Annotated in this window: 42 protein-coding genes; 2 read left to right on the top strand and 40 right to left on the bottom strand. The window is 38.9% G+C overall.

The window, feature by feature from the left end; all coding sequences use genetic code 11:
* Window positions 1-114: 114 nt before the first annotated feature.
* The 6 genes from gndA to mce form a co-directional block, all read right to left on the bottom strand.
* On the bottom strand, window positions 115-1,521 hold the full coding sequence (gndA, locus tag LIZ98_RS07370) for an NADP-dependent phosphogluconate dehydrogenase (protein ID WP_034770879.1): 1,407 nt from the start codon (window positions 1,519-1,521) through the stop codon (window positions 115-117).
* Window positions 1,522-1,543: 22 nt separating this feature from the next.
* Complete coding sequence (locus LIZ98_RS07365; protein WP_227139285.1) at window positions 1,544-2,791, bottom strand: DNA polymerase IV; 1,248 nt, start codon at window positions 2,789-2,791, stop codon at window positions 1,544-1,546.
* Between the two features lie 163 nt (window positions 2,792-2,954).
* A complete protein-coding gene (locus LIZ98_RS07360) occupies window positions 2,955-3,434 on the bottom strand; it encodes a chemotaxis protein CheW (RefSeq protein ID WP_227203005.1) in 480 nt (159 codons plus the stop codon).
* Between the two features lie 45 nt (window positions 3,435-3,479).
* The gene (locus tag LIZ98_RS07355; protein ID WP_227139287.1) at window positions 3,480-4,604 is read right to left on the bottom strand and encodes a M20/M25/M40 family metallo-hydrolase; all 1,125 of its coding nucleotides are present in this window, start codon (window positions 4,602-4,604) and stop codon (window positions 3,480-3,482) included.
* Window positions 4,605-4,933: 329 nt separating this feature from the next.
* Window positions 4,934-6,487: an acyl-CoA carboxylase subunit beta gene (locus LIZ98_RS07350; protein ID WP_216405785.1), complete on the bottom strand. Its 1,554-nt coding sequence runs from the start codon at window positions 6,485-6,487 to the stop codon at window positions 4,934-4,936.
* A 42-nt stretch (window positions 6,488-6,529) separates the two neighbouring features.
* The gene (gene mce / locus LIZ98_RS07345) at window positions 6,530-6,937 is read right to left on the bottom strand and encodes a methylmalonyl-CoA epimerase (protein ID WP_034770886.1); all 408 of its coding nucleotides are present in this window, start codon (window positions 6,935-6,937) and stop codon (window positions 6,530-6,532) included.
* A 221-nt stretch (window positions 6,938-7,158) separates the two neighbouring features.
* Here mce and prli42 point away from each other — a divergent pair, with 221 nt between their 5' ends.
* Window positions 7,159-7,254 carry a stressosome-associated protein Prli42 gene (gene prli42 / locus LIZ98_RS07340; protein ID WP_152032400.1) on the top strand — a complete coding sequence of 32 codons (96 nt, stop codon included), beginning with the start codon at window positions 7,159-7,161 and terminating at the stop codon, window positions 7,252-7,254.
* Window positions 7,255-7,295: 41 nt separating this feature from the next.
* On the opposite strand, the gene LIZ98_RS07335 is transcribed toward prli42, so the two are convergent.
* The 11 genes from LIZ98_RS07335 to LIZ98_RS07285 form a co-directional block, all read right to left on the bottom strand.
* Window positions 7,296-7,808 carry a L,D-transpeptidase gene (locus tag LIZ98_RS07335; protein ID WP_227139288.1) on the bottom strand — a complete coding sequence of 171 codons (513 nt, stop codon included), beginning with the start codon at window positions 7,806-7,808 and terminating at the stop codon, window positions 7,296-7,298.
* Between the two features lie 335 nt (window positions 7,809-8,143).
* Entirely contained in the window at window positions 8,144-8,581 is a 438-nt protein-coding gene (locus LIZ98_RS07330; protein WP_041846308.1) for a BrxA/BrxB family bacilliredoxin, read from the bottom strand.
* 19 nt (window positions 8,582-8,600) lie between these two features.
* The gene (meaB, locus tag LIZ98_RS07325; RefSeq protein ID WP_051989099.1) at window positions 8,601-9,623 is read right to left on the bottom strand and encodes a methylmalonyl Co-A mutase-associated GTPase MeaB; all 1,023 of its coding nucleotides are present in this window, start codon (window positions 9,621-9,623) and stop codon (window positions 8,601-8,603) included.
* A complete protein-coding gene (gene scpA / locus LIZ98_RS07320; RefSeq protein ID WP_227139302.1) occupies window positions 9,623-11,731 on the bottom strand; it encodes a methylmalonyl-CoA mutase in 2,109 nt (702 codons plus the stop codon). The genes meaB and scpA overlap by 1 nt, the downstream gene beginning before the upstream one ends.
* 44 nt (window positions 11,732-11,775) lie before the next feature.
* Window positions 11,776-13,713, bottom strand: a complete 1,938-nt coding sequence (locus LIZ98_RS07315; protein WP_227139289.1) for a methylmalonyl-CoA mutase family protein — start codon at window positions 13,711-13,713, stop codon at window positions 11,776-11,778.
* A gap of 278 nt (window positions 13,714-13,991) precedes the next feature.
* On the bottom strand, window positions 13,992-15,245 hold the full coding sequence (locus LIZ98_RS07310) for a dihydrolipoamide acetyltransferase family protein (protein ID WP_227139290.1): 1,254 nt from the start codon (window positions 15,243-15,245) through the stop codon (window positions 13,992-13,994).
* Window positions 15,246-15,265: 20 nt separating this feature from the next.
* The gene (locus LIZ98_RS07305; protein WP_108898250.1) at window positions 15,266-16,249 is read right to left on the bottom strand and encodes an alpha-ketoacid dehydrogenase subunit beta; all 984 of its coding nucleotides are present in this window, start codon (window positions 16,247-16,249) and stop codon (window positions 15,266-15,268) included.
* An 11-nt stretch (window positions 16,250-16,260) separates the two neighbouring features.
* On the bottom strand, window positions 16,261-17,253 hold the full coding sequence (locus LIZ98_RS07300) for a thiamine pyrophosphate-dependent dehydrogenase E1 component subunit alpha (protein WP_108898251.1): 993 nt from the start codon (window positions 17,251-17,253) through the stop codon (window positions 16,261-16,263).
* A 90-nt stretch (window positions 17,254-17,343) separates the two neighbouring features.
* A complete protein-coding gene (lpdA, locus tag LIZ98_RS07295; RefSeq protein WP_227139291.1) occupies window positions 17,344-18,762 on the bottom strand; it encodes a dihydrolipoyl dehydrogenase in 1,419 nt (472 codons plus the stop codon).
* 74 nt (window positions 18,763-18,836) lie between these two features.
* Entirely contained in the window at window positions 18,837-19,937 is a 1,101-nt protein-coding gene (locus LIZ98_RS07290; RefSeq protein WP_227139292.1) for a Leu/Phe/Val dehydrogenase, read from the bottom strand.
* A gap of 262 nt (window positions 19,938-20,199) precedes the next feature.
* Window positions 20,200-21,885, bottom strand: a complete 1,686-nt coding sequence (locus tag LIZ98_RS07285) for a sigma-54 interaction domain-containing protein (RefSeq protein WP_041903580.1) — start codon at window positions 21,883-21,885, stop codon at window positions 20,200-20,202.
* A 343-nt stretch (window positions 21,886-22,228) separates the two neighbouring features.
* On the opposite strand from LIZ98_RS07285, the gene LIZ98_RS07280 reads away from it, so the two are divergent.
* Window positions 22,229-22,468: a DUF2627 domain-containing protein gene (locus LIZ98_RS07280; RefSeq protein WP_034770904.1), complete on the top strand. Its 240-nt coding sequence runs from the start codon at window positions 22,229-22,231 to the stop codon at window positions 22,466-22,468.
* A gap of 22 nt (window positions 22,469-22,490) precedes the next feature.
* Here LIZ98_RS07280 and LIZ98_RS07275 read toward each other — a convergent pair whose 3' ends face one another.
* From LIZ98_RS07275 to spoIIIAA, 23 genes are all read right to left on the bottom strand, one after another.
* Window positions 22,491-23,213 (bottom strand): glycerophosphodiester phosphodiesterase, encoded by a 723-nt coding sequence (locus LIZ98_RS07275; RefSeq protein ID WP_041846302.1) that lies wholly within the window; start codon window positions 23,211-23,213, stop codon window positions 22,491-22,493.
* A gap of 77 nt (window positions 23,214-23,290) precedes the next feature.
* A complete protein-coding gene (gene spo0A, locus LIZ98_RS07270; protein WP_034770908.1) occupies window positions 23,291-24,082 on the bottom strand; it encodes a sporulation transcription factor Spo0A in 792 nt (263 codons plus the stop codon).
* Window positions 24,083-24,310: 228 nt separating this feature from the next.
* On the bottom strand, window positions 24,311-25,588 hold the full coding sequence (gene spoIVB / locus LIZ98_RS07265; RefSeq protein WP_034770958.1) for a SpoIVB peptidase: 1,278 nt from the start codon (window positions 25,586-25,588) through the stop codon (window positions 24,311-24,313).
* A 159-nt stretch (window positions 25,589-25,747) separates the two neighbouring features.
* Window positions 25,748-27,439: a DNA repair protein RecN gene (gene recN / locus LIZ98_RS07260; RefSeq protein ID WP_034770910.1), complete on the bottom strand. Its 1,692-nt coding sequence runs from the start codon at window positions 27,437-27,439 to the stop codon at window positions 25,748-25,750.
* Between the two features lie 53 nt (window positions 27,440-27,492).
* The gene (gene ahrC / locus LIZ98_RS07255; protein ID WP_227139293.1) at window positions 27,493-27,945 is read right to left on the bottom strand and encodes a transcriptional regulator AhrC/ArgR; all 453 of its coding nucleotides are present in this window, start codon (window positions 27,943-27,945) and stop codon (window positions 27,493-27,495) included.
* 300 nt (window positions 27,946-28,245) lie between these two features.
* Complete coding sequence (locus LIZ98_RS07250) at window positions 28,246-29,094, bottom strand: TlyA family RNA methyltransferase (RefSeq protein WP_227139294.1); 849 nt, start codon at window positions 29,092-29,094, stop codon at window positions 28,246-28,248.
* Window positions 29,051-30,979, bottom strand: coding sequence for a 1-deoxy-D-xylulose-5-phosphate synthase (gene dxs / locus LIZ98_RS07245; protein WP_043988526.1), 1,929 nt, complete (start codon window positions 30,977-30,979; stop codon window positions 29,051-29,053). Before dxs ends, LIZ98_RS07250 begins: the two co-directional genes overlap by 44 nt.
* Before the next feature lie 116 nt (window positions 30,980-31,095).
* Window positions 31,096-31,956: a polyprenyl synthetase family protein gene (locus tag LIZ98_RS07240; protein ID WP_043988530.1), complete on the bottom strand. Its 861-nt coding sequence runs from the start codon at window positions 31,954-31,956 to the stop codon at window positions 31,096-31,098.
* A gap of 23 nt (window positions 31,957-31,979) precedes the next feature.
* On the bottom strand, window positions 31,980-32,231 hold the full coding sequence (xseB, locus tag LIZ98_RS07235; RefSeq protein ID WP_034770917.1) for an exodeoxyribonuclease VII small subunit: 252 nt from the start codon (window positions 32,229-32,231) through the stop codon (window positions 31,980-31,982).
* Window positions 32,228-33,577 carry an exodeoxyribonuclease VII large subunit gene (gene xseA / locus LIZ98_RS07230; protein ID WP_227139295.1) on the bottom strand — a complete coding sequence of 450 codons (1,350 nt, stop codon included), beginning with the start codon at window positions 33,575-33,577 and terminating at the stop codon, window positions 32,228-32,230. Before xseA ends, xseB begins: the two co-directional genes overlap by 4 nt.
* A gap of 118 nt (window positions 33,578-33,695) precedes the next feature.
* A complete protein-coding gene (gene folD, locus LIZ98_RS07225; RefSeq protein WP_216408662.1) occupies window positions 33,696-34,550 on the bottom strand; it encodes a bifunctional methylenetetrahydrofolate dehydrogenase/methenyltetrahydrofolate cyclohydrolase FolD in 855 nt (284 codons plus the stop codon).
* A gap of 23 nt (window positions 34,551-34,573) precedes the next feature.
* Window positions 34,574-34,966, bottom strand: a complete 393-nt coding sequence (gene nusB / locus LIZ98_RS07220) for a transcription antitermination factor NusB (protein ID WP_216408660.1) — start codon at window positions 34,964-34,966, stop codon at window positions 34,574-34,576.
* 237 nt (window positions 34,967-35,203) lie between these two features.
* Window positions 35,204-35,605 (bottom strand): Asp23/Gls24 family envelope stress response protein, encoded by a 402-nt coding sequence (locus tag LIZ98_RS07215; RefSeq protein WP_034770924.1) that lies wholly within the window; start codon window positions 35,603-35,605, stop codon window positions 35,204-35,206.
* A gap of 14 nt (window positions 35,606-35,619) precedes the next feature.
* Window positions 35,620-36,978 carry an acetyl-CoA carboxylase biotin carboxylase subunit gene (gene accC / locus LIZ98_RS07210; RefSeq protein ID WP_227139296.1) on the bottom strand — a complete coding sequence of 453 codons (1,359 nt, stop codon included), beginning with the start codon at window positions 36,976-36,978 and terminating at the stop codon, window positions 35,620-35,622.
* 12 nt (window positions 36,979-36,990) lie between these two features.
* On the bottom strand, window positions 36,991-37,509 hold the full coding sequence (accB, locus tag LIZ98_RS07205) for an acetyl-CoA carboxylase biotin carboxyl carrier protein (RefSeq protein ID WP_227139297.1): 519 nt from the start codon (window positions 37,507-37,509) through the stop codon (window positions 36,991-36,993).
* Between the two features lie 201 nt (window positions 37,510-37,710).
* Window positions 37,711-38,277 carry a SpoIIIAH-like family protein gene (locus LIZ98_RS07200; protein WP_227139298.1) on the bottom strand — a complete coding sequence of 189 codons (567 nt, stop codon included), beginning with the start codon at window positions 38,275-38,277 and terminating at the stop codon, window positions 37,711-37,713.
* Between the two features lie 44 nt (window positions 38,278-38,321).
* Entirely contained in the window at window positions 38,322-38,969 is a 648-nt protein-coding gene (spoIIIAG, locus tag LIZ98_RS07195) for a stage III sporulation protein AG (protein ID WP_227139299.1), read from the bottom strand.
* The gene (gene spoIIIAF, locus LIZ98_RS07190; protein WP_034770933.1) at window positions 38,966-39,601 is read right to left on the bottom strand and encodes a stage III sporulation protein AF; all 636 of its coding nucleotides are present in this window, start codon (window positions 39,599-39,601) and stop codon (window positions 38,966-38,968) included. The genes spoIIIAG and spoIIIAF overlap by 4 nt, the downstream gene beginning before the upstream one ends.
* A 12-nt stretch (window positions 39,602-39,613) precedes the next feature.
* The gene (gene spoIIIAE, locus LIZ98_RS07185) at window positions 39,614-40,822 is read right to left on the bottom strand and encodes a stage III sporulation protein AE (RefSeq protein WP_227139300.1); all 1,209 of its coding nucleotides are present in this window, start codon (window positions 40,820-40,822) and stop codon (window positions 39,614-39,616) included.
* A gap of 128 nt (window positions 40,823-40,950) precedes the next feature.
* Window positions 40,951-41,334: a stage III sporulation protein AD gene (spoIIIAD, locus tag LIZ98_RS07180; RefSeq protein WP_041846294.1), complete on the bottom strand. Its 384-nt coding sequence runs from the start codon at window positions 41,332-41,334 to the stop codon at window positions 40,951-40,953.
* A gap of 20 nt (window positions 41,335-41,354) precedes the next feature.
* Window positions 41,355-41,561, bottom strand: a complete 207-nt coding sequence (gene spoIIIAC / locus LIZ98_RS07175; protein ID WP_034770939.1) for a stage III sporulation protein AC — start codon at window positions 41,559-41,561, stop codon at window positions 41,355-41,357.
* A gap of 20 nt (window positions 41,562-41,581) precedes the next feature.
* Window positions 41,582-42,097 (bottom strand): stage III sporulation protein SpoIIIAB, encoded by a 516-nt coding sequence (spoIIIAB, locus tag LIZ98_RS07170; protein ID WP_034770942.1) that lies wholly within the window; start codon window positions 42,095-42,097, stop codon window positions 41,582-41,584.
* Window positions 42,091-43,020 carry a stage III sporulation protein AA gene (spoIIIAA, locus tag LIZ98_RS07165; protein ID WP_227139301.1) on the bottom strand — a complete coding sequence of 310 codons (930 nt, stop codon included), beginning with the start codon at window positions 43,018-43,020 and terminating at the stop codon, window positions 42,091-42,093. Before spoIIIAA ends, spoIIIAB begins: the two co-directional genes overlap by 7 nt.
* Between the last annotated feature and the right edge of the window lie 251 nt (window positions 43,021-43,271).

Genomic DNA, 43,271 nt, shown 5'->3' with positions numbered 1-43,271 from the left:
CTGGCGCTCGGAGCTAGACAATAAAACTAATCCTAAGTTATTTACTTGTATTTTTTTACTTTCTTATACTAAAAAAAAGGGGTGCGAACCGAATAGGTCCGTTCCCCCTTTTCTTTATATCCATTTTGTATGGAAAATGCCTTCTTTGTCTACCCGTTCATAGGTGTGGGCACCAAAGTAGTCGCGTTGGGCTTGCAAAAGATTGGCCGGTAAGTTTTTCGTCCGGTAGCTATCATAATAAGATAATGCAGCCGAAAAGCCCGGAACCGGAATACCATTCATAACCGCCGTGGCAATCACGTTTCGTAAAGAATCTTGATAACGATCAGCAATATCTTTAAAGTATGGATCCAATAGCAAGTTTTTCAACTGTGAATCACGATCATAGGCATCTTTTATTTTTTGTAAAAATTGGGCACGGATGATGCAACCGCCACGCCAGATCATTGCAATTTCACCAAATTTTAAATCCCATCCGTATTCCTCGGAAGCCACCCGCATTTGCGCAAATCCTTGGGCATAGGAGCAAATTTTACTGAAATATAAAGCTTGACGCACTTGTTCAATAAACTCTTTACGATTTCCACTAAATGCCCCAGATGTTGGGCCTGTTAAAATCTTACTTGCTTGAACACGTTCGTCCTTCATTGCCGAAATAAAACGGGCAAATACCGATTCTGTAATAATTGGCAGTGGAACACCTAAATCTAACGCATTTTGACTGGTCCATTTTCCTGTTCCTTTTTGACCGGCTTTATCTAAAATCATATCAACCAATGGTTTTCCTGTTTCTTCATCTATTTTTGTAAAAATATCTCTTGTAATTTCAATTAAATAACTGTCCAATTCGCCTTGGTTCCAATCGGAAAATACTTGATGTAATTCATCATTGGAGAGACCTAAAATATTTTTTAATAGAAAATAGGATTCCCCAATCAATTGCATATCTCCATATTCGATGCCGTTATGAACCATTTTAACAAAATGTCCGGCACCATCCGGACCGATATATGTACAGCAAGGATCTCCGTTAACTTTCGCGGAAATAGCTTGCAAAATCGGTGCGACTAAATCATATGCTTCTTTTTGTCCCCCCGGCATAATCGACGGGCCTTTTAACGCACCTTCTTCCCCGCCGGAAACACCGGTACCGATAAAGTGAAAACCTAAATCACTCAATTCTTTATTTCGACGGATGGTATCTTGAAAAAATGTATTACCGCCGTCAATTAAAATATCACCTTTTTCCAAATGCGGCTTTAACTGTTCAATGGTCGCATCTGTTGCCGGACCGGCTTTAACCATTAACAAAATTTTACGTGGAGTTTCTAAAGATTGAACAAATTCTTCAATACTATATGTTGGCACAATATTTTTTCCAGTTGCTTCTTGCATCATGGCATCCGTTTTTTCCCGTGAACGGTTAAAAACAGAAACCGTATATCCTCTTGATTCAATATTAAATGCTAAATTTTTTCCCATAACGGCAAGGCCGACAACGCCGATTTGTTGTTTTGCCATGTTGATACACCCTTTCCTGTTATTATTCATCATCTTCTAAAAGAAAATCTTTATTAAAACTTGTATCCGTGTGTCCTTCTTTGTGAGAAGTTTTCAAACCTTTTTTAATAATATCTTCCCCAAATTTTTTGCGTAAATGATCAATCGCCTCTAGTAACAGTTCTTCTTTTGCATCCTTTTCATATGTAAATAGATCCAATTGTTTATACGCATGTTTTTCGTCAACTAGATCATTTCCTGTAATTCCTAACAGTCGAACAGGCGTCCCGTTCCAATTTTTTAAAAAAATCGATTTTGCTTGCTGATAGATGTCCAGCTCTTCTTGAATAGGATTTCCCAATTTTTTGCTCCTAGTCAATGTCGTTCGGTCTTTGTAGCGAATCGTCACGGCAATATTGGTCGTATAAACTTCTTTATTTTTCAAACGGGCGGATACCGTTTTAGCCAGCTTTTGTAAAACAGTGAGCAAATTATTTTGCGAACTAATATCCCTGGGCAATGTTGTTGAATTCCCGATGCTTTTAAAGTCATAAATACTTTCGGGGTCGACACGTCTATGATCGATTCCATTGGCTCGCTCTTTTAAACGAATCCCATTAATCCCCAATAATTTTTGAAGTTGGTATTCATCTCCTTGAGCTAAATCTCCAATCGTCTCCATACCTATCGTATGTAATTTTTCGGCCGTTTTGGCTCCGACCCCATGCATTTCACTTACCGGCATCGGCCATAAAATGTTTTGAACATCCCGCTTGCGTAAGATTGTAATACCGAGTGGCTTTTTCATATCAGAAGCCATTTTTGCCAAAAATTTATTAGGTGCAATCCCAATGCTGCACGGTAAATTCATTTCTTGTAAAAGGCGGTTTTGAATCGATTGGGCAATTTTTAGCGGGTGATCCGTGACATATTCAGTGATGTCTAAATACCCTTCGTCAATGGAGACCGGCTCAACAATACTGGTATATTCCCGCAATATTTGAAACATCCTTGTTGAAGCTTTCCGATACTGGTCAAAGTTCGGTGCTTTCACAATGAGCTCAGGACAAAGTTTTTTAGCTTGCCACAAAGGCATCGTTGTCTTGACGCCAAGCTTTCTCGCTTCATAACTGCATGTAACAATAATCCCACGCCGCTCTTTTGGGTTTCCGGCAATGGCGAGCGGCTTCCCTCTTAATGATGGATTTAAAGATATTTCAACCGAGGCGTAGAAACTGTTCATATCGACATGAAAAATAATTCTGCCTTTCTGACCTTTTTTTTCGCTCATGCTCGAAATCACCTTTTTCCACCTGCATTCAGGATATTGATATTCCATCCACCGTGCCACTTGTCCCTTCAATAATCGGTATGTGCACCACCTTACCGGAATCAATTATTTTGCCTTCACAGCTACTCGATTTTCCAAGCTGACATAAATGTGAAATACTCTATCAGGATTCGGTTATCTTTGCCTGTTCCTCCATATACGCTTGAATTTCTCTAATTCCGTCTAAACTGTTGATCATTCGGTTCGGATCAATTAGCGTAATGAGGCGATTATCCAAGTTGATTACACCGGTAAAATAAGAAGTTTTTTGATAGGCAAACAAGCCGACTTGTTTAATCGAATCGGTACTTACTTCCATTAATTCTTTTGCCTCACCTACAAGCAAAGCTAACTTTAATATTCCGGTTTTTAAGACAATCAATCTTGTCATTTCATGTAAAGCTTCATCGGTTCCATATAAAACATGATGCAAGTCAACAACCGGTACAAGTTCTCCTCTTACCTTTACCAAACCTTTAATAAAATTCGGCAGTTGTGGTACCGGCGTTATTTTTTCTGGTTTTTCAATGGAAATAACATGGTCGACATCAATCGCATACTCTTCATTCTTCTCTTTAAAAATAACGACTTTGACTGGGTCCAAATAACTCACCACTTTCATGATAAATCCGCTAAAACTCACTTGCTCCTAAGACTGATTATTTACTGTATCGACAATGGCAACAACCAGTTCAGCCAGCTTATTAAGTTCTGCAATCGGCATTCTTTCTTTTGTCGTATGAATTTCTTCATAACCTACCCCAAGAACAACAGTAGGTATTCCCATGCCTGCGATTACATTGGCATCACTACCGCCGCCACTTTTTATGAGTTTGCTGTTACGACCAATCTTTTCTGCCGCCTTACTTGCTATTTTGACAACGACATCGTCCGGTCCGTATTTGAAAGACGGATACATCACTTTTATTTCTACATCGGCAGTTGCTCCCATTTCACGAGCTGCCTCCGTAAAGGCATGTTTCATTTTGTCAAGCTGGATATTTAATTTTTCATTTGAAAGAGAGCGAGCTTCTGCAAAAACATACGCTTTTTCACAGACAATATTGGTTGCTTGCCCGCCTTCAAAACGACCGATATTTGCCGTCGTTTCTTCATCGATGCGACCCAGCGGCATTTTGGAAATTGCTTTTGCCGCAACCGTTATCGCGGAAACCCCTTTTTCCGGGGCAACACCGGCATGAGCACTCTTCCCGGTAATTGTCGCATTGATTTTTGCTTGCGTAGGTGCTGCTATTACAATTGTACCTACTTCTCCGTCACTATCAAGAGCAAATCCGTATTTTGCATGAATTTTAGAAGGATCCAGTGCTTTTGCTCCTACTAATCCGGACTCTTCACCAACTGTAATAATGAATTGAAGATCACCGTGCTCAATATTATTTTCTTTTAAAACACGGATGGCTTCAAACATTGCGGCAATGCCCGCTTTGTCATCTGCCCCGAGAATCGTTGTTCCGTCCGTGACCACATAGCCGTTTTCAATGGCAGGTTTCACTCCTTTTCCCGGAACAACGGTATCCATATGGGAAGTAAAGTAAATTGGATCGCTTGCACGGTTTGTCCCTTTTAATGTGCAAATTAAATTTCCTGCACCATGCCCGGTTTGTTCCATTGTTTGATCTTCATAAACTTCCAAACCAAGTTTTGCAAATTTTTGTTTTAAAATCTTGGCAATTTCGCCTTCATGCTTGGTTTCAGAATCGATCCGGACAAGTTCGAGAAACTCTTCCAGCAATCTATTTTCATTAATCATTTTCAACCCTCCAGTCTACATATTTATAAGTATACCCCTATTTAACCGGTTCCTTCAATTTTTTCTTTTTCAGTTTTTTAGACTAGGAGGGACAAGTCCCGGTTTCAATGAATCTTGTCAAATATTTCTTTCCAGTCATTTTGTACTTTTAAAGAAAACTCGGCGATTGCCGAGCTTTTGGCGAGAGCAGAGCCGCAAGAGCACTTATGCGTTAGGAAAGTAGAAATTGGAAAATTTATACTTTCCTATTAGCTAAAGAAAGGACGATATTTCCGACAAGGATGAAAGCCCACTTGTCATAAATATCATCCACTTCTATAACGGATTAATTATAATGGAATATTTCCATGTTTCTTTTTCGGTCGTTCTTCTTTTTTCGTTTGCAGCATGTCCAATGCTTGAATGAGTTTGATTCTCGTTTCACGGGGATCAATGACATCATCGACCATTCCCATTTTTGCCGCTACATATGGATTGGCGAATTTATCTTTATATTCCTGAATTTTTTGGCTGCGAACCGCTTCCGGATCGGCACTGTTTTGAATTTCTTTGGCAAAAATAATATTTGCTGCACCCTCGGGACCCATAACGGCAATTTCCGCATTTGGCCAGGCAAAAACAAGATCGGCCCCAATCGATTTACTGTTTAAAGCAACATAAGCACCGCCATATGCTTTTCGGGTAATTATCGTTATTTTTGGTACCGTTGCTTCCGAATACGCATATAAAATTTTTGCCCCATGGCGAATAATCCCGCCGTGCTCTTGTTTGACGCCCGGGAAAAATCCGGTCACATCTTCAAAGGTGATGAGCGGTATATTGAAAGAATCACAAAAGCGGATAAAGCGGGCGGCCTTGTCGGATGAATCAATATCAAGTCCGCCAGCCATAAATTTTGGCTGATTGCATATCAGACCGACAACTTCCCCTTTAATCCGGCCAAAACCGATCACGATATTTTTAGCAAAATCTTTCTGAACTTCAAAAAATGAATCTTCATCTACCACTTGTTCAACCACTTTTTTCATATCATACGGACGAACTGTATCAAAAGGAACAATTTCCGCCAAATCCGGTCGATAGTCGTCATCCTTTGCCAATTCTCGCCGTGGCGGTTTTTCAGTATTGTTGGCCGGCAAATACGAAAGCAGTTCCCTTACCATATAAAGAGCTTCTTCCTCTGTCTTTGCCTGAAAATGGCTATTGCCGCTAATCGAACTATGTACATGTGCGCCGCCTAAATTTTCCGCAGTTATTTGCTCACCGGTTACCGTTTCAATGACTTTTGGACCGGTAATAAACATTTGACTCGTTTTTTCGACCATAATAACAAAATCCGTAATGGCCGGCGAATACACAGCACCACCTGCACATGGCCCCATAATAACCGAAATTTGCGGGATGACACCGGAGTAAATGGCATTACGATAAAAAACATGTCCATATCCGTCAAGGGAAATAACCCCTTCTTGTATTCTCGCACCACCCGAATCATTGAGTCCAATAATCGGAACACCGTTTTTGGCAGCTAAATCCATAACATTGGCAATTTTCTTGGCGTGCATCTCACCCAAAGCCCCGCCGAATACGGTAAAATCTTGGGAAAATAAATAAACCGGTCGACCGTGAATTTTTGCAAACCCGGTAACCACCCCATCTCCGGGCCCTTTCGGTAAATCCGGTGAACGATGTTCCATGAAGGGATTTATTTCAACAAAAGACCCTTCATCCACTAATATATCAATCCGCTCCCGGGCAGTCATTTTTCCTTTCTCGTGTTGCCGATCAATTTTATCTTCTCCGCCCCCAAGTTCAACTTCCCGTCTTTTATCATACAATTCATGGATCTTATCATAAATATCCAATTTTTTTGTGTCTATCATTCGTTTCTCCCCTTTGTCCACAGTTGATAGATTATAGAAATTTTACTTTTGCTTTTGCTTTTGACATAATTCATATAAAACACCAAAAGTTGTCTTTGGATGAATAAATGCAACCAGTGCTCCCCCGGCACCGATTCGCGGCGTTTCATCGATGAGCCGTACCCCTTGTGATGCCAAATTTTCCAGTTCTTGATAAATATCGTCGGTTTTAAAAGCAATATGATGAATACCTTCCCCTTTTTTATCAAGAAATTTTTTAATCGTACTGTCATCACTGGTCGGTTCGAGTAATTCAATTTTACTGTTATTCACATCAATGAATGCGACTTTCACTTTTTGTGATTCGACAACCTCTGTTTTTATATGGCTTAATTGAAATGTACCCGTATATAGCGGAAGTGCCTTCTCCAATGAATGAACCGCAATCCCGATATGGTCAATACCTTTCAAACCGTTTCCTCCCCTCAAACGTAACATATCATTGATAATGCAAACAGACCAATTTATACAGCGCAAACCGTTCAATCCCCATCGTTCAACCTTCGACTCATTGACTTTTTATAACTATGAATCTCTAATTTTTTTAACAGGAAAAAGATAGGACTTGTTTGAAAGCCATTCTCGCGATAAAATAATGTCAATGAAAATAGAGTGGAGGTTGAATGACTCCGATGGGAAATAAAAAAGTCCGGAAAATTATCGTTTACTTAATGATTATCGCCATGGTTTTGACTACGTTATTTACAGGACTTTCCATACTATTCTAATTTGATTGTAAAAAAACATTAATGGAAAAGGGAATTCCCGATTATGGAATTGCCCTTTTTTCTTTAGCAATCTGTTCAAAGCTGGACGACTGATTGGTAATAAAAACCTTTGTACCGATTGGAACGTTATCAAATAACTTTTCGATATCCTCATTATTTAACCGGATACATCCTTCCGAAATATAAAGTCCGATCGACCACGGTTGGTTTGTACCATGAATTCCATATGTTCTCCCGTCTGTATCCAAGGCATCAAATCCAATCCAACGGGTACCGAGCGGATTATTGGGTGCTCCACCTTGAATATCTTTTTTTCGATAATATGGATTTATTGCTTTCACTGTAACCGTAAACATTCCTTCCGGGGTTAATTCCGCATTTTTACCGGTTGCCGCCTTATACACTTCTTGGACAATCCCATCGTCAATAAAGGCAACTTCATTGGTTTGTTTATTGACGATTACAAATGGGTCACCCGGTAAAGGGTTCGGACCAATCGGCCAAACCGGTGAAATGGTTGTAAAAGCAATGAGGAAGCTTACCAATAGGTTCATCAAAACCACCCGCCTTTTCCATTAGTTTGAACAAAGTCAGGTGGTTTTATCCCCTTAACAGGTAGTCCATCCCTTATCAAAGTTTTTCGAGTTTATAAAGAAAACTCGGGCGTCCGAGCCTTTAGGCGATGGCAAAGCCGCAAGAGCACTTATACTTAATTCTTAAAATTTCCAACTACGTCGAATTCGCTTCTTTGCTGGAAATTTATACTTTCTTAACGTACAAAAAAGTCAGGGCTGCCCGCATGCGTTAGATTGGATTAACTAACCATCAGCCCCTGATGGAAGTTTCATTTTATAATCACAAGTCTTAAACATATGAAACGCGGAAAAATTTATACTTCATCGCAATGCTGTTCAAATAATTCTTGTAATCGTTCGATGACCGAAACAGGTGAATGACCTTCAATTTCATGCCGTTCCACCATGCCGACAAGTTTGCCATCCTTTAACAAGGCAAATGATGGTGAAGAAGGCGGGTAATCATCGAAATAACTTCTTGCCTGGAGAGTGGCTTCCTTATCTTGACCGGCAAATACAGTGACTAAATAATCAGGACGTTTATCATAATCAATGGCGTATTTTGCGGCCGGACGGGCAATCCCCCCGGCACAACCGCATGTTGAATTGATCATAACCAGTGTTGTCCCTTTCCGTTGTAATGCTTCATCCACTTCTTCCGGCGTTCTTAATTCCTCATAACCGGCTGCGACAATTTCTTTCCGGGCTTGCTCAATATAATCATTCATTAAAATATTAAAATCCATACTCATGGTCAAATGTCCCTCCCATTTATTTTTCATTAAGATAAAGCTTCATCAACTGTTCAACGGCTGCGGAAACAGGCAACCGCCCATGTTCAACATCTTGTTGGATAACCGGCAGCATTTCTTTAATCACTTCATTTTGGAAAAAAGATTGCTGTAATTTCTCAACAATTGACGTCATTAACCAGTCATTTGTTTGTTTCCTTCTTCTTTCAAAAAAGATACCGGATTGTTTTGTTATCTTAACAAATTGCTGAACGACATGCCAAATATCGATAATCCCTTCTCCGGTAATTGAAGAACAAGTGTAGGCTTTCGTCTGCCATCCTTCTGTTGCCGGCCTTAAAAAGCGTAAAATTTGACTGTATTCGTTTCTCGTCCGAATGGCATTTTCCTTATTGGCACCATCAGCCTTTGTAATAATAATCCCGTCAACAAGCTCCATCATCCCTTTTTTCATCCCTTGGAGATCATCGCCGGCGCCGGTAATCGTCAGCATGAAAAACATATCAACCATCGTTCGGACAACGACTTCACTTTGTCCGACACCGATTGTTTCAACTAGTATAACATCAAACCCTGCTGCTTCACAAAGCATTATGCTCTCCCTTGTTTTTCGGTGAACACCTCCAAGCGTTCCCGAAGATGGAGAAGGTCTGATAAAGGCATTTTCTTCCCTTGACAGTGACTCCATTCGGGTTTTATCCCCCAATATACTTCCGCCCGTCATGGTTGATGAAGGATCAATAGCAAGAACGGCAACCTTTTTCCCCATTTTGCATAGTTCCGTTCCAAAGCGATCAATAAATGTACTTTTTCCTGCACCCGGAACACCGGTAATGCCGAGCCGGACGGACTTGCCGGAAAGAGGAATAATATCCTTCAATAATTGTTGCCCTGCCCGGAAGTGATCCGGATGATTGCTTTCAATTAGTGTAATGGCTTTTGCTAAAACCGTACGATCGCCTTTTTTAATTCCTTCCAAATAGTTGGAAATTGGAACGGTGCTGTTCTTTCTTCTAAACCGCCCGGAATATTCTTGTGCCATTACGATGACACTTCCTCATAGCCTAATCTTTTATAAATTTCTTCCAAAACAATTTTTGCCGCATGGGGAATAATGGTTCCAGGTCCAAATATTGCAGTTGCTCCTTGCTCTTTTAAAAATGGATAATCTTTTGGTGGAATCACGCCCCCGACGATAACAATAATATCTTCACGCCCTAATTTTTTCAATTCAGCAATTAGTTGCGGTAAAAATGTTTTATGTCCACCGGCCAATGAACTCATTCCGATAACATGAACATCATTTTCAACGGCTTGCCTGGCTGTTTCATCCGGTGTTTGAAAAAGCGGACCAATATCCACATCGAAGCCCATATCGGCAAATGCTGTTGAAATGACTTTTGCCCCGCGATCATGACCGTCTTGACCAATTTTTGCCATTAATAATCTTGGTCTTCTTCCTTCCAGCTCGTAAAATTCATCGGTCATTCTCCTGATTTCTTCTATGGTTTCATTGTCCTTATATGCATGGCGATAAACCCCGCTAATCGTACGGATTGTTGCTTGATGTCTGCCGGATGCGGCTTCGATGGCATCCGATATTTCACCTAATGTTGCCCGTTGTCTTGCCGCCGCAACAGATAATTCAAGGAGATTGCCTGTTCCTGTCTTTGCCGCCTCACGAATGGCTTCCAATGCTTTTTCTACCGCCGCTTCATCCCGATTTTCCTTTAATTCTTTTAATCTTGCAATTTGTTTTTCTCGAACTGCAGTGTTATCAATATCAAGAACTTCAATATTGGTTTCGTCATCCGTTTGGTAACAGTTCACTCCAATAATTTTTTCTTGGCCGGAGTCAATCATTGCCTGGCGTTTTGCAGCAGCTTCCTCAATTTTCAGCTTTGGTAATCCGGCTTCAATCGCCTTGGTCATACCGCCTAAGTTCTCGATTTCTTCAATATGTTGCCAAGCTTTTTCAATTAGTTGTTTCGTTAACGATTCGACATAATAAGAACCACCCCAAGGATCAATTGTATGTGTAATCCCTGTTTCTTCCTGTAAATAAATTTGTGTGTTGCGGGCAATTCGTGCTGAAAAATCGGTTGGCAGTGCAATTGCTTCATCGAGCGCATTCGTATGCAACGATTGCGTATGACCCATGGCCGCTGCATGTGCTTCAATTAGCGTACGAATAACATTGTTAAACGGGTCTTGTTCTGTCAAACTCCAACCGGAAGTTTGTGAATGGGTTCTAAGTGCCAGTGATTTCGGATTTTTCGGATTGAATTGTTTCATTAATTTTGCCCAAATGAGACGAGCTGCTCTGAGTTTAGCCACTTCCATAAAATAATTCATGCCAATTCCCCAGAAAAAGCTGAGTCGCGGAGCAAAAGAATCAATATCAATTCCTGCCGCAAGCCCCGTCCGCACATATTCCAAACCGTCAGCTAGCGTATAGGCTAATTCAATATCTGCCGGTGCTCCCGCCTCTTGAATATGGTAGCCGGATATACTAATGCTGTTGAATTTCGGCATATGTTTCGCCGTATAAGCAAAAATATCAGAAATAATACGCATGGACATACTCGGTGGATAAATATACGTATTGCGGACCATATATTCTTTTAAAATATCATTTTGAATTGTTCCTGATAATTGATCTTGAGAAACCCCCTGTTCTTCCGCTGTCACGATATAAAAAGCCATAATCGGAAGGACGGCTCCGTTCATCGTCATCGACACCGACATTTTATCAAGCGGGATCTGATCGAATAAAATTTTCATGTCAAGAACCGAATCAATTGCCACACCGGCTTTTCCGACATCACCGACAACTCTGGGATTATCTGAGTCATAGCCGCGGTGGGTGGGAAGATCAAAAGCAACAGATAACCCTTTTTGCCCCATTTTCAAGTTTCTTAAATAAAAAGCATTACTTTCTTCTGCAGTCGAAAACCCCGCGTATTGGCGAATAGTCCAGGGCCTGTTAATATACATGGTCGGATACGGTCCTCTTGTATAAGGTGGAAGACCCGGGTACGATTGAAGAGCTTCCATTCCTTGCAGATCCTCTTCTGTATAAATTGATTGAATCGGTATATTCTCATAAGTTTGAAAGATGTGCTCCTTTTGGCGCGGCTGGTTGTCCATCTCGTCATGAAATATATTTACTTTTCTAAAATTCGGCCTCACATCTATTCCCCCTTCACGAAAAAGCGGACAATTCTCTCTAAACATTGAACTTGCTCTTCCTGCGTATTTAAGATCAATTGAACACCAATTTGCTTAAACTTATTGTGAATGTCCGCTTCCTTTGAACCGGCAATGATGAATCCTTTATCCGGATACTTTTGGACAATGAACTGAATATCAGAAAATGCCGCTGTTAATTCCTGGTCATTGCCGCAAAAACAATACAGTTTTTTTCCGGATTCTTTTATTATTTTGTCAAAATCATTATCTTGGCTTATTTCCGTGGCGATCCCCGCAGTATGTAACCATTCTGAAACCTCGTCAAAAATCAACTTTTTATCTTTCAAATCACCGCAGTTTATTAAAATGGCAGTCGGTTTTTCACCGGTTTCGTTCTCATATTTCGCTACCTCAAAACGGATTTTTTCATACGGCTCACTTAATCGGAAACATTGAAGCGATTGAATCCCCTCGCTCGCTTGATCTACCTTAGTGAAAAATTGATCGAGTCGTGTTCCTGCTTTTACTTTTTCAATGACTTGATAAAAATCGCTGACGGCAAGGTAACCGGAATGCGCTTGATTCTTTGCTGTTTCAAACGGGTCATGCAACTTTTCAGTCAAGTCCACATATTGGTTTGTCCCGATCAGTTTCGTTTTCCGCTGATTAACATCAGACTGTTTTACCGCTTTCATTTCAGCTACTTGGTTTTGAACTTTACCTTCAATAATCGACGAAAGCATGCCCCCTGAATCTTCAATAGTTAAAAACAACGTCCATGCTTTTTCAATCAATTGTTGCGTTAATGATTCAACAAAATACGAACCGCCGGCAGGATCACTGACAAGTGAAAGTTTTGCTTCTTCTCGGAACAGATGGTGTATGTTGCGGCTAATCCTTTGTCCCAGTGCACTAACTTCCCCAAACACTTCATCATACGGAGAAACTCGTAAAATTTGCACCTGCCCGATGGTTGCGGCAAATGCCTCCCCGCCAATTCGAAGCATATTCGTATACGGATCCAATTTTGATTTATTTCCGTTTGTCGTTTCAGCATAAATATCCATCGCTACATTCGGTACATGATAAGATTCAGCTATTTTTTTCCATAAATACCGTGCCGCCCTAAGTTTGGCAATTTCCATAAAAAAATGGGAACTAATTGAGAAACCAAAGAAAATTTTCGAAAATATTTGTTCAACATTCCATCCGGATTTTTTTATCTGCTCAATATGTTCCACAGCGGTTGCCAGTGCAAAAGCGATTTGTTGAACTGCATTACCACCGGATTTTTCATAGATGGTCCCATCGACATATATCGTTTTCAGGTTCGGAAATTGCTGGTCCATATAATGAAGACTATCTTGCCAGATTGAATAAAACGTTTTCATCATTTGCGACGAATAACGATTGCGGCAAAAAACGGCGACCGGGTCCGTTCCAATCCAACCTGTGATTTTTTCTCGCTCGGCACTACCTTTTATCCCTTCTGTCAAAAACGCATAAAACGGAATAACTTCTTCTTCCCCTTCAATGAAGAAAGGAATATTAGCAACATCAATATGATGAAATAATTTAGCAAAAGCGGTAGCATCCAAACAATCAGGTATCGTTAATGAAATACTGTTTTGACCATTCCGGATGGCGTTCAATAAGTTTTTATGTAGTTCTTCTATCGTCTTTCCCGTCACAGCTTGGGCAATATACCAGCTATTGTCACTAGTTATTGCCGGGTACATTCTTTCATGTCCAACAGGCAAATCATCCTTCGTGTACAGCGGTTTAATCGTAATATTTTCATATGTTTTCCGGTAATATTCACCGATTGTTTTCCCCTTTAAGGCACGATCTGCGGCTTCAACCCATTGTTCATAGGTAACACCCGGAAATGTCGATTGAATCGCAGCCGATAATTGTTTGACCCCATTACCCTCCTTCAAAATTGTTCCCCCTTATCGGAAAATTTTTTTATTATATTTGTTATTTTATCGAAAAAAAGGGCGATTGCAAAACGAAAGAACTCATTATAGTAAATTTGATAATAAATAACGAAAACATTGGAATAATACAGAACAAATAAATCGTATTGATTTTCCTAACGAAAAAGGGACAATTTTTATATGTCCCTTTACGAAAGTGTATTTCTTCTCTCATTTACATTATCGGTCCGTTCCGATCTGTCAGTCTCTTTGAAGATTGGCATCACGTACTTATGAATTTAGTAAATACTAATATGATCTTTATCTATAGCTTCAAGCCGCTCTTTTACTTTTCTCATAAACTTTCCGCAAATATAACCGTCCAATATCCGATGATCGAGGGATAAGCATAAATTTACTCTGTCCCGTACAGCGATCATCCCGTTATCCATGACAACCAATTTTTTAACGATTGATTCTACTTGCAAAATCGCAGCTTGCGGGTAATTAATAATACCCATAGACTGGATAGAGCCGAAAGCACCGGTGTTATTTACCGTAAATGTTCCGCCCTGTAAATCATCTGCCGTTAAAGTTCCCGTTCGGGCTTTGTTTGCCAATTCATAAATTTCCTTGGCAATTCTCTTAATGGATTTTTCATCGGCATGTTTAATTACCGGAACAAATAGTGCATCATCCGCTGCCACCGCAATAGAAAGATGAATATCTTTTTTCCGAATAATTTTATCCCCGGCCCAGGTGGCATTCAATTGCGGAAATTCCTTTAATGTTTGAGCAACCACCTTGACGAAAAAGGCAAAATAGGTGAGCGGAAAGCCTTCCTTCGCTTCAAATTCTTTTTTAATCGCATTTCGGTAATTAACAAGATTAGTTACGTCGGCTTCGATCATCATCCAGGCATGAGGGATTTCTTGTTTCGATTTTGTTAAATTAGCTGCAATGACTTTACGTATTCCCGTAACCGGAATTTCCATATCTCCGGCAGCTGACTGGAGGGGAGAAACCGACTCCGGTTCCGCAAAAACAACCTCTCTTTTTTCGATATTTTCTTTATCTGGATTCGCATCCGATTTAGGCATGTTTGCAGTTGCAATCAGTTGTTGCAAATCTTTTCGTGTGATGCGCCCTCCTCTTCCCGTACCTTTCACCTGACTCAAGTCGATCTGATGCTCTTGGGCCAGTTTCAAAACAGCCGGTGAATAACGTTGCTTTAACGGCATCTCTTGATTATGTTCAACAATCGGCGTGGATTCAACAGGTTCCGCTTGTTCTTGAACAGTTCCGGCTTGATCTTCCGTTTCAATTACACAAATAACTTCACCGACAGCATAAGTTTCTTCTTCTTTGGCAATGACTTCTTTAATCACCCCTGTAAAAGAGGAAGGAATTTCAGCAGTAACCTTATCCGTCAACACTTCGGCAAGGGGATCATATTTATTCACATGATCTCCGACAGCAACAAGCCATTTCGTGATTGTTCCTTCTGTTACACTTTCGCCTAATTTCGGCATCGTTATTTTTTCCAACCCCATGACTTTCACCTACCTGCTTTTTAAAATTCAGCCAAATCACGCATTGCTTTTTCAATTTTATCTTGATTGATTAAAAAGAACTTTTCCATTGTTGGAGAAAATGGCATTGCCGGTATATCCGGTCCGGCTAATCGCATAATCGGCGCGTCTAATTCAAACAAACAATGTTCAGCTATGATTGCGGCCACTTCACTAATAATGCTGCCTTCTTTATTATCTTCAGTAACAAGCAATACTTTTCCCGTTTTTGCCGCAGCTTGGCAAATCGCTTCCTTATCTAATGGATAAACGGTTTGCAAATCAAGAATATGGGCAGAAATCCCTTCATTTGCTAATTTTTCCGCTGCTTGCAAGGCAAAGTGCACACATAAACCATACGTAATTACCGTGATGTCGTCTCCCTCTCTTTTCACATCTGCTTTTCCAATCGGCAGGACATAGTCATCGAGCGGCACTTCCCCCTTTAGGAAACGGTAGGCCCGCTTATGTTCGAAAAATAATACCGGATCATCATCACGAATCGCAGCTTTCAAAAGTCCTTTTACATCATAAGGGGTAGAAGGCATGACAATTTTCAAACCCGGTTGATTGGCAAAAATGGCTTCGACCGATTGAGAATGATACAAACCACCATGAACACCACCACCATAAGGAGCACGAATAACAAGCGGACAGTTCCAATCATTATTCGATCGGTAGCGGATTCTTGCCGCTTCGGAAATGATCTGGTTAACGGCCGGCAGGATAAAGTCGGCAAACTGCATTTCTGCAATCGGGCGCATACCGTACATGGCACTACCAATCGCCACACCCGCTATAGCTGATTCGGCAAGCGGGGTATCGATTACCCTTTCTTCTCCAAATTGCTCATATAAACCTTGAGTTGCTTTAAACACGCCACCCTTTTTTCCAACATCCTCACCCAGGATAAATACATTCTCATCCCGTTCCATCTCTTCACGGATGGCCATTGTTACCGCCTCAATGTAAGATATGATTGGCATATTCTTCCCCCCTATTCCTTATAAACATATTTCAATGCATCTTCCGGTTTCGAATAAGCGGCTGCTTCGGCATAATCGGTTGCATCATTGACGGTGTTTTTTACCTTGTCTTGAATTTCTCTTTCCACTTGGTCATTCAGTAAACCAACTTCTCTTAAATATGTTCCAAAAAATTGAAGCGGATCATTGTCCTTGAGATTATCTAATTCTGTGTGATCACGGTATGCCCTGTCATCATCATCACTTGAGTGAGCGGTAAAGCGATACGTAATCGTTTCAATCAACGTCGGACCACCACCGCTTCTCGCGCGATTGACTGCCTCTTTGACCACCTCATAGACCGCCAGCGGATCTTTCCCGTCTACCGTAACCCCCGGCATCCCATATCCCGCTGCTCGACTTGATACATGTTCACAACTCAGCTGCTTCGATACCGGTACAGATATAGCATATTGATTGTTTTCACACATAAATATGACCGGGAGTTTATGAACACCGGCAAAATTTAATCCTTCATGGAAATCTCCTTGGTTGGAAGAGCCTTCACCAAATGTAACGAAAGAGATAAAGTCTTGCCGTTTCATCTTTGCCGCCAGCGCAAAACCGACAGCATGCGGTACTTGCGTTGTAACCGGTGAAGAACCGGTAACGATTCGATTTTTCTTTTTCCCAAAATGACTTGGCATCTGTCTTCCACCGGAATTTGGATCCTCAGCCTTTGCAAAAGCTGATAACATAATTTCTCTTGGTGTCATGCCAAAAGAAAGCACAACTCCCAAATCACGATAATAGGGCAATATATAATCCTTTGTCCGGTCAAGCGCATAAGCAGCACCGATTTGAGCACCTTCATGCCCCTGACCGGAAATAACAAATGGAATTTTTCCGGACCGATTTAATAGCCACATGCGTTCGTCCAATTTTCTTGTCAGGACGATGGTTTCATACATTTCCAAAACGGTGTCATCGGATAAACCGAGAGAGCGATGGCGAAATTCTGCCACAAGTCAAAACCTCCTTTTGAAATCGTTTTACATATGGCAATTTTTAAAAAAAGCAGTAGCTTATTATAAAAGACATGAAAAAATCGAAATTTATAGATGAATTGGTCTACCTTCTGCCATTAAACTTGCTTCCGAAAATATTTCAGAAAGAGTCGGGTGCGGATGAATGGTATAAGCCATTTCATCCGGAGTTGCATCAAGAACAAAAGCAAGGGAAGATTCAGATATTAAATCGGTAACATGAGGACCGATCATATGAATCCCGAGTAAATCATTCGTTTTTGCATCAGCAATCAGTTTTACAAAGCCGGATGGATGGCCTGTAATTAGAGCTTTACCAATGGCTTTAAACGGAAATCGGCCAATTTTTAATTCAAAATTTTTGTTCTTTGCTTCTTTTTCGGTCATGCCTATACTGGCAATTTCGGGAAAGGAATACGTACATTTGGGAACATGATGATAATTTAACGGCTCCGGATCTTGATTTGCCATATGTTCGACTGCAATTGTACCTTCTCTTGCAGCAACATGAGCCAATTGCATGCCCCCGATACAGTCACCGATTGCATAAATATGCGATTCCTTTGTTTGGTAAAATTCGTTAACTTGAATAAAACCATTGTTTATTTCAATATCGGTATTTTCCAAACCAATTCCCTCAGTATTAGCTGCTCTTCCGACAGAAACAAGTATTTTTTCAGCAGTGAACTCCGTTTTCTTTCCGTTTTGCTCTACTGTTACGGTTATTTGGTTATCCTTTTCCAAACTATCAGTAATCATTGCCTTTGTTAAAGTTTGTATCCCCTTCTTACGGAAAACTTGGGTGATTTCCTTACTAATCTCTTCGTCCTCATGAGGGGCTAAGCGATCGGAAGCTTCCACAATGGTTACTTGAACATCAAAATCCGCTAACATTGAAGCCCACTCCAAACCAATCACTCCGCCGCCGACAATAATGATTGATTCCGGCAAATGGTCTAATTGCAACATATCATCAGAAGATAAGATATTGTTTTTGTTGAACGGCAGGCTCGGCAGTTCTCTTGGTTTTGATCCGGTCGCAAGCAAGACAAACTTTGGAATTAACATTTCGTTCTCTTGATTTGTATCAGATTCTACCGAAACCGTACCCGGTAACGGAGAAAAAATCGATGGACCCATGATTCGGCCAATTCCATTGTACACATCGATTTTATTTTTTTTGATTAACATTTGCACACCTTGATACAATTGCTCGGTAATTTCAGATTTTCGTTTTTGAACTTTGGCAAAATCTAATTTTTCCACTTTTGTTAATACGCCGTAATCACTGCTTTCTTTCATCGTCCGATAAACTTCTGCACTTTTTAATAATGTTTTTGTCGGAATGCACCCTTGATGGAGACATGTGCCACCCAACTTGTTTTTTTCAACAATTGCTGTTTTTAAACCGAGTTGGCTGGCCCGAATCGCGGCTACATATCCGCCTGTCCCGCCTCCAACAATCACTAAGTCATACTCTTTTGCCATTCATTTCACCTCTAATTATCGGATCTAAAACCAAATCATCAATATAAGAAATATGGGCAACCCCTTTGTATCATTTATTTCAGCCGCTTTTTCAAAATATGTTTTTCATTTGTCAAAAACGATTTTCTTGAACGGCTTACTTTATTGATCCGTTCTTCGGCCATTCGGTCCGCTGCCAAATATGAAGGAATCTGCTCACGCTTGGAAATTTCGAATATTTTTTTTATGTTGTTATATATTTGTTCAATTTTTTTATACGCTCTTTCTTTATTGTAGCCGTACAATTCATCGGTCACATTGATTACGCCGCCTGCATTAATAACATAATCCGGGGCATAAATAATTCCTAATTCATGCAAAAGATCACCATGCCGGTTTTCCTTTAATTGATTATTGGCTGAGCCGGCGATTACTTTCGCCTTTAACTGAGGAATTGTTTCGTCATTTAAAATGGCGCCTAAAGCACAAGGTGAAAACACATCACATTCGACAGCATAAATATCGGCAGGATCTACAGCTTCTGCCCCAAATTCCTCTTGAACTCTTTTCACTGCTTCTTTATTAATATCTGTTACGATCAGTTTTGCCCCTTCTTCAGAAAGAAAACGGCAAAGATGATAAGCAACATTGCCGACTCCTTGAACAGCGACCACTTTTCCTTCCAATGAATCATTTCCAAAGTATTCTGATACAGCTGCTTTCATCCCTTTGTAAATGCCGTAAGCCGTCGCCGGTGAAGGATTTCCCGATGATCCAAAAGCCGGAGAAACACCTGTTACGAATTCCGTTTCTTGGTAAATAATATCCATATCTTCTACTGTTGTACCCACATCTTCCGCCGTTATATACCTGCCATTTAATCCTTGAATAAATCGCCCGTAAGCACGAAACTTTTCTTCACTTTTATCGCTTTTCGGATTACCGATAATAACTGCTTTTCCGCCTCCTAAATTTAAACCGCTGGCGGCATTTTTGTAAGTCATTCCCTTGGCAAGTCTTAAGGCATCAATAATAGCTGCTTCTTCTGAGACGTATGTCCACATTCTTGTTCCCCCAAGAGCAGGTCCTAAGGTTGTATCATGTATGGCAATAATCGCTTTTAGACCTGAATTTTTATCTTGAACAAAATGCAATTCCTCATAATCAAACTCTTCCATATACCGAAAAATATCCATTGCTGCAACTCTCCTCCTGTTTGTAAAATTGAACTCATAGAATATACTGCAAAAACAATGCCATTATAGGTGAAAATAATAATGATTCATACCAAAAACGTTTTTCGCATAAAATTTTGTCTAAAACCCCATTTTATACAACAAAAATCGAGGGCTTGGACAAAAATCCGGACTTGGGTTTCAACCGATAATGATGAAAACATCTGTTGATTCTTGCAAGTATTTGCAAACCATGCAAAATTCCGCTTGCAAGAAATTGCAATTATAAGCCGTATTTTTCCATTTTATAATATAAAGTTCGAATCGAAACTCCCAGCTCTTTGGCCGTTTTTGTTTTATTTCCACGATGTTTATGTAAAATATGGCTAATAATCCTTTTCTCAAAGTTCTCCACCAAAGTATACAACGGTAAAGACGCTTCGTTCGGATGATCTTGCTCTTGATTTTTTTGAAAGTTATATCCGAGTTTTGACAGATGCTTTATATCTATCCTATTTTCACTATAGTCCATAAAAATAATTGCACGACCGAGTATATTTTCCAATTCACGAACATTTCCCGGCCAAGCATAGCGTTTTAACAGTTCAGCTGCTTCATTCGTTATGCCCTCGACGTTTCTGCCGTAGTCATGATTTATTTTTTTGATTAAATGATCACAGAGCAACGGGATATCCTCTAAACGGGACCTTAAAGGTGGTATGTATATTGGAATTCGGTTAAGTCGATAAAATAAATCCTCCCGAAAATTCCCCTTGCGTATTTCTTGTTCAAGATTTTTGTTCGTAGCCGCAATAATTCTCACTTGAATCGAAATCGGCTTCGTTCCACCGACACGAATAATTTCCCGTTCTTGTAACACCCTTAACAATTTTGCTTGTGTACTCAATGATAACTCGCCAATTTCGTCAAGGAAAATACTCCCATTATTTGCTTCTTCAAAATAACCTTTTTTCCCGCCACGTTTTGCACCGGAAAAGGCTCCTTCTTCATAGCCAAACAGTTCACTTTCTAATAATGATTCAGAAATTGCCGCACAATTAACACGAATAAAATGGTTATATTTGCGACCACTTTCATTGTGGATTGCATGGGCAAATAATTCCTTTCCAGTACCTGATTCACCTCTTAGCAAAACCGTTGCCGGGGTCTTGGCCGCGATTCTTGCCTGCTCAATGGCAATAAGCATCTCTTCAGATCGTCCGACAATATCGTCAAAGTTATATTTCGCCTCCAATGTCCGAATTCGTTCTTTTGCTCTTTGTAATTCGGTTGTCAGCTCCCGAATTTCCGACATATCATGAATGATTCCGACACTGCCTTTTAGCTGACCATCCACAATAATGGGGGCAACATTAACCGCAACCTCTTTTTTCTTAGGACCGACAAGCATTTTAACCCCTCGAACCGGTTTTTTTGTTTTTAGTACATGAAAATGCATGCTCTCCCCTTTATAAATATCTGTAGTTGCAGGCTTTCCTAGTACATCTTCTTCCGTTAATCCGGTTATCCGAGTATAGGCGGGGTTAATTAAAATCCCATTTCCGTTTTCATCAACAACGGATATTGCATCATTACTGGAATGGATAATCGCCTTAAGCATGACATCGCCTTTTATTGTTTCACTTTGTAATTCTCGAATCAATTGTTCTTTTTCTTTAAAAAGGTGAACGATCATTTCGGCGATTGACCCCGGAACGATGATAAAATCCTCCTTAAACTGTTGAAGTTCTTGGTATACTTGTTCATCACCCGTCACATCAATAATGATATCAATTTCTTTATCAATAAATGTACGCCAATCGTTCCCGTACGGAATCCCTTCTTTTTTTGCAATAAGAATCCCGGGTGCCTGCAAATTTTTATCAATGATCACCCTCGTTTTTAGCGTCTTCATTTCACTTAAAAGGTTCAAAATTGCAGTACCGCCTTTTCCGGCTCCAATTACCATGACGCTTTGCAAAACCCCACCCCCACGCTCTAGCTCTACTATAAAATTGCGTAGTCCGCAATTCTTTGTTTCCTAACATGGTTTGCCTATAGGAGTAACAAAAAAATGCGATTACATAGCCCCTGCCCGTAACGGAAATGTCGATTGAAACAAAGATAAATCCATTATGGGTATTATACCACAACGGGTCTATTTGCAAGGGTAGAAATGAAAGAATTAGGAAAATAAACACGACTTTATCTTGCAATGGAGTAAATAGTGGATGAACAAAAAGTCAGTTTTCTTGACATTCCATTCGTTTTTTATCATATTGAATGCATAATATTATTAAAGGGGGATTTCAATGGGCCGTGTTTTCGCATTTTTTCTTGCAGCAATCCCCATTAGCTTATCAGTCATCGGTGTGAAATTAATCCGGGACAGCTTGTTTCAAATCATTTATTGGCCGTTTGCTTTTCCTTGGCTACAAACGATTGTCGGGATTGTCCTGTTTTTGTTGGGTCTTTCCTTTATCGGCGGATTTATTTACCACCGTGATAAAAAAAGAAATAAAGTGACAAAACGCCGCTTTACCCGTCGGTAAAATAGTCGGCGTTTTTGTTCACTTACACGGTTTTTAATTCCTTTGCTTTTTTCGGAAAATCAGTGATTATCGCATGTGTATTACAATTCAAAAACCTCTTTATATCTTCATCTTGATTGACTGTGTATGGACGGACTTTTATTCCATGATTTTGCGATAATGTAATCAATTCATCGGGGATGACCCGATAATTCGGGTGGATCCCCTTAGCACGAATCGATTGAGCATAAATCCAAGGCATAAACAGACCTTCAGCATATAAGGGAGCCGTTTCAATTTCAGGAGCAAGTCGATAACAGTAAACAAGGGAGTAATGATTAAAAGAAGAAAAAATGACTCGCTCTTCCAATTTATTTTTTTTGACCATAGCCACCGTTTTCTCTTCTAATTCATAATTGGAAATTGATTTCGTTTTAAACTCTATATTTACAAATAAATTAGTGCCTTTGAACCATTCAAAAAACTCGTTCAAGGTCGGGATTTCTGCTTTAAATTGACCATTTTGAAATTTCGCTCCCGCATTCAACTTTTTAATATCTTTCAATAACAAATTATTTATATACCCTTTACCGTCAGTCGTTCTATCTACTTTTTCATCATGAATAATGATGACTTCTCCATCTTTTGTTAATTGAACATCCAATTCAATACCGTCTGCACCGGCCCGTTCTGCCTCTTGAAAAGAAATCATTGTATTTTCAGGGTGCGTACCTGCTGAACCGCGATGCCCAAAAATATATGTCATGCTAACACCCGCTTTGCTTGTTTTAATTTTATTTTACACAGCTCTAATTTCCTCGTAAACTTTGTCCAATACATACTTTAGGAAGCTTGGTGTTCCAGCCGCAATTTGTCTGCAACCATCGCGATGAACTCGGAATTTGTCGGCTTTGCTTTTGACATACTTACGGTATATCCAAACAAATTTGATATCGATTCAATATTGCCGCGGGACCACGCTACTTCAATGGCATGACGGATGGCCCGTTCTACCCTGCTGGCTGTCGTATTGTATTTTTTAGCAATATCCGGATATAACACTTTTGTAATTGAACCTAATAATTCGATATCATTGTACACCATCGAGATCGCATCCCTTAAATACATATATCCTTTAATATGGGCTGGTACGCCGATTTCATGAATAATATTGGTAATACTGGCATCCAGACTTTTGTTGGCGCGGGGTTGAATAACCGCTTGACTCAAATTATTGTTTGCCATATTATTTTTCGGTAAAAGACCGATTCTAAAAACATTTCGGATTTGTTCAACCAACTGGTCCATATTGAACGGTTTTAAAACAAAATATGATGCACCCAATTCAAGTGCTTTTTTTGTGACATCTTCTTGACCAAATGCGGTTAGCATAATAACTTTTGGCATGTATTCTTTTTCCTTTAATCGTTCTAAAACCGCAAGACCATCCAAATGAGGCATAATAATATCCAATAATAAAACATCCGGTTTTAATTGATCAATCATTTTTAAACAATCTTGCCCATTAAATGCTATATCAACAACTTCCATCCCTTCTTGACTATTTATGTAATTTTTTAATAAATTAGTCAGTTCTTTATTGTCATCAACAATACAAACTTTAATATTTTCCACAAGACATCCTCCCTATACAAAATCTCTTTATTCATTGTAAATAAAATTTTCGACACTTCCAATAAAAATCCCTTTAATTTTTTAAAAAAATGTCCTTTTTCCTATATTTCTTACTTTTTTCTACAACATGTGACATTTTTCTTTTTTTATCGGTAAAAATTTCAATTTGGCCCACTTCGAATTTTAGGTAAAAGCGAAAAAAAAACGAGAAGCCCGTTTGGGTCTCGTTTAACTTGCTTTTTCTTCATTCTCATATATATTTATGCCGGCTTCATTTAACATCCACTCAATATGAACGCCGTAGCCGCTTGTCGGATCATTGACAAAAACATGGGTTACCGCCCCGATCAATTTACCGTCCTGAATGATTGGACTACCACTCATTCCTTGGACAATTCCCCCCGTTTTTTCCAATAGCTTCGGATCCGTTATTTTTAATACCATTCCTTTTGTGGCCGGAAATTTTTGTGGAATGGAACTGATGATTTCAATATCAAACAATTCCACTTTGTCATTATCAACAACAGTCAATATTTTTGCCGGTCCTTTTTTTACTTCATGGGATAATGCAATTGGAATCGGCTCATTCATAACCGGATTCGATAAAGTTTTATGGATTGTTCCATATATGCCAAACTGATTATTTTTTTCGATATTCCCAATCGTATTCCTTTGATTTAAAAATTTGGCCAATTTTTCCCCCGGTACACCATTCGCACCTTTTTGAATGGAGGTTACGGTTGAAGGAACAATATATCCATCTTTTACAACGATCGGTAATTTTGTATCCATATCTGATATGACATGTCCCAGCGCCCCATATTTTTTCGACTTTGGATCATAAAATGTTAATGTTCCAATTCCGGCGGCTGAGTCACGAATATAGAGACCTAATTTGTAATTACTATCCCCTTTTTCTTGCTGTGGTGTTAATTGGGTTTCGAATTCTTTATCTTCTCTTTGAATGCCTAGTTGCAAAGGTTCCCCTTTTTCCCCCGCTTCTTGTACGAAGGAACCCACTTCATTGATGGATTCAATGGTTTTTCCGTTAATTTTTGTAATTAAGTCACCGATTTTAATCCCTGCTTCTTCACCAGGGGAAACCTTACCTGCATCGGTCTCTACTTGATGATAACCGACGACCAAAACCCCTTTTGAATTTATTTTTACACCAATGGATTGTCCGCCGGGGATGACCTTAAAATCCTTCAACACGTTTACATGTACTTTTTTGATTGGTAAACCTGCTATATGGTAAACGACTTCACTTTCACCTTTTTGTTTTGCTTGAAGCTGTATTTCATTTTCCTTTTGAAGTTGTAGATGATCCCGGTCACCATTCGCCTCTACAAAAGTTGCAGTGGGTAAAGTGAAAGTCTGCCCTTCAAAAAACGTGATCTCATTCGGTATTTTCAGTATTCTTCCGACTGGTGAAAAAAAAGTAAGTAAAACGAAAGAAACAAGGAGAATATACCCAAATCTTTTTCTAATTTTGTCTCTGTCCATTTCCATCCACTCTCCTCGCTTCATGTCCACACAAAGGTTACATTTATAATCTTGCCGATAAAGCAAGCAATTATAATGACAGAAATAAAAAAAATACTGTAGAGAATGGATATTTTTGGACGAACTCTTATTTATACTTTTAAAAATGAACTTATCAATTTAACTGAGCGTATTTTTTAATTCCGCAGCACTTTGTAACATCTCTTTCGCATGTTGTTCGGTTGCTGTCGTAATTTGTGCACCCGAAATCATCCGGGCCAGTTCACCGATCCGTCCCTCTTCAGTTAACTTGGACAGGATGGTTTTTGTCCGATTGCCCTTTACTTCTTTTTTAATTAAGATATGATGATCGGACATCGCCGCAACTTGCGGTAAATGGGTAATGGATAGCACTTGAGAACCAACTGATATTTGGTAAATCTTTTCGCCGATTGCTTGGGCAACACGACCGCTTACACCTGTATCCACTTCATCAAAAATGATCGAAGTAATTCCTTGATGTGAAGAAAAGATGGTTTTTAATGCCAGCATGATTCGGGACAATTCACCACCCGAAGCAATTTTTGTCAACGGTTTCGGCGGTTCACCCGGGTTTGTACTCATATAAAATTCAACCTGGTCCATTCCGTTCGGATAAAACTTTTGGGACTGTTCTAAGAAGTATACATGAAAAACCGTTTTTTCCATATAAAGACTTTTTAATTGTTGATGAATAGCATGGGCAAGTTTTTTGGCAGTTTTTTTCCGTAAATCCGTTAAATTTTTTCCTTCTACTGCTAAATCTTTTTCCACAGACTTTAGTTTTTTATTCAACGATTCAATATGATTTTCTTTATTGGAAATCATTTCAATTTCTTCTTCAATTTTTGAAGCATATTCAAGAATCATTTCAATTGTTTGACCGTATTTTCTCTTCAATTGGTTAATTTCATTTAAACGAGTCTCTATTTCATTCAACCGGTTTGGATCAAATTCCATTTCATCTAATTGTGATCGGAGTGAATGAACCACATCCTCTAACTGATAAAAACTGTTGGATATAATTTGTCGAGTATCATTGTAGGCTTCATCAATGCCGGCTGCTTCTTCAATATTGGAAAGAGCTAAACTGACCCAATCCAAACCTTTTTGCTCACCTTGTAAAGCTTCATATGCGGTAAGAATGGAATGATAAAGTTTTTCAAAATTATTCAGTTTCCTTTTTTCCGTTAATAATTCTTCATCTTCGCCAATGGTAAGTTCAGCATTGGTAATTTCCTCGAGCTGAAATGTTAATAAATCTAATCGTTGGGCCATCAGTTGTTCATTTTGGGTAAGGGCAGCAATATCCTTTTTGATTTTTTCATATTCGCGATAAAGCGTTTGATATTCAGTTAATGCTTTTTGAACAGCTTGTCCACCAAATTGATCAAGTAAAGTCAGATGGTTTTTTTCATCCATAAGTTCTTGATTTTCATGTTGTCCGTGAATGTCAACTAATGTGCGGCCGATTTCCCGGAGTGTTGCAATGGTAACTAGTTTTCCGTTTATTCGACAAACACTTTTACCGGAAGCGTACATGTCCCTTTTGAGAACAATCATACCATCTTCCATTTCGATTCCAAAAACGGCTAATTTTTCAATGGAAGGATGATCATCTTCAACTAAAAATAACCCTTCTATCTCCGCTTTTTCTTCCCCGTGCCGAACAAAATCAGACGAGCCTCTCCCACCGATCAAAAGATGAATTGCATCGATAATGATTGATTTTCCTGCACCGGTTTCTCCGGTTAATACAGTGAAACCTTTTTGAAATGAAATTGAAATTGATTCAATGATCGCAAAGTTTTTTATCGCAAGTTCTGCCAACAAGTTTTTCCCTCTCCTTTATTGACTACATTTTTTGAAGTTGGATGTATTGGCCGTTACGCAAGCATATTGATTAATCTATCTTTAATTCGTTCCCCGTCTTCCGGTGTAGCAACAATAATCAAACAAGTATCATCTCCGCAAACAGTTCCTAAAATTTCATCCCAATCAAGTTGGTCAATCAAATTCCCTACCGCATTCGCATTACCCGGTATCGTTTTTAAAATGATAAAATGATCGACCATACTTATTTTTACAAAGGCATCGACTAAAAGTTTTTGCAATTTTTCCATTGGGTTATATCTTTGATCCGATGGGAGACTATACTTATAAAGTCCGTTTTTTGATGGTATTTTCACGAGATGAAGCTCTTTGATGTCACGGGAGATTGTGGCTTGCGTTACATTAAAGCCGGCGTTTTTTAATTGTTCAACAAGTTCATCCTGTGTTTCAATATCATATTTGGCTATGATTTCCCGTATTTTTAAATGACGTTGCAGTTTACTCATCATTTCACCCGCTTAAATAATCATTATTTTATTTTCTATATTTATTTTACATAAAAATTTTGTCGGTGGAAAAATATGAAGATGAAAATTAACTGTTTCTCTATGATGTTCGCGTTATTAGCGATCCGGTAGAGCTCATCTTATTTGTTGTTGCCTTTCATTTCCCCTTACCCTGCCCCCTGCTTATCCTTATTATAAGGGAAACAAAGACATTTAAAAATGGTCTTTTTGTAAGTGCAATAGGAAATAATTATGGCCGCCGTATTTATACAGGGATTTTTGAATTTAAAAAAAGAGAGGTTATTCCTCTCTTTTTCCATGTTTCAATTGATTGTGGGCGTCAATGACAAGCTCGGCTATTGGTGTCTGAAACTGATTCTTTCCTTTTACTCCCTCATTGTAACCCGGCCATTTTAAATGGAGTAAAAATTCGATATTCCCATCTCCGCCGGTAATTGGCGAATAATCGATATTCAGGCAATCAAATCCTTCATTTAAGGAAAATTGAAGAATATCCTCTATAACCATCTCATGAACTTTCCGATCCCTGACAATGCCTTTTTTACCAACCAGTTCTTTGCCCGCTTCAAATTGAGGTTTAATCAGTGCCACAATGTCACTGTTCGGAACTAATATCTTTTTTAGCGGTGGCAAAATACGTTTTAAGGAGATAAAGGAAACATCAATACAAGCAAATTCAGGCATTTCCCTTGATAAATCTTCAGGTTTTAAATAACGGAAATTTGTTCGTTCCATGACGATAACCCGTTTATCTTGACGCAGTTTCCATGCCAGCTGATTATAGCCGACATCAACAGCATAACAATATTTTGCCCCGTTTTGGAGTGCACAATCGGTAAACCCACCGGTTGAAGCTCCGATATCGATGATAATTTTACCTTTAACGGTCAGATCAAATACCTTTAATGCTTTTTCGAGCTTATACCCGCCTCTTGAAACATATGGCATTTGTTTTCCTTTAATTGATATGTCAATATCTTTTGGCACCTTGACTCCGGGCTTATCCAATCTTTGTTCATTGGAATACACGGTACCTGCCATAATTGCCCTTTTTGCTTTTTCTCTTGTTTCAAAAAAGCCACGTTCATTGAGCAAAATATCCAATCTTTCTTTTTCCAAATTCCTCAAGCCCTTTTTTCTGTTTTTGCAACATCGTTCTTATAGTTTGAACAATATGATCGGAAGTTAATCCGATTTCATTCAACAGTTCATGGACTTCCCCGTGATCAATAAATTGATCCGGGATGCCCAGCCTCATGATTTGATTCGAATAGCCGTTATCATGGGCAAATTCCAAGACTGAACTGCCGAAACCACCTTGTAATACGCCTTCTTCAACAGTAAGAACAGGTAGTCCTTTTTCAAAAATGCGATTTAACAATTTTTCATCCAGCGGCTTGATAAAACGGGCATTGACGACCATTGCTTGAATTCCGGTTTTTTCTAATTTTTTCCTTGCTTCCAGCGCCATCGGGATTGTTGTCCCAAACGTTAAAATTGCGGCATCCTTACCATCTTTTAAAACTTCCCATGAACCGATCGGAATCTCTTTTAGTTCATCGTCAAGAGTAACCCCGTAACCATTGCCTCTCGGAAACCGCATGGCTATAGGTCCGTCATCATATTTAACAGCCGTATACACCATATGTCTGCCCTCATTTTCATCTTTAGGCATCATCAATACCATGTTTGGAACACTTCTTAAAAAGGCGATATCGAACACGCCTTGATGGGTATCGCCGTCCGCACCAACGAGTCCTGCCCGATCGATGCCAAAAAATACATTTAAATTTTGCCGACAGATGTCATGGACAATTTGGTCATAAGCCCGTTGCAGAAAAGTCGAATAGATCGTTAAATAAGGTTTCATATTTTGCGTTGCCAGTCCGGCAGCCAATGTTGTGGCATGTTGCTCGGCAATGCCGACATCAATCACCCGATCCGGAAATTCAGCTTGAAACCCTTCTAATTTTGATCCAACTGTCATTGCCGGTGTAATCGCAACAATCCTTTTATCATCTCTGGCCAATTCACGAACGGTTTCACTGACAACTTTACTCCAAGCAGGTGGACTATTAACCGGTTTTATAAAATCGCCAGTTTCAATTTTATATGGACCGGTCCCATGCCAAGTTCCCACTTTATCATTTTCGGCCGGATAATATCCTTTTCCTTTTTTTGTGACAACATGAAGTAACACCGGACCATTCGTTTTTTTCGCATAGGTCAGGTTTTCGAACAAATCTTCAAAATTATGTCCGTCAATTGGTCCCAGATAGGTAAAACCGAGCTCTTCAAAGAACATCCCAGGCACAAATAAATATTTGAAGCTATCTTTCAGACGTTCTGCTTTAGATGCCACTAATCCGCCAACAGCCGGGATTCTTTTCAAGAAAGCTTCGACTTCATCTTTCGCCCAATTGTATTTCCCTGCCGTTCGGAGTCTTCCAAGCATATTGTGCACGGCCCCGACATTTGGCGCAATGGACATTTCATTATCATTTAAGATAACAATGATATTCTTCTTTTCATGTCCGATATGATTTAATGCTTCCAGTGCCATACCACCGGTTAATGCCCCATCACCAATTACCGGTACGATAAAATGCTTTTCACCTTTAAGATCACGGGCAATTGCCATTCCCATTGCGGCAGAAAGACTCGTTGAACTATGACCCGTTTCCCAGATGTCATGTTCACTTTCATTTCGTTTTGGAAAACCACTTAAGCCCTTATATTTCCTTAATGTGCCAAAATCTTTCGCCCTGCCTGTTAGAATTTTATGGACATAACTTTGATGACCAACATCCCAAATAATTTTATCACGCGGACTTTCGAAAACTTTATGCAAAGCAATCGTTAACTCAACAACACCTAAGTTGGGGCCAATGTGACCACCGGTTTTAGACAAGTTTTCAATTAAAAATTTACGAATTTCTTCACTTAATTGTTTCAACTCAGCAATAGACATGTCACGGAGAAAAGAAGGACTCGTTATGGATTTTAGATCCATATTGGATCACTCACTTTCATTTCAAATTCCGGAAAAAAGTTTTAATGCTATTCTCTATATTATAACAGTATCCATTCATTCTACAAGAAGTTAACTTTTGTTTTGGACAAAAGCAGTTAGCGATCTCGTTTGGCGATCAATTCCGTAATAAAGGAAAGTTGTCCGGTATCAATCGGCAAGGATTCAAGGATTCCTTCTGCTTTAGCAATATGTTCTTTTAATTTATTTTTTGCACCATTAAGAGTAAGGATCTTCGGATACGTACTTTTCTGCTTTTCTCGGTCACTTCCAACGTCTTTTCCGATCTGTTCGATTGTTCCTTCAACATCTAATATATCGTCGCGAATTTGAAAGGCGAGTCCAATATGATAGCCGAATTGCTCCAATAAATCGATTGTGGCTTTATCAGCGTCTGCTAAAATGGCACCGACTTTGACACAAAAAGTAAGTAATTTTCCGGTTTTATGGGTATGAATATATTCCAGTTCAGTCAATTGTAAATTTTGATTTTCCCCTTCCATATCTGCTATCTGACCCGCTACCATTCCTTCCGGGCCACTCGCTTTTGCCAATTCGTTAATAATTGCCAATCTCTTTTCTGCAGAAAGCTGTTTTATTTCTGAAATAATTTGGAAACTATAGGTCAATAAACCATCTCCCGCCAAAATTGCTGTTGCCTCGCCATACATTTTATGATTTGTCGGTTTGCCTCTGCGAAAATCATCATTATCCATCGCAGGGAGATCATCATGAATAAGTGAGTACGTATGAACCATCTCAACGGCACAGGCAACAGGCAAGCCGATTGCTACATCTTTTTTGAAAGCAGCAAGCGTTGAAAAAATTAGCATTGGACGGATTCTTTTTCCTCCTGCTTGTAATGAATAATCCATAGCATTTTTTAAAGTTTCTGGTGTTTTTAAGCGTTGAATCATTATTTTTAGCTCTTTATTGACCGTTTCCAAATAGTTTGCCAAGTGATCAGGATATTTTTGCAACTTTAATCCACCTCATTGATTGAGAAATTGTCAATTTCCCCGTTATCCTTTAATATTTCCGTCAATTGTTCTTCCACGTTTTTTAATTTTTGATGGCAGATTTTTGCTAATTCCATACCTTCTTTATATTTGGCAATAGCCGTTTCTAAAGGGACATCTCCACCTTCTAAAATATCGACTATCCCTTCTAATTTTTCCATTGCTTCTTCAAATGTTAAATTTTCCTTTTCTGTTTTTCCCGGAATTTCACTCATCTTGTTTCTTCCTCTCTTTCAATGATTTTTGCCTTTAACGTTCCATCAGTCAATGTCACTTTGATCGAATCACCGACTTTTACATTATTAATTGATTTAATAATGTGATCTTCACTATCATAGGCGATTGAATAGCCCCGTTCCATCACTTTCAAAGGACTAAGAACATTTAATGTTGAAACTTGGCTGAGAAATTCCTTTTCTTTTAATTTAAAAATTGCTTCAAACGATCGGCTCATACGCTTTTCTTGTTGTCCGAGTTTATTATTGGCAGCATCAAACTGTCCTTGAGGATGGTTTGATTTTAGCCGCTGTTCAAGATACTTCATTTTTTGATTTGTATCAGCAATTTTCTGTTTTAGCAGCCGATTTGCCTGTTCTACCGTTCTGTCCAGATGTTCCGTTTTTTGCTCGAACAATTTTTGCGGGTAGCGAAAGGCATAAGATTTTGTTAGTCGGTCGAGACGTTTAGATTCGACATTAATTCTTTCTTTTATTGCCCGGATTAACCGAATTTTTCGATTTAATATTCTTTCAATCAAATCATCAATATTCGGCACGGCCAGTTCAGCTGCCCCGGTTGGAGTTGGTGCCCGCAGATCTGCAACAAAATCAGCGATCGTTGTATCCGTCTCGTGTCCGACAGCAGAAATGACAGGAATCTCGGAAGCGAAAATGGCCCTTGCCACCTCCTCCTCATTAAATGCCCATAATTCTTCAATTGATCCTCCTCCGCGCCCAACAATAAGGAGATCTGCTTCCTTTCTTGAATTGGCCGTTTCAATGGCGGATACAATCGAGGCTGCAGCGGCATTTCCTTGTACAAGAGCCGGATAAATGATAATTTTGGCAATCGGATACCTTCTTTTTATCGTTGTAAGAATATCGCGAATGGCTGCACCGGTAGGAGAAGTAACGACGCCTACTGTTTTTGGATAAAGAGGGAGCGGTTTTTTTCGGTCTTTATTAAATAAACCTTCTTTGCTCAACTTTTCCTTCAGTTGTTCAAACGCTAAATATAAAGCACCAATTCCTTCCGGTTCCATTTCTTTAACATAAATTTGGTATTGTCCGCTCGGTTCATAGACAGTTACTTCACCGTGCAATAACACGGTCATGCCGTTTTCAGGTTCGAAGCGTAGTTTCTTAGCTTGGGATGAAAACATAACAGCTAAAATTCTTGCTTTATTATCTTTTAAAGTGAAATACAAATGTCCGCTCGTATGTTTTTTATAATTGGATATTTCACCTTTGACAAAAACGTCTTGAAGATGGGGATCAAAATCAAATTTTCGTTTAATATATCTCGTTAAGGCCTGAACAGTTAAATATTGAACTTTTTCCATATGTAAACCCCTCAATCACAAAAAAAACCATTGTGAAATCTGAATATCATAATAATAGTTTACTAAAAATAAGAGAAGCAGTCACCGATTTCTGGCACTGCTTTTCTATTTCTTATTTTCATTTAGCGGTATATTTCATAGCCGCTTTTACAGTGTTGGCCAAAAGCATTGTTATTGTCATCGGTCCAACCCCACCGGGAACCGGCGTTATATAAGAAGCTTTATTTTTTACCTCATCATATAAAACATCGCCGCATAGTTTTCCTTCCTCATTTCGATTCATACCAACATCAATAACGACGGCACCTTCTTTTACATAATCTGCAGTAATGCGGTTCGCTTGTCCAATCGCACTGACTAATACGTCAGCTTGTCTTGTAATTGAAGGTAGGTCAACTGTTTTGGAATGGCAATAGGTAACTGTTGCATTTTCCCCCAGCAATAATTGTCCCATCGGTTTCCCGACAATATTACTTCTTCCGATAACGACAGCATGCTTTCCTGTCAAATCTATATGTATTTCCTTCAACATTTCAATGATTCCAAGTGGCGTACATGGAACAAAAGTATCTTCGCCGGTTAACAGTTTACCGACATTAAGCGGATGAAAGCCATCGACATCTTTATCCGGATGAATTGCTTCAATAACCACCTTTGGATTTATTTGATTCGGTAAAGGCAATTGAACTAAAATTCCGTGAATCTCCTTATTTTCATTCAGTTCTTTGATCCTGGCCAGCAAAAATTCTTCAGTAATATTCTCTTCATATTTAAGTAACAAAGAATAAATGCCAACTTCTTTACAAGCCCTTTGTTTGTTTCTGACATAGGTTTGACTGGCCGGATCGTCTCCAACCAAAATAACAGCTAAACCGGGTGTAATCCCTTTTGCTTTTAGTTCCACGACCGCCTGTTTCAATTCTTCTCTCTTTTTACCGGCAATTGCTTTCCCGTCAATGATTTGACCAGCCATAATTTCTCCCTCCAAAAAATTGATTATTTTCCCAATGTTTCCATGACCTTTGCTAAAACTCCGTTAATAAAGCGACTCGATTTTTCATCACCAAATCTTTTCGCAATTTCAACGGCTTCATTAATTGATACGGTATATGGAACATCTTCCATATATTTCATCTCATAAACAGCAATCCGTAATAAATTTCTGTCGACATTCGCCAAACGGTCAAGTGACCAATTTTCTAAATGGTCGGTAATGATTTGATCTAACTCATGCAAATGTTCCACCGTACCGAAAAACAATTTTTTTAAAAACACATCATCACTGTCTTTTCCGAGAACATGGCGATACGCATTTTCCGGATCGGATTTCCCGACATCCACTTGAAAAACCGCTTGTAACGCTTTTTCTCTTGATGTTCTCCTATTCATTTATAAAGTACTCCTTTTCAAACATAAGTTTTGATTTTGAACCATACATTTCTCACATTATACGAATGAAACTACTCAAAATCATAGCATAAATGATTGAAAAAAGGAAAGAGTGCACAGAGGAATTTTGCAAAATAGGAGAGGAGGTTTTATTCTGTGGAAGAGAAAATTGGAACTTCGGGAGTTAAAGTGACTTTAGCATACAAAAAGCAGGAACATAAGTTCCTGCTTTTTGTATTATTCAACGACCGGATTTTGTTGTTCTTCTTTTTGCGTTTCAAAATTGACGTTTACAATATGGATATTTACTTCATCTGTTTCCAACCCGGTCATATTGTACAAAGCTTGTCGAATATTTTCTTGAATACTTTGTGCTACTTTCGGAATGGAAACACCGAAGTTCAGAATACAATACACATCAATTTTAATTTGATTGTCAGACAAATCAACACGAATCCCTTTTCCATGGTTTTTCTTCCCTAATCGTTCAACAACACCTGCGGCAAAGTTACCGCGCATCGTCGCCACCCCATCAATTTCCGATGCGGCAATTCCGGCGATCACTTCAATCACTTCAGGTGCAATTTCAATTTTTCCTAAACCATCCAGATTCATTTCCAATGCATTATTTTCGGGCATCAGCTTACACCACCTTAGGCATTATTTTTCATTACGTCATACATTTCAAGGAATTTTGTATTGAAATCCCCTGATTTAAACGCTTGATGTTCGAGCACCTTTAAATGGAATGGAATTGTCGAATAAATTCCCTCGATAACAAATTCACCCAACGCCCGTTCCATTTTCTTAATCGCTTCTTCCCTTGTAGGCGCATGGACAATCAGTTTAGCGATCATTGAATCATAGTAAGGCGGAATGGCGTATCCGGGATATGCGGCCGAGTCAACCCGAACACCGGGACCACCCGGGGCAAGATACATGTTAATCTTTCCCGGAGACGGCATGAAATTTTTCTCGGGATTTTCTGCATTAATTCTGCACTCGATTGCCCATCCATTAAAGGTGACGTCTTCTTGTTTCAATGTGAGTTCTTTTCCACTGGCAACAAAAATTTGTTCTTTTATTAAATCGACACCGGTAATCAACTCTGTAACAGGATGTTCAACTTGAATCCGGGTATTCATCTCCATAAAGTAGAATTTTTTCTCCCGGTAATCATATATAAATTCTACCGTACCTGCACCTGTATAATCAACTGCTTTTGCTGCTTTAACTGCCGCTTCTCCCATTTTATTCCGAATTTCCGGGGTTAATGCCGGAGATGGTGCTTCTTCGATCAATTTTTGCAATCTTCTTTGTACAGAGCAATCCCGTTCCCCTAAGTGAATCACATTGCCGTAATTATCTGCTAAAACTTGAATTTCAACATGGCGAAAATCTTGAATATATTTTTCCAAATAAACGCCGGGATTCCCGAATGCTGTTAGTGCCTCTTGTCTTGTGATATTGATGCCTTTAACTAATTCCTCTTCATTCATGGCAACTCGGATTCCTTTACCACCACCGCCGGCTGTAGCTTTGATTATGACAGGATAACCAATTTCGGATGCCAGTTTCAGTGCGTCGTCCATATCTTCAACAATTCCATTGGATCCGGGAACAATTGGTACGCCGGCCTTTCTCATCGTTTCCCGGGCAACATCTTTTGTCCCCATCTTGGCAATTGCATCACCGCTTGGACCAATGAAAACAAGTCCGCATTCTTTAACTAAATTAGCAAAGTTCTCATTTTCAGCCAAAAATCCATAACCCGGATGGATTGCTTCACATCCCGTTAATTTAGCAACACTTATGATGTTCGCCATATTTAAGTAACTGTCTTTGGATGGATTTGGACCAATACAATAAGCTTCATCTGCCATTTGTACATGAAGAGCCTCTTGATCAGCTTGAGAGTAGACGGCTACTGTCCGAATATCAAGTTCCCTGCAGGCTCGAATAATGCGGACAGCAATTTCCCCCCGATTGGCAATTAAAATTTTTTTTAACACGTTAACCACCTCTTAATCTACCTTAACTAAAAACAGAGGTTGGCCAAATTCGACTAGTTGACCATTTTTGACAAGGATTTCGACAATTTCCCCATCTACATCTGCCTCAATTTCATTAAATAATTTCATGGCTTCGACAATGCATACAACCGAATCACTTTTTACTTTCGAACCGACTTTCACATATGGTTCTGCATCTGGAGATGGTGACGCATAAAAGGTTCCTACCATCGGAGACGTAATTTTATGAAGGTTTTCTTCAGGTGCATTTGTTTTTTCCAATTGGGCTGCCGGATTCGCTTTTGCCGATTCCACCACTTCTTGTATCGGTTGATCGGCTTGCGGTTGATTGGTCGATTGATCAATGAAAGTGTTTACAGGTTCAACTTTAATAGGTTCAACCGTTTTAACTTGAACAGGTTGGTTTTTTTTCATTACTAATTTTAATCCATCATATTCATATTTAAATTCATCAATATTTGATTGATCAACAAGCCTGATCAATTCACGGATTTCTTGAACTTTTAACATGTCTACACCCCTTAAATTATGACTAGCTACTAATAGTATACAATAAAATTTTACTGTAGTACATTGGGATTGACAAGCAAATCGTCATTAAGCAAAAAAATTACTTTTTAAAAAGAAAAAGTGCTCCTAATGTTGGAACACTGTATCGTAAAAATATTTTTTTGTTTTGTTCGCTTATTCGACAAGCACCATGCTGTTTTTTTATTTCGTTTCATTTTCACTCTGGAATGCAACCGTAACAGATGAATTACCCATTTCCTTTTTTACAATTTTTATAATCTCATTCGCTTTTGCTTTTGAAGGCTCTTCCCCTTTGACAGTAACTAGCACTTCAGATTCATCTGCTTGAACAAGTGCATCTTCATAACCTAATGTTTGAATAATTAAGTTTTCGATAAACGCCTCTTTTTCGGCAATTTTTTGAAGGCGATTCATTTCATCTTTTGCTTCACTTCTTTCCTCTGCTGAAAGATCAGTAGAGCCGGCCACTTCCTCCAATTGTTCTAATTTTTTGCTCCGCTCATCTTGCGTTTGCAAGCGAATTTCTTCAAACACTTCATTTTTTGCATCCGTAATCGTGGTATTTTTTGTGTCACTACTCTTTTCTTTTTCAGTCACTTTTTTACTATCTGCTTTTTCTTCCTTGCTAACATCAACATTGGCAAGATTATTATTATTAGTTGGTTCCGCTGTTATATAATAAACGGATAACACAACAACCAAACTTAACATCGTTAATAACCAAACGGTTTGCTTTTTCAACATCATTTCTTCTCCTCCTCATTGGTAGATTGATTTTTTCATGGTTTTTTTCATTTCTTAGACAGAACAGAGACACGATGACTTGGGACATCTAATGTTCTCATAACCGCTTCAATGATTGATTTTTTAACTTGAACATTTTCAGCGCCTTTTGCTACGATAAGGACCCCTCGAATATCCGGCTTTTTCGTTTCAGAAATAAGCGGGACTTCCTTATCACCTTCCCGAACAATGACAATTTGTTCTTCTGAAGAATTATCTTCTACTTCCCTTTTCCCTCCATTCGAATCGGTTTCACTCGTTATTTGCTTTTTATTGATCATATTTTTCTCATAAACTACTTTTTCTGTTGAATCCACGTTAACAACAATGGAAACGTCATCTACTCCAACAATTGATTCGATTGCCTCTTTTAATTGATTTTCATAATATTCCTCATAGTCCTTCATTGTGGAGGGCTGGTTTTTGCCACTATTTCCAAATACTTCAGCGTTTTCTGCTTCCTTTGAATCAGATGTCACGGGTACTGGGTTTGAGGACTCGTTTCTCTGCGATGAGAAAAAATTGCTAAATAACATAATCGCTATCCCGATAACGAAAACAATGATGATATAATGTTTTTTATCAAATTTTTGTGTGTCATCGTTTTTTTGAAACAATTTTTTTAGTATGGAAAAGGGTCCTTTGTCATTACTCATCTTCCCACATTCCCCCTTTCAATCGTAATTTGAACAATGTCGCGATCTACCCCCCATTTTTTTGCAAGAAAACTGGCAATCGAATTCATATCCGCCTCATGAAAATCACTTTTTTGTTCACCTAATTGCACATTTACTTCCTCTACATTCATCACCGTTTGATCGGCTTCTTGTTTGTCTATTAATGTCACATGTATACTTTCAATGTTGTCAAGGATGTCCTCTATTGAATTTGTTAATCCGATTGTGTCTGATACGTTTAACTGAATATGAGCAAATTGATAATCAAATTGTTTCATCAACTCCTTTTCCGTCATTTCTTCCAATTGGACAGCCGTTTGTTCTAAAATATATGCATGTTGATCTTTTTGTATTTCTATTTTCTGTTTTTCTATTGAATTTTCCAGTGATATTTTTTCCTCGCCCAGTTTTCCGGTTGCTCTGTTTAACAGATTGTCGATATCTACTGAAAACAGTTTAAATACAGGTGTCAGAAAAATAATGATTAATAGTAATCCGAGTACCATTTTTACATATTTTTGCAACCCGGTTTGCGGCAATAACAATTCAACAATGACGGCAAGTAAAATAAATAAAATAATATTTGTAATCCAACTTGTTAAAAATTCCATACTTCCACCAGCCTATCGAACCATCATTGTAATATTTCCGGCAACAACGATAACGGTTAAACTTAAAAAGAACATGATTGAAACAATGGCCAGGGCGGCAAATAAATAAATAACACTTTTTGAAATGATATCTAAACAAGTAATAATCGGACCACCACCAAGCGGCTGTAAAAGTGCCGCAGAAAATTTATAGACAAATGCGATGATCAAAATTTTGACTGCAGGGAACAAGGTAAGTAATAGTAAAATGCCAACACCGGCAAGTCCGACCGTATTTTTCAACAGAACCGAAGCACTTATAACTGTATCTGTTGCATCGGAAACCATTCTGCCAACAACAGGAATAAAATTACTCGTAACAAATTTGGTCGTTTTGATAGCAATTCCGTCCGCCACCGCTGTTGCCGAACCTTGAATGGATACGATGCTGAGAAAGACCGTCATAAATACGCCTAATAATCCGATGCTCCAATTGCGGAGGAGTCCAGCTAATTGAGTTGCCTTATATTGACTTGTTAATGTACTGACAATGCTTAACAAGACAGATAAAAATAATAACGGGAGGACGATCCTGTCAACAAAAAGACCACTTACATTCGTTAAGAACAGGATAACCGGATGAAAGAATCCCGCCGAAATCACACCACCGCCAGTCGCAATTAACGCTAAAAGAATGGGAATGAACGCTATTGTGAAATGAATCATATTTTGAATTGCACCGGATGCGTATTGAACGGCTAAATGAAAACTGTTTAATGCGATAATCATTAACACCATAAAAACAATGGAATAAGCAATTTTAGAGACGGTTGTTGTTTCAAATGCATTTTGTAATGATTGAAGCAACATGCTGAAAATCGTCAGCATAATTAATGTACCGATTAATTTGCCGTTAACGATCATCTCATGGAAGATAAATTTTAAAATGCCGATCGCCCACTCTTTAAAGGAAAATTCATTTACCTTATCTATGTAATCAGTAAAACTTTCCTTTTCTAACTCCGGTAAAAAGCCGCCATACTCATCAACAATTTGATTCCAAAATGTTTCAACCTCACTGAAATCCATTCTTTCTATTTGTTCATTGACAAGCTCATTGGGGGTAGTCGGTTCTTCTGTCGATTCCTTTTCCGCATCCGTATTGGCAAAAGAAATGCTTGTCCAAAGGAAAAATAATCCGATTCCAAATAGCAAGGATATCCATATCGATTTTTGCTTCATCTTTTCACCTCAATGTGTGAACAAACTGTATGCTTCATATGTTTGTACAGGAATAATTCTTTGGACTAATTTTCTGATTAAATCGGGCAACATAAGCAGTGAAGCTTAGACATTGCCTTTTCAGTTCTTCACGATGGAATCATTTTTAAAATCATTTCAATTAAAACGGTAAGGATCGGTACAGCCATAGCCAAAATAACAATCTTCCCGGCCATTTCAATTTTGGAAGCAAGTGAACCTTGTCCGGCATCCTTTGTTATTTGAGCTGCAAATTCAACGATATAGGCAATGCCGATAATTTTCAAAATCGTTTCAACATATACCGAGTTCACTTTTGCTTGGATGGCGATCCTTTCAATCATTTGAATGACATTGAAAATTTGGTCGATCAAAAATAAGAAGATGATACAACCGGTAAAGACGATTAATAAAAAAGCAAAATTTGCTTTCTGCTCCTTGATCACTAAGGCAAGAAAAGTGGCTACCAAGCCGATTCCAATAATTTGAAGGATATCAATCGACGATCCCCCCTTTAATTGTTAAACAAAAATACGGATTTAATTTTTTGAAACAACTCATTTACAATTGTGGCAACTTGAAACAATATATAAATAAAACCAAAAAGGGTCACCCATTGGGCATATTCTTTTTTTCCAACTTGATCTAAAATCGTGACTAAAAATGCGACAACAATTCCCACTCCTGCTATTTTGAAAATTATATCTACCTCGATGCCCATCGTTTTTCCTCCCTATTTCTTTACATCAGTAAAATAATGATGAATAATCCGGATAGGAAGCCTAAATTTTTAACCATATTTCCATAAGATGCTTGTCTTTCTCTCGCTTCCACTTCTTCTCTCTCCAAATGAACAAGGGCCAATTGAATATGTTTTTGCTGCTGAACGCGATCATGTTTTCCCAGTGTTTCACCAAATTGCAATAAAATTTCTAATTCATTTTTTTTCAAGTACGTTCGGTTCCAAATCGTCTTTAAACTTATTTCCCAAGCTTCTTTTGCTGTTATATCGCCTTGTAGTAATAGACTAGAAAAGTTCTCAAAAATCGTTTCAATCGGTTTACTCATTTGATTCGCAATTCTTCTTGAGGCATCATGAAGCGGTGCATGACCATACATAATTTCTGCTTCTAAACTTTGCAGGGCAGATTTTAACATTCGCAATTGCCTTGTCCGCTCGGTAAATGCCTTTGAAGCCTCAAAGCCGATCCAACTTGTGGCAATCAAAATACAAATCGCTCCGACAATTTTCAACATAGATGGCTCACTCGCCTAATGGGGATTTGATTTCCGCTTTCATCCTTGATGGCAGCCACATAACCCGGACCCTTTCCCCTCGTCAACTCAATATATCTTTCAAAGATTTTTTCCGATAAGATCGGTTTTAATGTCGGACGATTCAATAAATCTTGATATGAATCTCCATGGGTGGTCATAATTAAACAGATTCCGGCATGGACGGCTTCCAGAATTGCCTCGGTGTCTTCTTTTCTACCGATTTCATCAACAATAAGGACATCGGGACTCATAGAACGGATCATCATCATCATCCCCTCCGCTTTCGGGCATGCATCTAATACATCAATTCTCACGCCAAAAGTAAGTTGTGGAATACCACCGACACTTCCGGCAATTTCACTACGCTCGTCAACGATTCCAACTTTTTTTGGTTCGATGTTGGCATCAGGCGACCCCATTGAAATCATTCTTGCAAAATCACGAAGCAATGTTGTTTTTCCTGTTTGTGGCGGACCAATAATCATTGTGTTCTTCCAACCAGATCGATATATGTAAGGAATCCATCTTTCTGCAACGCCAATTTTTTCTTTGGCAATTCGAATATTGAATGAAGAGACATCGCGGATGGCTTTTACTTTCCCATTTTCAAGTATCACTCTGCCTGCGAGACCAATCCGGTGCCCGCCCTCTATCGTGATATACCCTCTTTTTAATTCCTCATCTAATGTATATAAGGAATGGTGACTAATATTATTAAGCAGTTGTTCTGCATCCCCCATTTGAGTGATATAAGGTAGGAAGATCGTATTTTGGTGAGCGGTTATCTCAATGGGGCGGTTAATTCGAATCCGTATCTCCTCGATATTTTCGAATATTTCATTTTTTAAGTTTTGAAATTGCTCCTGAATGATTTTAGGAAGATATGCCATGACTTTTTCCATAAAAATTACCTCTTTCAAAATTCTATTAGCTTCCTCTTATTAAAATGTATTGCACGTCCCTTTTAAGTATGACTAATTCCTAAGTTATTTAAGAAATAAGAGCGCCGGGGATTATAGGTAAAGATCTTCGCTGGAATTTTATATATTCTTAACGGATGAAGAAATTGTTGAGGTAACGAGGATTCCTGAGCAAATATAAAGAAAACTCGGGCGTCCGAGCCTTTAGGCAACCAAAGAGCCGTAGTCAGCGA

The organism is Caldibacillus sp. 210928-DFI.2.18 (assembly GCF_020554505.1).
GTDB classification, from domain to species: domain Bacteria; phylum Bacillota; class Bacilli; order Bacillales; family Caldibacillaceae; genus Caldifermentibacillus; species Caldifermentibacillus hisashii.
This window is presented reverse-complemented; position numbering and strand designations above follow the sequence as displayed.

Bases quoted from the DNA above. Each gene is read 5' to 3' on its own strand.
- gndA (WP_034770879.1), bottom strand. From the start codon at position 1,521: ATGGCAAAACAACAAATCGGCGTTGTCGGCCTTGCCGTTATGGGAAAA.
- LIZ98_RS07365 (WP_227139285.1), bottom strand. From the start codon at position 2,791: ATGAGCGAAAAAAAAGGTCAGAAAGGCAGAATTATTTTTCATGTCGAT.
- LIZ98_RS07355 (WP_227139287.1), bottom strand. From the start codon at position 4,604: ATGATTAATGAAAATAGATTGCTGGAAGAGTTTCTCGAACTTGTCCGG.
- LIZ98_RS07350 (WP_216405785.1), bottom strand. From the start codon at position 6,487: ATGATAGACACAAAAAAATTGGATATTTATGATAAGATCCATGAATTG.
- prli42 (WP_152032400.1), top strand. From the start codon at position 7,159: ATGGGAAATAAAAAAGTCCGGAAAATTATCGTTTACTTAATGATTATC.
- LIZ98_RS07335 (WP_227139288.1), bottom strand. From the start codon at position 7,808: ATGAACCTATTGGTAAGCTTCCTCATTGCTTTTACAACCATTTCACCG.
- LIZ98_RS07330 (WP_041846308.1), bottom strand. From the start codon at position 8,581: ATGAGTATGGATTTTAATATTTTAATGAATGATTATATTGAGCAAGCC.
- meaB (WP_051989099.1), bottom strand. From the start codon at position 9,623: ATGGCACAAGAATATTCCGGGCGGTTTAGAAGAAAGAACAGCACCGTT.
- scpA (WP_227139302.1), bottom strand. From the start codon at position 11,731: ATGGACAACCAGCCGCGCCAAAAGGAGCACATCTTTCAAACTTATGAG.
- LIZ98_RS07310 (WP_227139290.1), bottom strand. From the start codon at position 15,245: ATGGGGTTGGAAAAAATAACGATGCCGAAATTAGGCGAAAGTGTAACA.
- LIZ98_RS07305 (WP_108898250.1), bottom strand. From the start codon at position 16,249: ATGCCAATCATATCTTACATTGAGGCGGTAACAATGGCCATCCGTGAA.
- lpdA (WP_227139291.1), bottom strand. From the start codon at position 18,762: ATGGCAAAAGAGTATGACTTAGTGATTGTTGGAGGCGGGACAGGCGGA.
- LIZ98_RS07290 (WP_227139292.1), bottom strand. From the start codon at position 19,937: ATGGATATTTTTCGGTATATGGAAGAGTTTGATTATGAGGAATTGCAT.
- LIZ98_RS07285 (WP_041903580.1), bottom strand. From the start codon at position 21,885: ATGGTAATTGGAGCCGGAAAAGGCGGTACTGCAATTTTGAACCTTTTA.
- LIZ98_RS07280 (WP_034770904.1), top strand. From the start codon at position 22,229: ATGGGCCGTGTTTTCGCATTTTTTCTTGCAGCAATCCCCATTAGCTTA.
- LIZ98_RS07275 (WP_041846302.1), bottom strand. From the start codon at position 23,213: ATGACATATATTTTTGGGCATCGCGGTTCAGCAGGTACGCACCCTGAA.
- spoIVB (WP_034770958.1), bottom strand. From the start codon at position 25,588: ATGGACAGAGACAAAATTAGAAAAAGATTTGGGTATATTCTCCTTGTT.
- ahrC (WP_227139293.1), bottom strand. From the start codon at position 27,945: ATGAGTAAACTGCAACGTCATTTAAAAATACGGGAAATCATAGCCAAA.
- dxs (WP_043988526.1), bottom strand. From the start codon at position 30,979: ATGGATCTAAAATCCATAACGAGTCCTTCTTTTCTCCGTGACATGTCT.
- xseB (WP_034770917.1), bottom strand. From the start codon at position 32,231: ATGAGTGAAATTCCGGGAAAAACAGAAAAGGAAAATTTAACATTTGAA.
- xseA (WP_227139295.1), bottom strand. From the start codon at position 33,577: ATGGAAAAAGTTCAATATTTAACTGTTCAGGCCTTAACGAGATATATT.
- folD (WP_216408662.1), bottom strand. From the start codon at position 34,550: ATGGCTGGTCAAATCATTGACGGGAAAGCAATTGCCGGTAAAAAGAGA.
- nusB (WP_216408660.1), bottom strand. From the start codon at position 34,966: ATGAATAGGAGAACATCAAGAGAAAAAGCGTTACAAGCGGTTTTTCAA.
- LIZ98_RS07215 (WP_034770924.1), bottom strand. From the start codon at position 35,605: ATGCCCGAAAATAATGCATTGGAAATGAATCTGGATGGTTTAGGAAAA.
- accB (WP_227139297.1), bottom strand. From the start codon at position 37,509: ATGTTAAAAGTTCAAGAAATCCGTGAATTGATCAGGCTTGTTGATCAA.
- LIZ98_RS07200 (WP_227139298.1), bottom strand. From the start codon at position 38,277: ATGATGTTGAAAAAGCAAACCGTTTGGTTATTAACGATGTTAAGTTTG.
- spoIIIAG (WP_227139299.1), bottom strand. From the start codon at position 38,969: ATGAGTAATGACAAAGGACCCTTTTCCATACTAAAAAAATTGTTTCAA.
- spoIIIAF (WP_034770933.1), bottom strand. From the start codon at position 39,601: ATGGAATTTTTAACAAGTTGGATTACAAATATTATTTTATTTATTTTA.
- spoIIIAE (WP_227139300.1), bottom strand. From the start codon at position 40,822: ATGAAGCAAAAATCGATATGGATATCCTTGCTATTTGGAATCGGATTA.
- spoIIIAC (WP_034770939.1), bottom strand. From the start codon at position 41,561: ATGGGCATCGAGGTAGATATAATTTTCAAAATAGCAGGAGTGGGAATT.
- spoIIIAB (WP_034770942.1), bottom strand. From the start codon at position 42,097: ATGTTGAAAATTGTCGGAGCGATTTGTATTTTGATTGCCACAAGTTGG.
- spoIIIAA (WP_227139301.1), bottom strand. From the start codon at position 43,020: ATGGAAAAAGTCATGGCATATCTTCCTAAAATCATTCAGGAGCAATTT.